Consider the following 46,880-nt stretch of genomic DNA (forward strand, 5'->3'; position numbering starts at 1 on the left):
CCTGTTGCGGCGCAACCTTACGGGAACGTCGTCACAACAGAAATGCACGGGAGGGCGGTCCCATGCGATTCACCCAAAAGAAACCAATCCGCCTTGGACGATCAGCCTCGCGCTTCCGGGTCGAAGGCGATCGCGGAGACGGGAACGATCTCGATGCCGCGTTGCGCAGCCTCCGCCGCCCACCCGGCGATCGTGCCGACCGTCGTCTCGAAGGCGCTGGCGACGCCGATGGCCGTGCCCCGCGCGCGCGCGACGCGCTCGAGCGCGTCGAGCTGGCGGCGGACCGCGTCGGGGCTCCGCTCGCCGTCGAGTACGAGGTCCGAGGCCGCGAAGGGGGCACCGCTGGCCGTGGCGACGTCGCGCGCCTGCGATCGCGACGAGGTGCCGTCGTCGAGATAGAGAAGGCCGCGCCGCGTCAGTTCGGCAAGGAAGGGCTCCAGCGCCGCGGGATCGGCGTTGAAGCGTGCGCCCATGTAGTTCATGACGCCCACATAGTTGGTCAGACGACCCATCGACCAATCGAGTGCGTCGAACTGGCGAGCCGCGGCGTCGGCGACGGTCAGCGTGTGCTCGCCCGGCGAGACCTGGGGATAGCCGAACGGCTCCATGGCGGCCTGCAACAGAACCTCGTGGCCGTTGCGACGTGCCGTCTGCATCCAGCGGTCGAGGCTGTTGCCGCTGGCCGCGAAGGCCAGCGTGACGCCCGCGGGCAGGCGTTCGACGGCTTGCTGCGTGCCGGTCTGGCTGATGCCGAGACCGCCGACGACGATGGCGATGCGGGTGCCGAGCGCCCCGGATGAGGCGCCGGCATAGACGTCGAGCGGGCGTCGACCGTCGCCCGAGCGCACGGGAAGCGGCCCGTAGTCGCTGGGCTCGATGAGGGCTTGGTCGGGCATATGCGCGAAGGCCTGCGGTTGGCGCAGGGAGCCGGGCTCGAGCACGCGGATCGAGCCGGTATAGGGGTTGGTGTCGCCGTTCATCTGCGGCACGCCGTTGCCGTCGGTGATCTCGACGCCACCGGTTTCGCTCATCCGAACGACGTTAGGAAGGGTGGCGGCAGCAGCCGGGGCGCCCGAGGCCACCACTGTCGGGAGTCCGCCTGTCTCGGCCTGCGGTGGGGCGATGGGCGCGAAAGCGGGCTGGCGCAGCGCGGTGAAGGCCGATCCGCCGGCAAGCGCGACGCCGGCGAGGAGCACCAGCGCCGCGCCACGCCATCGCCTGCGCGGCCCGCCGGATGGGGGCGTCAGGTTCTGTCCGAGGGGGCGGTAAAGCTCGTCGCGCATGAGTCCTGTGTAGGACAGCGAACTGACGCGGAGCTTTGCGTGCGATCCAAAGGAAAAGGGCCCCGGCGCGATGCCGGAGCCCTTCGGTCAATGCCGTATCGATGCGCTCAGTTGGCGATCGACGCGGAATCCTGCTTCGGCGGGAAGGCGGCGTTCGTCTTGACGCCGCGCAGGAGATCGAGCGCGTACTGCATCTGCAGGTCGTCCTTGGCCTCCGGCGGCACGTAGTCGAGCGACCCCGAACCCTCGTCGCTCTCTTCGACACCCTGGATGTGTCCGCGCAGCGAGGATTCTCCGAGCTTGACGTCCTCGTCCGCCTTCAGACCCATCTGCGCCTTGATCTCCTCGGGGAGCGGCTGATCGACCTCGATGTCGGGCTTGATGCCGCGACCCTGGATCGAGGTGCCTGCCGGTGTGTAGTAGAGCGCCGTCGTCAGACGCAGCGCGCCGTTGGCACCAAGCGGGATGATCGTCTGCACCGATCCCTTGCCGAACGAGCGCGAGCCGACAACGGTGGCGCGGCGCTGATCCTGCAGGGCGCCGGCGACGATCTCGGATGCCGAGGCCGAACCGCCGTTGACGAGCACGACCAGCGGCTTGCCGTCGATATCGTCGCCCGTGCGGGCGTTGTAGCGGCGGGTTTCCTCGGCGTTGCGGCCGCGGGTCGAGACGATCTCGCCGTTCTGCAGGAAGGCGTCGGAGACGCTGACCGCTTCGTCGAGCAGGCCGCCCGGGTTGCGGCGCAGATCGAGCACAAAACCCTTGAGCTGGTCGGCGGGGATCTTCGCCTTGATGTCGGCGATCGCCTCTTCCATGCCGCTCGTGGTCTGCTCGTTGAAGCGCAGGAGCTTGATATAGCCGACGTCGTTCTCGACGGTGTGGCGCACCGAGGGAACCTTGATCTCGGCGCGCTCGATCGAGAGGCGCACCGGCTGGGTGGCGCCGTCGCGGATGATGGTGAGGTCGACGGAGGAGCCGATCTCGCCCTTCATCTTCTCGACGGCCTCGGCCAGCGTCAGGCCGCGTACCTGCTCGCCGTTGATCTCGGCGATGAGGTCGCCCGCGAGGACGCCCGCCTTGTCGGCCGGGGTGCCGTCGAAGGGCGAGATGACCTTGACCAGCTCGTTCTCCATCGTGACCTCGATGCCGAGGCCGCCGAACTCGCCGCGCGTCTCGGTGCGCATGTCCGCCGTTTCCTTGGCGTTCATGTAGCTCGAATGCGGGTCGAGGGAGGTGAGCATGCCGTTGATCGCAGTCTCGATCAGCTTCTGGTCGTCGGGCACGTCGACATATTGCGCGCGCACGCGCTCGAACACGTCTCCGAAGATCGCAAGCTGGCGATAGGTATCCGACCCCGCGGCATTCGCTACGCCTGCATGCGAGCCGACGAACGTCGTCATCGCGGTCGCTCCGAGGAGCGCTCCGGCGAAGAGAATGGAGAGCTTACGTATCATTCCTCGTCCTTCCAGATGATCCATCCGTCCACCAGGGCTGCGGATCGACCGGTTTCCCGTCCTTGCGAAACTCAACGTAGAGCGAGGGGGCGGCATCCACCATGTCCGCATCCGACGCACTGGCGATCCGCGTCGCTCCCATTGCGGCCAGCGGTTCACCTGAAAGCACGAACTGGCCGACCGACACGTCGATCCGGCTCATGCCGGCCAGGACGATATGATAGCCGTCGCCCGCATTCAGGATCAAGAGCTGTCCATAGGAGCGGAAGGGACCGGAATAGAGGATCTGGCCTTCCGCCGGGGCCGTCACCGTGTCGCCGGCTCTCGCGGCGATCGTCACGCCCGATGCGGCCCGCCCGATCCCGTCGGAATGGCCGAAGCGAACGGTCTGCCGTCCCGCGACGGGAGGCACGAGGCTCCCTTTCAATGTCGAAAATGCGGCGGCGGGTGCCATCCGCGCCATCTCACGGCGAAGTTGAGCGACGTCGTAGGTCGGTGGCTCGGCGGTCGCGGGAACCTGAGGCTCGGGCGATGCGCTCCTGGGCTCGGCGGCCGCATCCGGCGGCGAGGTCTTCGCCGCCAATTCGGCCTCGGCGGCGGCGCGCTGGCGCGCCTCCTCGGCCGCTCGGATGGTGGCGAGGCGCTCGCGCTCTTCGGCGGCGCGGGTGCGGGCCGTCTCGGCTTCGAGCGAGGCGATGAGCTCCTGCAGGGTGGTGGCCTGCGATGCCAGTTCGGCGGCGCGCCGGTTCTCATCGCCGATCCGGCCGCGGCCCTCGGCCTCCAGCTTCTCCTTCTGCGCGAACAGGAGGCGCAGCCGCTCCTCTTCCTCGCGCCCGCGCGTCAATGCCTCGGCGAAGCGCTGCTTCTCGCCGGCCAGCTGGTCCTTCACGGCGACGAGGCGCGTGAGGTCGGCGAGAAGCGCCTCGGTCTGTGTGCGGATTTCCGGCACCACGGCGCCGAGGAGGATGGCGCTGCGCACCGAACCCAGCGCATCGCCGGGCTTCACGAGAAGCGCCGGCGGCGGCTTGCGGCCCATGCGCTCGAGCGCGCCGAGCACTTCGGCAAGGACGCCGCGCCGCTCGCGCAGCGACGACTTGATCCGCGTCTCCTGGTCGGCGAGCGAGCCGATGCGCGCCTCGCTGCCGGCGATCGCGACCGAGGCCTTGCGCTGTTCGGTCGCGGCGGAAATCATCGCGGTTCGCAGCTCGTCGCGGTCCGCCGCGTAGCGGGCGATTTCGGCATCGAGCCGGGTGGCCGTCTCCTTCGACAGGGTGATGGCGTCGCCGATCCGCTTCAGCTCGGCTTCGGTGCGGGCGCGCTGGGCAATGAGGGCGATGCTGGTGGTGACGCTCGGTGCCGGCGGCTGGGGCTCCATGCCGGGCGCGACGGACGCCTCGCGCACCGGCTCCGCGTCCGCGTCCTTTGCCCAGATGGCGCCCGGATGCACGCTGCCTGCGAGAAGGGCGGCCGCGATCAGCAGCCGCAGTCTCCGGCGGGGCGCTTGCATGGTCGTCGCGGGGAGGCGGGCCTGCGGCAAGCGATCGTCGTCCTTCGGGTTCGCCGGGATCTGTGCGTCGAAGCTTAAGGGGCCGGACCTTAAGAAACGATCAACCATGCGACCGCGACCGAGGCCGGAGGCGCTGCGCGCACGAACCCCATGAGAGGGGAGGGGCAGGGCGCGAGGAAGGCGCGGTCGGCAAAACGCGAACGAAATCTAAGCCCTGTTGCCGTTCGGCATCGCCTGTCGGCCGCGGCGTCAGGCGCGGTGATAGGGGTGGCCGGCGAGGATCGTGGTGGCGCGATAAAGCTGTTCGGCGAGGAGAATGCGCACGATCTGGTGCGGGAAGGTCAGCCGCCCGAAGGCGATCGTGCCCGCCGCAGCCGTGCGCAGCTCCGGCGCGAGGCCGTCGGGGCCGCCGATGACGAGAGCGAGATCGCGCAGGCCTTCGTCTCGCAGCCGGGCGAGGTCGACCGCGAACTCCTCCGAGGACGGGGTGCGTCCGGTCTCGTCAAGCGCCAGCAGGCGGCAGCCTTCGGGCAGGGCCGCGGTGAGGCGCGTGGCCTCGTCGCGCCGGCGCTCGCTCACGCCGGGCAGCTTGGACTCGGGCAGCTCCACCACGCCCGCGAAGTCGAGCCCGAGCGGCGCACCGCTCTTCTTCAGGCGGTCGAGATAGCGGGCGGCGAGCTCCTGCTCCGGCCCGGCCTTCATCCGGCCGATGGCGGCGATGCGAAGTCTCATGGGTGTGTCGATGGCCTCGAACGGCAAAAGCCGCGGACGAGGGCCCGCGGCTTTCGAGACTGGAAGGACGGGACGTCGGTCAGTGGACCGTCGTCTCCTTGGCGTCCGACACGCTCCACATCTTCTCGATGTTGTAGAAGGTGCGCACTTCCGGGCGGAAGATGTGGATGATGATGTCGCCGGTGTCGATCAGCACCCAGTCGCCGTTCTGGAGACCCTCGACCTTGGCATTGCCATGGCCGGCTTCCTTGAGGTCGCGCAGAAGATGGTCGGCGACGGCCGAGACGTGCCGATGCGAACGGCCGGAGGCGATCACCATATGGTCGGCGAGCGCGGAACGGCCCTGCAGGTTGATGTCGACGACCTCTTCGGCCTTCGAGTCGTCGAGGCTGGCGATGACGACCTCGATCGCGGTGCGACCTTCGGTCGGGGAAGAGACGCGCGAGACGGAGCGGTCGTCAGCGGCGGTCTCGACGGCGGCGATATCGTCCTGCAGTTCGGCAACGGGTGTCAGGTACGTGGTCCTTTCGGGCTTCGGCGAGGCGGTCGGATCGACCGTTGCCGGCAGGGGTAAGGTGGCAAGGATTGGTGACGGATTCAAGACGGGGCTTCCTGACGCTCGCGCAGGAGCGTGGAGGAGAGGGGGGACCGCGGACCATGGAGAAAGACCCAGGCGGGCGGCGGTGAGAGGGCGAGCTGCGCGGCATCGACCTCGGGAATGCGGAAGCGCGCAAGCGTGCGCGCGGCGGGAGACGAGAGAAGCGACAGCGTCGATCCCGGTCGGTCGACGATTGCGAGCGGCACTTGTCGCGCGATCTGGCGCCAGGACTGCCAGCGGTGGAACCCCGCCAGGCTGTCGGCGCCCATCAGCCAGACGAAGCGAACGTCCGGCTTGCGGCGTTTCAAGAGCGACACCGTATCGGCGGTGAAGCGGATGTGCTGCGACGCCTCGAAGGCGGTGACGAGAATGCGCGGATCCTTCACGAGCGCCCGCGACAGGGCGATGCGCTCGTTCAGCGGCTTGAGGTTGCCGTGATCCTTCAGCGGATTGCCCGGCGTCACCATCCACCAGACCCGGTCGAGGCGAAGCCGCTGCAGCGCCGTCTCGGCGACGAGGAGATGGCCCTCGTGCGGCGGGTTGAAGGAGCCGCCGAGAAGGCCGATGCGAAGCCCGCGCTCGGTGTGCGGCAGGCGAAGATCGGCCGGCCGCAGGGGCGGGAAGGGATGGGTCTCGCGATTCACGGCCTCGTCTGGCCCGATCCGGACACCCGATAGTTGAAGGTGGTGAGCTGTTCGACGCCGACCGGGCCACGCGCATGCATCTTCCCGGTGGCGATGCCGATTTCGCCGCCGAAGCCGAACTCGCCGCCATCGGCGAACTGGGTGGAGGCGTTGTGGAGGAGGATGGCCGAGTCGACCGAACGGAAGAAGCGGTCGGCGACCGCCTCGTCCTGCGTCACCACCGCTTCCGTGTGATGGGAGGAGTAGCGCTCGATATGGGCGATCGCGCCCTCGATGCCGGGCACAAGCGCGACGGAGAGGATGGCGTCGAGATACTCGGTGCGGAAATCCTCGTCCGTGGCGGGGCGCGCCGCCGGATAGAGCGCCCGCACGGCTTCGCTGCCGCGGATCTCGCAACCGGCTGCTGCGAGATCGTCGAGGATGGGCGCCAGATGCGTTGATGCCACCGCCTCGTCGATGAGCAGCGTCTCGGCCGCGCCGCAGATGCCGGTGCGACGCATCTTGGCGTTGACCGCGATCGCCCGCGCCATGGCGAGATCGGCCGCACCGTCGACATAGAGATGGCAGAGGCCTTCGAGATGGGCGAAGACGGGCACGCGGGCGTCGCGCTGCACCCGCTCCACCAGCGAGCGGCCGCCGCGCGGCACGATGACGTCGATGGCGCCGCCCAGCCCCGTCAGCATGGCGCCGACAGCGGCGCGGTCGGCGGTCGGCACGAGCTGGATCGCATCGCGCGGCAGGCCGGCGGCGTCGAGCCCGGCCTGCAGGGCGCGGTGGATCGCCGCCGAGGAGCGGCGCGAGTCCGAGCCGCCGCGCAGGATCACGGCATTGCCGGCCTTCAGGCAGAGCGCGCCGGCATCGGCGGTGACGTTGGGCCGGCTCTCGTAGATCACGCCAATCACGCCGATCGGCGTGCGCACGCGCCGGATCTGCAGGCCGTTCGGCCGGGTCCACTCGTCCGCGACGGCACCGACGGGATCGGGCAGGGCGGCGATCGCCCGAAGGCTGCTCGCGATACCCGCCACCCGCCCGGCGTCGAGGCGCAGACGATCGATCATCGCCGCGCTCATGCCCGCGGCCTGCGCATCCGCGACGTCGCCGTCATTGCCGGAAAGGATCTCGGCGACGCTCGCCTCTACGGCATAGGCCATCGCTTCGAGCGCACGCGTCTTCGTTTCCGAAGACGCCATCGCCAGCGCGCGGGCGGCGCGGCTTGCGCGGCGTCCCATCGCCTGCATCAGTGCGTCCACGGACATCGTCCCGTTGGGCATCGCCTCATCCGACATCGCGCATCTCCCCCACTCCGTCGTCCCATCCGTGGCGCGCCATCACGAGATCGTCGCGGTGGATCACCGCGGCGCGCGCGCCCGCGCCGAGCCGCTCCTCGATCGCGGCCGAGCGAAGGCCCGCCACGATCCGCGCGTCCGACGCGTCGTAGGCGACCAGGCCGCGCGCCACTTCAAGGCCGCCGGCATCCACCACGAGGATCGTATCGCCGCGCCGGAAGTCTCCGGCCACCGCCGTCACGCCGGCCGCGAGCAGGCTCTTGCCGCTCTGCAGCGCCGCAATCGCGCCGGCATCCACCGTGAGACGGCCGTTCGCGTCGAGATGACCGGCGATCCAGCGCTTGCGCGAGCGCACGGGGTCGGCGGAGGCGAGGAACAGCGTCGCGCGCTCGCCCGACGCGATGGCGGCAAGCGGGTTCATCCGGTTGCCGGCGGTGATCACCATCGAGGTGCCGGCGGCCGTCGCGATCTTGCCGGCATCCACCTTGGTCTTCATGCCGCCGCGCGAGAAGAGCGAGGCCGCGCCCCCGGCCATCGCCTCGATCGCCGGCGTGATCGCCTCGACGAGCGGGATGTGCCGGGCATCCGGGTTGCCGGCAGGCGGTGCGGTGTAGAGCCCGTCAATGTCTGAGAGAAGCACGAGGAGGTCGGCCGACATCATCGTGGCGACGCGCGCCGCGAGGCGGTCGTTGTCGCCGTAGCGGATCTCGGCGGTGGCCACCGTGTCGTTCTCGTTGATCACCGGCACGGCGCCGAACTGCAGGAGCGTACCAATGGTGGCGCGCGCGTTGAGATAGCGCCGGCGCTCCTCGGTGTCGCCGAGCGTCAGGAGGATCTGCCCGGCCTCGATCGCATGGGCGGCGAGCGCTTCGCTGTAGGCGCGCGACAGCGCGATCTGCCCGACGGCCGCGGCGGCCTGGCTCTCTTCCAGCTTCAGCGCGCCGTGCGGCAGCTTCAGGATGGCGCGCCCGAGCGCGATCGCCCCCGACGACACGAGCAGCACCTCGCGCCCCTCGCGCCTTAGCGCGGCGACGTCGGCGCCAAGCGAGCGCAGCCAGTCGGCCTTCAGGCCCGTCTCGGCATCGACGAGAAGGGCCGAGCCGATCTTGACGACGATCCGCCGGGCGCGACCGAGCGCCTCTGCCCCATCCCGAACGCTGGTCATCCCCGCCAGTCCTCTTCCTTCAGCGACGCGCCGAAGCGGCGGCGATCGTCGGCCGCCAGTTCCTGCGCGGCCGTGTCTTCCATTCCGGCGATCTCGCGGCGCAGGCGACGCAGCGCCTCGGGCATCCCGTGCTTGGTGACGGCTGACAGCGCCAGCGGCTTGACGCCCGCCGCCGCCTCCAGCTGCTCCAGCTTGTCACGCCGCGTCTCGTCGTCCACCGTGTCGATCTGGCTGAGCGCCACGATCTCGGGCTTGGCGGTCAACTCGGCATCGTAGAGTTCGAGCTCGCGGCGCACCGTCTTGTAGGCCAGCGCCACGTCCTCCTCGACCGCCGAGACGAGATGCAGCAATACGCGTGTGCGCTCGACATGGCCGAGGAAGCGATCACCGATGCCGACGCCCTCGTGGGCGCCCTCGATCAAGCCGGGAATGTCGGCGATGACGAACTCGTGGCTGTCGACCGTGGCGACGCCGAGATTGGGATAGAGCGTCGTGAACGGGTAGTCGGCGATCTTCGGGCGCGCCGCCGTCACCGAGGCGAGGAAGGTCGACTTGCCGGCATTCGGCTTGCCGACCAGCCCGGCGTCGGCGATGAGCTTCAGCTGCAGCCAGATCGTCAGTTCCTCGCCCTCGAGGCCCGGATTGGCCCGGCGCGGCGCCTGGTTGACCGAGGACTTGAACTGCCAGTTGCCGAAGCCGCCGTTGCCACCCGCGGCGATGCGGAAGACCTGCCCGACTTCCGTCAGGTCGCAGATCATCGTGCCCTCGTCCTCGGAGAAGACCTGCGTGCCCGCCGGCACCTTGAGCGTCATGTCGTCGCCCTTGCCGCCGGTGCGGTTGCGACCCATGCCGTGCATGCCGGTCTTGGCCTTGAAATGCTGCTGGTAGCGATAGTCGATCAGCGTGTTGAGGCCCGACACCGCCTCGATGAACACGTCGCCGCCGCGCCCGCCGTCGCCGCCGTCGGGGCCGCCGAACTCGATGAACTTCTCGCGGCGGAACGAGACCGCGCCGGCGCCCCCGTCGCCGGAGCGGACATAGACCTTGACCTTGTCGAGAAACTTCATGGCGCTGCTTTCGGGTCCGAGACGCCCCACGGACGCTTCCAGGTAATCAGGTTTCGCCCCGTCCCTCGCGCCGACGACGCTGGAGACGAAACGCATGCGATGCCTAGCGCGGCGGCAAGTGCGCCGCGAGGGCCGCTGCCGACTTGGCGAAGACGACATCCGAGACGGCAAGTCGAAGGCCGAACTTGCCGATGCCGACATGGTTCGACACCGTACCATCGGCATTCGCCGTCATCTCGTGGCGAAAGGCCAGAAGGCGCTCGCCGCCGCCCGGCGCATGGCCCTCGTAAGTCAGCACCGCACCCGTCGCCGACCGCCGTCCGGTGACCGGAACCGGCGGTGCGAGCTTGCCGTCGCGGAGCTCGGTCTCCACCGTTCCCGCGATCTCCTGCCCGGCCACGGTCAGATCCCAGCGCTGGAGCCGGGGGCCGTCCGAGAAGACGAAGCGCTCGTCGAGCTGGAGCCGGTTGCCCTCGCGCCGTCCCGAGAAGGTCGCCGTGAACGTGTCGCGGACGACGAACAGCGTGCGCACCTCGCCGGCGCTGACGCTCGTTCCCTCGAAGAAACCGGCGAGATCGAACGTCGGCGTTCCGCTGTCCTTCGACCTAGCTGCCGCCGGCACGAGGAGGGCGAGCACTGCCGCCGCCACCAGAGCTTTCAACCAGCGTGCCCTCATCCCGTGCGGCTCCAGTCCTTCAGCGACTGCCAGCATCGCCGATCCATCCGGTAGGTCTCGCTGGCGACACGCCCCGCTGCGAGCGACAGCGAGAGCCCCGTGCCGCAATAGCCGAAGCCGCATTTCTGGATGACGCGGCGCGAGGCGCCGTTGATCACCCGGCAGCGAACCTCGACGAGTTCCATCGCGAGACGGGAGAATGCGTGGTCGATCACCGCCTGCGCGGCTTCCGTCGCATAGCCCTGGCTCCAGAAGGGCCGGCCGATCCAGTAGCCGAGTTCCACCGCATCGTCGGCCTCGAGCGCCTGCAGCGAGGCGAGGCCGACAAACACGTTGTCGCTCCGCCGCGTCACGGCGAGGATCAACTCGTCCTCGACGCCGGTGAGAAAGGCTTCCGCATGTCCCAGCGTATAGGGATGGGGAATGCGGGAGGTCATCTCCGCGATCTGTCGATCGTTGGCGTGGCGCGCGATCGCCGGGGCGTCGCCCAAGGTGGCGGGCCGAAGCCTCAGCCGCCTCGTCGAAAGGTAACACTCGTCTTCGTCGAGGGCGGCGTCTTCGCATGTCATCGGACCGGACCTTCGGGCTCGCGGGGAAACGAAAAACGGGGAGATGGCGGCCCATCTCCCCGGTTCGTTCCTCGAAACCGACATCCTGTCGGGGTCAGAGGCCGGGTCGTTGGGACGCCGGCGCTCTGAAGCGACCGGTCACTCGGCGGCTTCGGCTTTCGGCATGACGGAGATGTAGGTTCGCCCTTGCGCCTTCTTCTGGAAGGTCACGACGCCTTCGGCGGTCGCGAACAGGGTGTGGTCGCGGCCAAGGCCCACGTTCACGCCGGGATGCCAGCGCGTGCCGCGCTGACGCACGAGAATGTTGCCCGAGATCACGTTCTCGCCGCCGAACTTCTTCACGCCGAGGCGCTTGGACTCGGAATCGCGACCGTTGCGGGACGAACCGCCTGCCTTTTTATGTGCCATCTGTCAGTCTCCTGATGTCTGCCGGGGCTGGCGCGGGGTCCTTCTCGAAGGACCGACCGGGGCGCCGCCCCCTTGAAAATCGTCTCGTCGTCTCGTCAATCCCGTGGGACCGGCGCCGGTTCCGGCGCACCGTCCTCGTCGGGATCGCAGGGCTCAGGCGGTCTCGCCGTCGGCCTTCTTCTTCGAAGCGCGGGGCTTCTTGGCGGCAGTCTCGCCGGCAACGTCCGGGGTCTCGCTCGAAGCCGTCGTGGCGGTGTGGGCCGCAGGGGCTTCCGACACCGGGGCGTCGTTCGAGGCGGCGGCGGCGCGCGGGCTCGCCGTCTTGCCGTCGGTCAGGATCTCGCTGATGCGGATCAGCGTCAGGTCCTGGCGATGACCGCGGGTGCGCTTGGAGTTCTGGCGGCGACGCTTCTTGAAGGAGATCACCTTCTTGCCACGGGTCTGCTCGACGATTTCGCCGACCACGCTGGCGCCGGCCACGAAGGGCGCGCCGATCGTGGTGCCGACCATCAGCACTTCGGCGAACGAGACCTGGTCGCCGGCTTCGCCGGGCAGGCGCTCGATCTCGAACTCGTCGTTGGCGGCGACGCGGTACTGCTTGCCGCCGGTCTTGATCACTGCGAACATGGATATCACCTTTCGGTCCGGCTCTCGCCCCGGTCTCTCCGGGGTCGGGCCGTCTTCTTGTGGTTATTTCGGCTCGTGTCCGGGCCTCGGCACCCTCCGGGCGCCATATCCGGACGCGCTCGCCTTAGCGGGGAGAGGCCGAAAGGTCAAGATCGGACCGGCGATCGCAACGGGGGAATGACGGCGGCGCGTGAACGAATTCGCAGCCGGAAGTGACTCCGGCCTGGACGGCTTGGATATAGGCGCCTTCCGGCGCCGAAGGCGCGGCGCGCTTGGTCCGCGACACCCGATCGTCATGAAGCCGTCGATTGCCTCTTGTAAAGCGATGCGAGTGTTTGTTAGAGAGCCCTCGCGCCGAAAGACGCCGACCACGCCTAGGAAGAACGTTCTGAGATCGGACCGGTTTGCCGGATCCTGCGGACGGAGAGGTGGCAGAGTGGTCGAATGCACCGCACTCGAAATGCGGCATACGGGCAACCGTATCGGGGGTTCGAATCCCTCCCTCTCCGCCATTTAGGGTTCACACTCCGCCAATTCCAAACCTTGGTTCTTCCGGCATTCTGCTCATCGGGGCGCCCAGCCGGTGGCGACCGGAACGTGCGTGGATCGGGTGGTGTACAGCGTGGTGTATTGATCCTGACCCGTGGAACGGGTCCGGACGGCGTGAGAATTTTCGGGCACGATTTCTCGACGAGAGGAGAGAGCCGATGCCCAAGAAACGGTTCACGAACGAGCAGATCGCCTTTGCACCGCGGCAGGCGGAGAACGGCACGCTGGTTGGCGAGATTTGCCGGAAGATGGGCGTCGCCGAGGCGACGTTTGATCGTTGGAAGAAGGTCTACGCCGGGATGGGCGTGTCTGAGATCCGGCGCCTGAAGCAGCTTGAGGAGGAGAACGCCAAGCTGAAGCGGCTGGTCGCCGACCTCAGCCTGGACAAGACGATGCTGCAGGATGCCCTGCAAAAAAAATGGTGAAGCCCGTCGGGCGCTGCGAGGCAAGTCCGGCACTTCCAGGCGGCATTCGCCGTGTCGGAGCGTCAGGCCTGCCAGGCCAGCGGCTTTGGACGGGCCTCCCATCGCTACAAGTCGCGCCGCGATCCGGCGCCTGTGCTGCGCTTGCGATTGAAGGACTTGGCTGCGAGCCGAGTCCGCTACGGGTATCCGCGACCGACAGGCAATTGCTGAGCAATTGTCGAAAGGGGGGCGACTGCACGTCCTGCTCCAGCGCGAGGGCTGGGTCATCAGTCACAAGCGCGTGTACCGGCTCTACCGCGAGGAAGGGCTGTCGATCCGTACGCGCAGCCCGAAGCGCCGCCGGTCATCGCGGTACCGGGTAGGTCGGGCCACGGCGGAGCATGCCAACGAGGTCTGGTCGATGGACGCGCGTGTCGGACCGGCTGTTCGACGATCGGCCGTTCCGGATCCTGACGGTTCTCGATTGCCATACGAGAGAAGCTCTCGCGACCTGTGCGAGGACGAACTTCCGAGCCTATCAGGTCGCCGAGGAACTCGACCGGCTGGTCGCCCTTCGCGGCAGGACGGCAAGCATTTTGCCATCCCTTGCATCATCAGCGCACCCAGTTGGCTCGACAGTAACTGGCCCCACCGCATTCCATACCTCAAAGCTAATCGTTCATCATTTCCCGTCTATATCTGCTCATCGCAATCGATATGGGGAATAATAAGTGAAGAAGGAGAGCCAAAAAGATCTAAGCCGACATGAAATTGAACTCAACATTCTTGATGTGTTTCAACGTTCGATTGCGCTGATCGGCGTCTATGATCACAATGAAGTCCTTCGATACACCAACGATGCATTTCGAAGCGCCTACTTCGTGGACCCCGAGGAACAGATCGACTGGCAGACCCTGATGCGCCGCAACTTCGCGGCGAGCCGGGGTACCGTCATCAAGACGGACGACATCGAAAGCTGGATATCGTCCGTCAGGTCTCGCAGGGGCAAATCCCGCCAGCGCACCTACGAAAGCGATCTCCACGGTGAACGCTTCATCTGGGTGACCGAGACCATGCGTGACGATGGCTGGATCATCTATGTTGGCACGGACGTCACGTCACTGAACGTATCCGAGCGAAAACTGCGGCTTGCGAACGAGGATTTGTTTCGCCAGTCGTTCACCGACGAGCTAACTGGCGTCTCCAATCGCCGCCACATCCTCGGCAAGCTTCAGGAAACACTGGATGCCGGACAGGACGGCTGGGCCTGCCTCTTGGACATCGACCATTTCAAAAAAATCAACGACACCTACGGGCATCAGGTCGGCGACGATGTTTTGACCAGCATCGCCCAAACGACCCGCAAGGCGATAAGGCTGAAGGACAGCTTCGGACGTGTCGGAGGGGAGGAGTTCCTGATCCTTTTTGCCAGCCAGTCCCTCGACGATGTGGCATCGGCCCTGCGGCATCTTCATGAAGCGATATGCGGCCTCGAACCCGTCAAAGCCCATCCGGGACTGAAGGTCACGGTCTCGGGCGGGTTGACGTGCATCTCGCCGGGAAACACGCAGTCCCAGATCCTCCGGCGCGCCGATGTGGGCCTTTACTTCGCCAAGGCCAATGGCCGCGCCCAGATACGTTTCGTGAAAGCAGAGGACGATGCGGACCATTCCGAGATCATCGGAAGCCGGGCCGCCTAGGCGCGATCGATAGTTTGGGCTCCGTTGCAAACTCCGATTGCAGTAAGAGCTCGGGCTAGGAAAGGCGAGTTAATGCTAGACTTACGCCGACTTCGCTACTTTCGAGCGATCGCGCGCTGCGGGTCCATGGCCGCGGCGTCACGGGAACTGAACATGGCTCAGCCAGCATTGAGCCATCACATGGCCGCGTTGGAGCAGCACCTGGGCTTTCTTGTCTTCGAACGCCTCCCGCGCGGTGTGAGAATTACGGGGCGTGGGCGTATCCTCCTTGCGCATGCCAATGCGATCCTCGATGCAGTGGCTCTTGCGGAGAACGAGATGAAGACGCTGGCCAAACCCGATGCGGTTCGGATCGTGCGCCTCGGTCTCCTGCCATCCTGGAGCGCAAGCCTGACACCCGCCATTATCGCGGTAACCAGCGCGCACGTGCCGGGCACCTCTCTCCATATCCTCGAGCTTCAGCATGACGAGGCCCTGCGCCGGCTGGAGCAGCGCACCGTAGACCTAGCCCTCGTTCTCACGCGACCTGTCCACGGACCCGACGAGCCCGTGGTGGAGGAGGAACTCATGCTGGTAGCACCTTCCGATCAAGGTGCCGAGATTGCCTTCGAACGTGCCGTCAGGAGCGACCTGATCCTCCCGTCGAAGGCCATTCGCCTGCGCGGAACCATCGAGTCGGCAGCCGCAGCGGCGGGCGTTCAGATTAACATTCGCATGGAAATCGACGGGCAGGAGTCAATTAAGCAAGCCGTGGTCGCCGGCGTTGCCTCATCGATCATGCCTTGGAATTCCATTCGCAATGAGGTTCAGACCGGCAAGCTCTTCGCGTCCCGGATCGTCGCGCCTCCGCTCCAGCGCTCCGTCTACCTCGAGATGGCCCGGGGCTTCGACCAGACCTTGGCCAGGAACTTTCTGCTGTTGCTCCGTCAGGCGTCGGAAGCGCGAACCGGAGACGACTGATCTCCGTTCGACGCGGGTCGCCGGCGTGGTGGGCGCAGAGGCCTCCATGCGGCGGCATTCTGAACCCGCCTCAATTGACGGCGCGTGCTTCCAGCTGATCGACGAAGGATCGGTCCCAGCGGTTTTCGCGGATCGCCTGCATCGTCGCCTCTTCCTTGGCGTGCTGCGCGAGGGCGCCGGCGATCGCGGCCTCGGCGTCTTCGGGAGCGAAGGCCAGCAGCCCGTCCTGGTCGCCGACCACGATATCGCCGGGGCGCACCACGAGGCCGCCGACGCTGACGGGCACGTTGATCGCGCCGGGACCGTCCTTGTAGGGGCCGCGATGCGTGTGGCCGCGCGCATAGACCGGGAAGGTCCGCTCGCCCAGTTCGGCGATGTCGCGCACCGCGCCGTCCAGCACCATGCCGGCCATGCCGATCGAGGCGGCGAAGAAGGTCATGATGCCGCCCACCAGCGCGTTGGCGGTCTCGCCATCGGCATCCACCACGAGGACGTCGCCCTCGCGGCACTGGTCGAAGGCGCGCAGGATCGCCAGGTTGTCGCCGCCGCGGGTGCGCACCGTCACCGCCGTTCCCGCCATCGCCGACGGCTTGTGGTAGGGCCGCAGCTGCGAGGTGCCGCGGTCGCGGTGAAGCTGGTCGCTGAGGAGCGCCACCGGGATCTCGCGCAGGCGCCGCAGGAGATCGGCATCGACGGCCGACGCGTTCGGGTTCTTTTCGATCGAGGGCATGGCGAGTTACCTGTTTCGTCGGATCTGAGGGGTTTCAGTTGCGCCGGATGAGGCGTCCGAGCCCGAACATGCAGGCGATGACGCCGATGTTGACGAGGCATAGGATCATCGAGAAGGCGGCGAGAACTCCGAAGGTCCCGGCCTCCCAGATGGACAGGATCGCGAAGCCCACGACCGGGTTGTTGATGCCGGCCAGCAACGCGGCTGCGGACAGGTCGCCCATCATGTGAACGAAGACGATCGCCCAACCGGCGACAAAGCCGGGCATGGCAAGCGGAATAATGATTTCGCGAACGGTCCGGCCCTCGCCTGCTCCGTTGATGTAGGCCGCCTCACGCAGATCGCGTCCGATCTGCGTGATGGCCGACGTCGCGGCGATCGAGCCGGGAGCGATGTACATGACGACGAACGCCAGGAGCAGGATGGTCGCCGTACCCGCGAGATAGAACGGGGCGCCGCTGAAGGCGACGAGGAATGCCACCGCCAGGATCAGGGGCGGCGTCGCCGCCGAGGACTTGATGGTCGCGTCGACCGCGTCGCCGAGTGCCGAGCTTCGCGACGCGGTGTAAATGGCGACGATCACCGCGATCGCCATCGCGATCAGGGCGCCCGTGCCCGACAGGAACAAGCTGTTCTTGAGCGAGGAGATCGCGATGTTGTTGACGTAGAGCGCCTGAGAGTAGTTGCCAAAATTCAGGGCCGATACGTTGATGCGGGGCGTCCAGAAGGACTGGAGCGACACGACGGCCAGCGCCAGGATCGGCAGGACGGAGGTCGCGGCGAGATAGGCTAGCGTGATGCCGCGAGCCGGCCACTTCCACTTGCCGAGTTCGAGCCTGCCATTGCTCGACGCGCGACCGCCGAGGGTCGCGAACTGGCCGCTGCGGGCGGCCCGCTTCTCGATGTACCAGAGAATGCCGACGAGCAGCAGCATGACGAGCCCGATCATCTGGGCTTCGGCGACGCGCGGAGGAAAGTCGCGGTTCAGGAGGTAGACGATGCGGGTCGTCATGACGTCGATCCGGGCAGTGGTCCCGATGACGGCCGGGATCGAATAGGTGCCGATCGAAGAGATGGTGACGAGGAGCGCCGCCGATAGAAGAGCCGGCTTCACGGCAGGAATCGACACCTGCCGCAGGGTGCGGAACAGGCTCGCACCGTTGATCCTGGCCGCCTCCTCCAAGGCGGGATCGAGGTTGCGCAGCGCCGCCGCGACGATCAGGTAGACATAGGGAACGCCGTTGATCGCGTAGACGATGATCAGCCCGGTCCAGGTGTAGATGTTGAGCTGGAACGACAGGAAATCCGGGAGTCCGGCGAGCCAGCCGTTGAGGAAACCGACCCGCGGGGCGGCGATGAAGACCCAACCGATGGACATGGCGACGTTGGGAATAAGCAGTGGAATGATCGGCATCAACGTGCCGACCTTGCCCATGCCTGCGTCCGTCCGTTCGTTGATCCAGGCCAGATAGGCGCCGATGAGAAGAGCCAGGACCGTGCTGACGCCGACCACGATGGCCGTATTCGAGAGAACGGTGAGGAACCAGGGCTGCGACAGGACCGAGATCGCATCCAAGAGGCCGCTCCGGCCCGTGCCGGCGAGGATCTGCCAGAACATCCGACCGAGCGGATAGATGAGCAGGAACATGATGAAGCCGGCACACAGCGCCGTCAGCACGGTGTAGGGCCGGAAAGCGAACCTGCGCCGGGCCGAGTAGGAGACCGGGCTCATGGCTTCGCCCGACCTTCGGGCGGGACCACCCGCGCGTCTTTCGAAGGAACCTCCAGCCACGCCGGCCCGCCGACGGTCAGCGCCGCGATATCGTTGCTTTCGTGCATCCAGACATTGATCCGCTGGTCGTTGCGCCTCACCACGATCTCCGTATGAGGGCCGGAGAAAAGGATCGCTTCCACGACGACCTCGATGCGACCCGGCGCATCGTCCGGCCGGGCGGAATGCAGCCGCAGCTTCTCGGGACGGACCACCACCGAAACCGGCGTTCCCGGCGCCAGGGCGTCGACGACGATGGCCGCCCGATCGATCGTCAAAAGCCCGAGCTCGGTGGACACGTCCACACTGTTCCCACGTGCGCCGGCGATCTGCCCTCGCCAGATGTTCGCCACTCCCACGAAACGGGCGGTGTATTCGTTGGGGGGATGATTGTAGACCTCCGCCGGCGTGCCGAGAGCGGCAATCCGGCCCGAGTCGAGGACCGCCACGCGGTGGCCGAGTTCCATCGCCTCGGTCTGGTCATGCGTCACGTAGAGGCCGGAAAAACCGAGCCGGCGTTGCATGGCCTGCAGCTCGAAACGAAGCTGCGCCCGGACCTGGGCATCGACGTTGGAGAGCGGTTCGTCGAAGAGAACGACGGACGAGTTCGCCACCAGCGCCCGCGCCAAGGCGACGCGCTGTTGCTGACCGCCGCTGATCCGGCTCGGGAACTGACCCTCGAGCCCGCCAACGCCGACCATCTTCAGCACATCGGCGACGCGCTGGGCGATCTGGAGTTTCGGCACATTGCGCGAGCGAAGCGGAAACGCGACGTTCTCGGCAACGGTCATGTGCGGCCAGAGCGCATAGGACTGGAACACCATGGCCAGTTCCCTGCGATCGGCAGGCTCGTATATGCCCTTCCTGGAAGAGAAGACGGTCCGCCCGTCGATGACGATCTCACCCTCGTCCGGTCGCTCCAAACCGGCCACGCAACGAAGCAGCGTGGTCTTTCCACAGCCGCTTGGCCCGAGAAGGACGACGAGTTCGTTCTCGCCGACCGACAGGCTGATGTTGTCGATCGGCGTGATGGATGAGCCCCCCTCGCGCTTGAAGGTCTTCAGAAGGCCGATGACCTCGATGCGCGGCCGGCGGGCCATACCCGCTTCGAAAGCAATGCTCGCACTCATGTCAGGATATCCGGAAAGGGAATGTCGAGGCGGGGCGAGTTCCGGCATCGCAGAAAGCCGGTGTCCTCGCCGCAGCCATCCCGATTGCTGGAAAGGCACCGGCCGCAGGTTCGACCCGCGGCGGTCTCGTCCTCAGGGCTGGAGGCCTATCATCTGATAGAGTTGCTTCGCCTCGTCGGTCGGGATGATGTCGCGCCCGATCCGGTGTTCCGCCGGCAACGCGTTCGGGCAGTCCGCCGCGCTCATCGGCATGCTGGAAATGCCGCCGAGCGAGCACTGCAGCTTCTGTCCTTCTTCGCCGAGCAGCCAGTTCACGAAGAGGAGTGCCGCGTTGGGATGCCGCGCATTCTTCGGAACGCCAGTCCCCTGGGCGGGTGCGTGCACGAGATCCGACGGAAGTGTCATGGCCAGCGGAGCCCCTTGTTTGCGCAAGGCGGCCGAGTGAACGGGAACGCTGGGAACGAGGATCTCGTAGCCACCGGCCGCAAGCTGCTGTGCGGCGGCGGAGGCGGTGCCGACGATTTCCGGCTCGTTCGCCATCAACTCGCCGAACCAAGCGTCGCCATAGACGTCGCGCAGCCCCAGGAAGAAGGAGAGCTGGTTGGTCGAGGCACGGGGATCGACGATCGCGATCTTGTTCTTCCAACGAGGGTCTGCAAGATTCTTCCAGCTCTTGAGATGCTCCGCGACATCCGCCTCGCTCACGAGATCGCTGTTGTACGTGACGAGTTGCACGTCGGTTTGATAGACCGCGTAATGCGTGTTCTCCGGCGCGATGAGCGGTGTCTTCTCCCCAAGGACGGGGACGTTGTTCAGCGAGATCTCGACGAACAGATCGGGCTTTTCCTGGAAGATAACAGTCGAGGCCGTCGTCAGAAGGTCGGCCTGCGCAACGCCGGCATCGCTTTCACCGATGAACCGGGCGAAGACCTGCGCGGAGGGAAGGCGGATGTATTGCGCGTCGATTTCGGGATACGCCGCCTCGAACGCGGCGACCTTGGCATCCATCTCCGCTTCCTGGTTGGACGAATAGATCAGCAGCGCCCCTTCGGCTTTCGCTGCGGCTTCGAGCGCTTCAAGCCTGCCTTGGGCAAATCCCGCCGTTGACGCCAGGAACGTCGTCGCGGCCAGGGTTACGCCTGCCATCCACGCATGCGGTCTTGTATAGGTCATTCGTTCCTCCCGAAATCGATAACGCAACGTAGGAGCGGAATTGGAAGCCACACAACTACCGATTATTGAAGTGGCCTATAAATTTCTTTTATACCTTTCCTCTTGTTTGCCCTAGGCTGCTCCAATGAAACACTCCCGGAATGGCTCGGACAGGCTCCGTTACAAACCATCAATCGGGTCGCAGTGATCCCGTTCTGTTCGATTTTCAGGCGACGAACACCTGCAACAGCCGCCCGATGAAGCGGGCCTCCGATCCGCCGGCGCGGCTGTCCACCATCGATCGGCATTGCCCCTTCTGGAACATCCGCGTCGTTTCGAAGCCAAGTATCGTGTTGCGGGCAGCTTTCTGAGACTGAAAGTCTCGCATCGGCGGATCCGCTGCCTGAGCTTGCCATGGTCAGACTCGAGCCGATTGCTCAGGCATCTGATCTGCCGGCTGACAGGTCTCGGCGAGCCGACCGTCTCGCCGCGGCGATGCGATCACCTCGTTGCAGGCCGGGCTCTCGTCCGTCAAGATCACCGATGGCCGATTGTGCGGCGACCGGTTCAAAGCCCTGATGAGGAAGCGTTTGGCCGCCTTCGATGTGCAATTCTGAGGCAGATGGAAGTCGAGCGTCTTGCCTTGATTGCCGATCGCACGGGAGAGATCTAGCCTTTCCCGAAGCCGACGAACTAGGATGCCGGCGGCGCCCGATCCGATTTCGGTGTGGCCGCCCGAACGGACAGCGGTGCGACCGGCGCGAAGCGCTCGATGATTGACCCCGGCCACGGCTTCGTGCGGCTCGCATCCAGGGAGCGACCGGGGCCATCACACGATGGCAAGGCGGTTCGAACGGGATGGCGGAAAGGGTCATACGGGAGAGCCATGCGATGCTCGTCCCGTCGATATCATTCCGTCATTGACCGCCGCAGGACAGATCGCCTTCCTCGCATCGAAGCTGGGCCTCGAGCCGGCGCGTCTGCATCACCGTCAGGTCGCTGAGGCAGGTTGCCAGCATCATCGGATGAAGGCTGCCCTCCGTCGACCCCGCCGTCTCGAAGGCGCATTGCCCGTCGCGATAGGCAATCCAGGCGCGCTGCGCCGTCTGCAGGGCGGACCGCCCCTGTGGAGAGACGCGATCGATCAAGGCCTTGTAGATGTCGTTGAGCGACTGGTCCGCCGCCTCGAGGGCACGTCCGGCGCAGTCGTTCAGCGCCGACTGGCTTGAATTTCCGATACAGGTCTCGTCAGCCGAAGCCGTTGCCATCGGCGGAAGGATGAGAGCCGCCGCGAGCACCGCGATGACGCGGAGCGACGGACGAGATCGGAACCGTGCAATCGGCCGCGTGACAGGCGGCTCCATCATGGCTGCAGGATCTCGTGCAGCCGGCGCCGCAGCGTCCTTGGCACATGCGAGGCGGGGCGGCGTAAGCAGGGGGCACATGTCACGTCTCTATTTCCCCTCATAACTCGTCGCCCACAGGCGCTTCGTCCGCTGGCGTCCCGTCACCGAGCCCCTGGTCGTCCGGTCCGGCCTCCTCGTCCGGGCCCTTCAGCATCGTGCCGTTGATGGTGACCGAGCCGTCGCCGGCGGAGACCACCACCCATTCGACGCGGCCATCGTCCTTGGGTCTTGAAAGGCCCTTGGCGAACTGCAGCAAGCCCACCGCCTGGTGAAGGCTGGGATCGCTCGCGGCGGCGCCCTGCAGCGTGGCGATGGCGGTGTCGAGCCCGCCGACCTCGACCGCCATCGTCGAGACGGGAACTCCGGACGCAAACGAGACCTCGCCGCCGAATGTGACATCGAGATCGCGGGCGCGGATGTGGCTCGGCTTGATCCGGACACGGATGCGATCCGTCGCGAACGCCTGCTGGACTTGTGCCTGCGCCTGCGGCGCCAACGGCGGGTCGCTCGTGAAGTCCGCCTCGCGCAGCGCGATCTCCAGCGGCGTGGCGAGATCGACGCCGGAGACCGCCAGGCCGACCTCCACGAGGTCCGGCGTGAGCGAGGCCCCCCAAGCCGGCATCACCGGTGTCGCGACGGCAACGCCGCGCAGCGCGATGTCCATGTCGAGGGATGAATCCGAGGCGATGCCGCTGACGCGGATCGACTGGCTGGCCTCGCGGATGCCGAGGTTGCCATAGAGCGAACTGACCTTGAGATCGCTGGCGGACGCCGACACGTCGAGGCTCGACCAGAGCGGCAGGACGGCGCGAAGCTTGTCCTTCAACGCGGCGCCGAAGGGACCGGCGAGCGTGCCCTCGGCGTCGCGTTCGAGATCGGCGGCCTGCGACAGCACGAGCGTGTAGAGATCGAGCAGCGGACGCGTCCGCGCCGCCTTGGCCGATCCCCGCGTCTCGACCGCCCTGGCGCCCATCTCGAACCCGAACGAAGGTGGCATGGTGCCGTCTGCCGCCGGAAACTGGATGGCGGTCGTCTGGGTCACGGCGTCGTAGACCTGCGTGAACGCGATGTCGGCTGCGCCACTGGCCGCCGGCGTCGATGCGACCGTCAGGCGTGTCGCGTCGATCGTCGCAACGCTGTTCGAAAGGGCGTCCTGCGACCGGTTGGTGGTGGTCCCGACCCGCCCCTCGGCCGTCAGGAAGGTGGCGAGGGCAGGCGAGTAGACACCCTTGAACACCTGCGACGCCTGCGAATAGTCGAAGTTTTGCTGCTGCCCTTCCACGGCGTAGGACGCCGAGACCGCGACGGGATCCCTCGTGAAGACGTTCCACGTGCCGTCGCCGCGCTCGCTGACGATCAGCGACAGGGGCGCGAAGGACACCGGCGACCCGACGAGGTCGGACAGGAGAGAGGCGGGATCGAGGGTGATCTTCTGGCCATGGGGATCGGGCTCGATCCGCAGCAGCTTCTTCTCGAACGGCGCGGCGGTCAGATAGGCGGCAAGCGACGTCCGCAGGCTGGCGGCGCCCGAGGTCGTACCGGCCGCTGCCGTCGCCGGCTCGCTCGGTGCGTCCTGCGCCAGCACGGGGCCGGCGAGGATCGTGGACAGCCCGAAAGCCAGCGCCGAAGTCAGACAACGTTGATGCATGCGGTACCTCCCTTTAAGCTTCTTCTTACGCAATGACATGGATGGAGGCGAGGTTTGCGTCCGGACTTCAGCCGTTGTTACCGGTCTTCAGCAAGGGGAGGGAGATGACCGACGATCCCGCTCGGGCGTCCGCAAGACCGACGGCCGTTCGCGACGGCAGACCCTTGTGAACGAACCTCCGGGTCTGCGCTTTCGGCGGCTCATCGGCGCCGTAGGACGCGGGTGTTCCCGTTGGCTCCACTTGGCGCGCTCCGTCCGTGTTCCTTCGACGGCGCCGACGATCCATCTCGATCGGACGTTGCGTCATTCGTCCTCTCCAAGCACTGATGCGTGTGGCAAACCTGCGAAGTGCGTTTGTAGATGAAAGATGAATTGGCCAGCGAGCCAGCCGGATTCCGGCGCCGGGCGATTGCGTTTCTGATCGATTGGGCGATCTGTGCGCTGATCCTCGCCTGCTGCGCCGCCGTGCTGTTCGCAACCACCAACGGGCGCTCGCAATTCATCCCGGACTCCCTGCCTTTCCGGTGTCGGGAGATTGCCCCCGTTCCGTCCGAACTGACGCTTCCTCCGGGTTTCGCCCCCAACCAAGCCAAGGTTTGCCTCTACTCCGTTCTCGGCTGGCCTGCCGCCAACGTCCTGACGCTGACCGAAAGCATCGTTGAAGGTTACGTCACGACCAACCGGACTGTGATGTTGACCATCGACGCCGATGGGATGGCCTGGGGTGGTCCCGTCAACAGCGGCCCGACCGAGGCGCTCGTGATCGTCTTCCGCCTTCTGCTCGATGCCTATGCGCGCAGTCCGGGGAGGCGCATCTGCGGGATCGCCGTCGTAGAGGGCAGGACCGGTCGCAAGGCGTCCTTCTCGCGCCTTTGGCGGAGATACCTTCTCTTCTCGTTTCCAGTTGGCATGAGCTCTCTCGTCTGGATACCCGGCTCTCCGCAAGTCTCGCCATTTGGTGGAACCGGATTTCCCCTCGGACTTGGTCTGGTTCCGACGCTCATCAGTCTTGCGCTGTTGGTCTGGGCTGTCGTGTCGATCAACGCTCGCCGCCCCGCCTTCTACGACCGTCCAGTCGGTACCCCGTGGAACGGATCTGACGGTTCATCGTCCTGCCGATCCTCGGAGTTGCCGAAACGGGTCGATCACTCATCACCGCGATCGCCTCTTGCAACCCGACCGTGGAGGGGAACCCCCACGGGTCTCCCTCACGGCTCCCGTGAACGTCTCGGCAATGCAGTTCCGTTCCAGAGCACGAAGCATTCCGCCTGCAGCCCGCCACCATATCCAAACTGCGGCGATGGCGCGAAAGGCGAGGCGGCCCCATTGTCGGAACGCCGGCCCGCCGCAACACCCCAGTCCACCCGGTCACGACATCTGGCTCATCGCGCAGAGGAGTTCGAACATCATCGTCGCCCCCGTCAGCGCCGTGGGGCCGGTGGGGTCGAGCGGCGGCGAGACCTCGACGAGGTCCGCGCCGACGATGTTCAGTCCCGTCAGCCGGCGGACGAGGCCCTGCGCCTCGCGGGTCGTGAAGCCGCCGATCTCCGGCGTTCCGGTCCCGGGCGCGAAGGCGGGATCGATGCCGTCGATGTCGAAGGACACGTAGGTCGGCCGATGGCCGACGAGGGCGCGGGCCTCGTCCATCACGGACGCGACGCCGCGTTCGGCGAACTCCTCGATGAAGACGATCCGGATGCCGGCCGCGCGGGCGTAGTCGAAATTCTCCGCCGAGGAGATCGCGCCGCGGATGCCGATCTGGATCGAGCGCTTCGGATCGATCAACCCTTCCTCGATCGCCCGCCGGAAGGGCGTCGCATGATTGTAGCGCTGGCCGAAGAAGTCGTCGAACGTGTCGGAATGCGCGTCGAAATGGATGAGGCCGACCGGCTCGCCCCGGTGGAGACCGCGCAGGATCGGAAGCGTGATCGAATGATCGCCTCCGGCGGTCAGCGGCCGCGCGCCGGCCTCCACGATGCCGCGGACGAAGGCCTCGATCGATGCGAAACTGTCCATCAGATCGAGCGGGTTGACCGGCGCATCGCCGCAATCGGCGACGCGGAGCGCATCGAAGGGCGAGCGCCCGGTGACGTGATGCACGGGCCGCACGAGGCTGGACTGGTTGCGGATCTCGCGCGGTCCGTGGCGGGCGCCCGTCCGGTTCGTCGCACCGCCGTCGAACGGCACGCCGACAAGCGCGATGTCGACCTCGTCGGGTCGCGCCTGCGGCAGGCGCATGAAGGTCGCGGGGCCGGCAAAACGAGGAACGACGCCGGAATCGAGCGGCTGGAAGCGTGTTGGTTCGGTGGGCGTCATCGCAGGACCTGTCCTTCTCGTCGCCGCTCCCCCTGTTCCTGTTGGGCAAGGGCATTTCACACCTTAGTCGACCGAAGGCGGCGAGGCACACGCCGAAGGCCATTCGCATCCTTCGGGCGCTGATCAGGACGAACCATCGCTTGTGAGCGTCGCCCATCGACGCTCACAAGCAGGCAATCGCATTTCGAGGGTGCCGCCGCCGCCCTGTCGCATCGGTCGCATGGACAGGGCGGCATGACCCGCCATCTAGCGGCGGAATGAACGCCCAGACCCCCATCACGCGCCAAGCCGGTCTCGATCAACTCGACGCATTCCTTCGCGAAGGCGCGGCGGATTACGCGTCGATGCGCAACACCGATCTGGGCCCGGCCGCCCATCCGACCACATCGGCTCTCTCGCCCTACCTGCGACGGCGCCTTCTGACCGAACACGAGGTCGTCGCGGCGGTGCGCTCGGCCTTGGGCGAACGCGCGGCCGAAAAATTCACGTCGGAGGTGTTCTGGCGGACCTATTTCAAGGGTCATCTCGAAACGCATCCCGCTGGCTGGAGCGACACGCTGGCCCTCATCGCGGCGGGTCGCGAGCGTCTCGACGCGGAGCCGGGCCTGCGCCGCGCGCATGCGGCTGCCGTCGAAGGGCGGACAGGCATCGACTGCTTCGATGCCTGGGCCCGTGAACTCGTCGAGACGAACTGGCTGCACAACCATGCGCGCATGTGGTTCGCCTCGATCTGGATCTTCACCCTCCGCCTCCCCTGGGCGCTCGGTGCGGCGTTCTTCCTGCGTCACCTCGTCGATGGCGATCCCGCCAGCAACACCCTGTCATGGCGCTGGGTGGCGGGGCTGCACACGCGTGGGAAACACTATGTGGCGCGCGCCGAGAACATCCGGCGCTACACGGCAGGCCGTTTCGATCCCGCAGGGCTCGACGAGAACCCGCACTCGCTCGACGAGGAGCGGCCGCCGCGCGAGACGGCACTCCTTGCAGCCGACGCGGTGCCTTCCGGCGATGTCGCCTTGCTGCTGCATCTCGACGACCTGAGCCCGGAGACGCTCCCGATCGGCGGCCGCGTGCGCTGCGTGGCCGGTCTCCTCGCCCATGCCGACGATGCGGCGGAACCGGTGCGGGCCGCGGACCGAGCGGCGATGCGCGACGGATTGGAACGCGCCGCCAGCCGGTTCGACTGTCCCATCGTTCCGTTCGCGGACGGCTGGGCGGACGGTCTGCCGGTGGTGACGCCCTGGGCGCCGATCGGCCCCACGGCATCGGCGCTGCAACCCGGCGTGCTGCGGATCCGGCGGTTGTGGGACGAGGTCGCCTGGCCCCAATCGAGCCGCGGTTTCTTCCGGCTCCGCTCGGCCATTCCCGCGGTGCTCGACGCTTGCGCCGTGCCCGAACACGCCTGATTGGCGGAAGCGTCGGGACAGGCCCGCGTGTCGCCGGCCCAAGACCGCCCTCGATGCGCTGAGGGCGATCCTGGCGCCCGCTGGATCGGTAATTCCGCGACCGAAGCTTGGCCTGTGCCCACGCAACCCGACGCCGTTCACCTCCGACGGAGGCTGGCGCCATGTGTCTGGCGCCGACACGCTCGCGTCTTCGCTGCCGGCACGACTGCCCGTCGGCACTAGATGCATCTGCCCGTCGCTGCGGCGACGGTTGCCTCCGATCATTCCGGCGGCTTGCTCGCCATCGCCATCGCCATCGCCATCGCCATCGCCATCGCCATCGCCATCGCCATTGCTGCCGTCCGCGGCGCAACGCTCACGCATTCCCTTTTCAGCGTCCCTTACCATTTTCAGTTTGGAACTCTTCGAACCTTGTAAGCGGAGGATGCCTCCGTATATGTTTCGACGGAGTGCGCCGGTATCCGTGCGGTCGTGTCTTGTGCCTGTGGAAGGCCGGGGCGATCCCGGTCGGCGCAGAACGACGGGGGACAGCATGGCCCATTCCATTCAACTGACCATCAACGGAGAGGAGCGCCGGATCGATCTCGACGATCCGCGCGTGACGCTTCTCGACCTCCTGCGCGAGAGGCTGGACCTCACCGGGACGAAGAAGGGCTGCGATCGCGGTCAGTGCGGGGCCTGCACGATCCTCGTCGACGGCCGGCGCATCAATTCGTGTCTGGCGCTGGCGCTCAGCCACGACGGCGCCGCCGTCACCACCATCGAGGGCTTGGCGGAGAACGGCGTGCTGCATCCCGTCCAGGCCGCCTTCATCGAGCATGACGGCTTCCAGTGCGGCTTCTGCACGCCCGGCCAGATCATGAGCGCCGCCGGCCTCATCGCCGAGAACCAGGCCGGGAGCGATCCCGAACGTGTGCGCGAGGGGATGAGCGGCAATCTCTGCCGCTGCGCCGCCTATGCCGGCATCACCGAGGCGGTGCTCGATGCCGGGAACCGGATGAACGTCTCCGCAGGGGAGAAGGCGGCATGAAGAGCTTCGACTATGTACGGCCGGCGACGATCGCCGAGGCCGTGATCGCCGCGGCCGAACCGGATACGGCGTTTCTCGCCGGCGGCACCAATCTTCTCGATCTGATGAAGGGCGGCATCGCCCGTCCCGGCCGGCTGGTCGATATCACCCGTCTGCCGGGTCTGGGCAGCGTCGACTGGGAGGCCGATGGCTCGGTGCGCATCGGCGCCCTCGTGCGCAACGCCGACCTCGCGCACGACCAACGCTTTGCCGCACGCTTTCCGGCGGTCGCCGAGGCGCTCCTGTCGGGGGCGTCGGGGCAGTTGCGCAACGCCGCGACGGCGGGCGGCAACCTGATGCAGGAAACCCGCTGTCGCTACTTCTACGACACGGCCAGCGCCTGCAACCGGCGCGAGCCCGGCAGCGGGTGCGACGCCCTGGAGGGGATCAACGACGGGCACGCGGTGCTCGGATGGAGCCGAGCCTGCATCGCCACGCATCCGTCGGACTTCTGCGTTCCGCTCGCCGCGCTTGGTGCGATCGTCGAACTCGAGGGCGTGTCCGGGCGCCGGCAGGTGCCCCTCGCGCAGTTCCATCGCCTGCCCGGCGAGACGCCTGACGTCCGCACGGTGTGCGAGCCCGGCGAGATGATCGTCGCGGTGCTGCTGCCGCAGGATGCCGGAGCCTTTGCCGGCCATTCGCGCTACCTCAAGGTTCGCGAGCGCACGTCCTATGCCTTCGCGGTCGTATCCGCGGCGGTGGGCCTCGATCTCGAGAGCGGGCGCATCCGCGAGGCGCGCGTCGCGCTCGGCGGCGTCGCGGCCCGGCCCTGGCGCTGCGAGGCGGCCGAAGCCGTTCTCGCCGGCGCAGAGCCCGGTCGCAACGTCTTCGAGCGCGCCGCGAGGGCCGCTCTCGACGGCGCCGCACCCTCCGGCGACAACGCCTACAAGATCGCCCTTGCCGAGCGCATCGTCGCGCGGGCGCTCAGCCTCGCGGCGGCGGGAACGCCGGACCGCCTTCCGGCGCTTCCGGCCTCGCCCTTCGCCCCCCAGCCCAAAGGTGCCCTCCATGTCTGAGATGACGTTGAACGAGACGGGGCCGCGCCGGCGGCACGGGTCCAATATCGGCCAGCCCCTGACGCGGCGCGAAGGCATGCTGAAGGTGACCGGCGCGGCGACCTTTGCGGCCGACAATCATCCGGCGGGCCTGCTCTATGCGGTCGTCGCGACGAGTTCGATCGCGCGGGGACGCGTGACCTTCCTCGACGAGGCCGCGGCGCGGGCGCATCCGGGCGTCGTGGAGGTGATGACGCCTTCGAACCGGCCGCCGCTCGCCTCCGACCCGGACGAGAAGTCGAACCCCTTCATGTTCCGGATGGATCTCCTGCAGAACGCCAGCGTCCGCTATCCCGGACAGCCGATCGCGCTCGTGGTGGCCGAGACGCTGGAGGCGGCGACGGAAGGGGCGGCGCTCCTGGCGCCGCGCTACGAGGCCGAAACCGCGCGCATCGGCCTCGATGGCGCCGAGAGCTTCTCGCCCGCCGTGGTCGGGGCGGGGAACCCCGCCTTCGCCGAGACCGGCGATCTCGATGCGGAGCTCGCCGCGTCGGACCACCGCGTCGAGGCGGTCTACGAGACGCCGGCGCAGTACCATAACGCCATGGAGCCGCACGGCGTCGTCGCCAGTTGGGATGGCGACAAGCTTTTTCTGGACATGCCGACGCAGGCCCTCGCGATGGCCCAGCAACGCATCGCCGGCCTGTTCGGCATCGCGCCCTCGGACATCCACATCAGGAGCCCGTTCCTCGGCGGCGGTTTCGGCTCGAAGGGCTTCCCGGCCGGGCCGCAAATCCTCGGTATTCTTGCGGCGCGTGCCACCGGCCGCCCGGTCAAGCTGGTGCTGCGGCGCGAGCAGATGTTCGGGCCCGTCGGCCACCGCGCCCCGACGCGCCAGACCTTCAACCTCGGCGTCTCGCAGGACGGGGCATTGCGGGCGATCGGCAACCACACGCGCACGGCCTCCAGCACCTTCGACGACTTTCTCGAGCCGGCCGCCGATGTCGCCCATACGCTCTATGCGAGCCCCGCCATCCGCACGAGCTACGATGCCGTGCGCCTCGACACCGGCACCCCGCTCTTCATGCGCGCACCCGGCGAGGCCAGCGGCTCGATCACGCTGGAAAGCGCCATCGACGAGGCGGCCTGGGCGGTGCGCATGGATCCGCTTGAGTTCCGGCTGAAGAACTATGCCGAAGCCGAGCCGATCTCCGGCAAGCCCTTCTCGTCGAAGTCGCTGCGGGACTGCTATCGGCTGGGCGCCGAACGCTTCGGCTGGCAGGGACGCCCGCTCGAGCCGCGCGCGCGGCGCGACGAGGCCGGTCTCCTCGTCGGCACGGGCGTCGGTACAGCGACCTTCCCGGCGCTGATGTTCCAGGCGAACGCCCGCGCCACCATCCACCGCGACGGAACCGGTATGGTCGAGATCGGTGCCCACGACATGGGGCAGGGTGCGTGGACGGCGCTGGCGCAGATCGCGGCAGACGCGCTCGGGCTCGGCATCGACGAGGTCGAGTTCCGCTCCGGCACCTCCGACCTCCCCGATGCCGGGATCGCCGGCGGCTCCGGCCACACCGCGACGGCGGGCATGGCGCTGCATGCGGCCGGCGGCAACGCCATCGCAAGGCTCGCCGAGATCGCCACCGCCGACGAGCGCTCGCCGCTCTTCGGCGCGGGCAACGTCGGCATGCTCGCGGTGGGCGGACGACTGGTGCGGCGCGACGACGAGAGCCGCGGCGAGAGCTTCGCGGCGATCCTCCAGCGCGCCGGACTCGACAAGATCATGGCGGAGGGCAAGAGCGCCGGCGATCCGGCGGCGCAGGAGGCCTACGCCATGCACGCGCACGGCGCGGTCTTCGCCGAGGTGAAGGTCGATCCCGATCTCGGACAGATCCGGGTCAGCCGCCTCGTCGGCGCGTTTGCGGCCGGGCGCATCATCAACCCGCGGATGGTGGAGAGCCAGCTTCTCGGCGGAATGGTCTGGGGCGTGTCCTTCGCCCTGCACGAACGGGCGCTCACCGATCCCCGCACAGGCCGGATCATGAATGCCGACCTCGCCGAGTACCATATCCCGGTGAATGCCGACGTGCCGTCGATGGAGGCGATCCTCGTGCACGAGGACGATCCGCACGTGAACGCCCTCGGCATCAAGGGCGTCGGCGAAATCGGCATTACCGGCACGGGTGGCGCGATCGCCAACGCGATCTGGCACGCGACCGGCAAGCGCATCCGCCGCTTCCCGATCGGCCTCGCCGACCTTCTCGACTGAGGCGGGCATGGGACTGCGCGGGGCCGGCTGTTCGACGAGCGTGCCGGCCCCTCGATTATCCTGGCGTGTCACGCGATGTTGCGGCTTCGTGATGCGCCGCACCGGCGGGCTCGTCTCCAACGGACGCCGCACCGGGGATGCCTGCTGGACGACCTCGGGATCAAGCGAGGCGTCCAGCCTGGGCTCCCGCTTCTCAGCCCTGATCGGGGCGCTCAACCTCCAGTCCGTACGTCGCGATGGCGTTGCCGGCGAACAATTCATACTGGGACAGTGGAGCGAAGTCGGCGACGATCGTCTTGAAGCCGCGGTAGAGCGTGTCGAAGTCGACGCAGAGGCTGTCGACGGGAAAGTTGCTGGCGAACATCGCGCGCTCGGTCCCGAAGATGGCGATCGCTTCGCGGACGATCCGGCGGTTGTCCTCCACCGTCCAGGGGATGCCGGGGCGGCCGAAGCCGGAAATCTTCACCCGCATGGTCTCCGCTCTGGCCATGCGTTCGAGCCCCCGGCGCCAGGCCAGGAGGCCCTCCTCGCTGCGGTCGGCGGGGAGGCAGAGATGATTGAGGACGATCGTCGTGTCCGGGAAATCCAGCGCCAGCTGCAGCGCCTCCTCGCCATTCCACCACGGGGTCTGCAGGTCGAAATGCAGCCCGAGCGGCGCGAGACGGGCGAAGCCTTGCCGCCATCGCTCGGACGACATCAGGGTGCGCTCTCGGCCCACCGCGTCCGGAGAGGCGGGGCCGCCCGGCTTGTGGCGCACCGATCGCACGAGCGGCGAGGCCGCGTAAGCGGACAGGAGTTCGGCCACGTCCTCCCGGTCCAGCCAGGCCTGTGCCACCACCGCGTTCGGCAACCCGTGCTCTTGCGCCAGTCCCTCGGCGTAGCGCACTTCGCCGAGCGGGTCCGCGGGATCCCACTCCGTCTCCACATAGACGGAGGCGACGACATGGTGCTCGCGCGCCAGGCGACGATATTCGGGCGGCAGGAACGGTCGCCGGATCGCCGCGTAGTCGCCATAACGGAACGGGATGACGCCTGCGTCCGTCAGCCAGGGGTGATGGTTGCGCACGGGATCCCAGAAATGCTGGTGGGCATCCACCACCGGACCGTCGTAGAGGGCCGGCGCCGTGCTCATCGCGTCGCCTCCGCCACCGTCGGACGGCGTCCACCGAGATCGATCAGCAGCGTGGCGACCACGTAGAGGCCGGCTGCGGCGGCGAAGAAGGCGAGAACGCTGCCGTAGGACTGGTTGGAGACGTCGAGGATCCAGCCGATCAGAACCGGGATGATGATCCCCGAGATGGATCCCGCGCAATTCATCGCACCGCCCACGAAGCCGACCTTGTCGGCCGGCGCCAGCACCGGCGGGAAGCTCCAGTAGAGGCTGCCCCACAGCAGGAAGAAGGCCGTCACCGAGAGAAGCAGCACGGCATGGACGGGATCGACGACGCGCGGCAAGGCCAGGAGCGAAAGTGCGGCAACGAGGCCGGACAGGGCGAGCATCGTCTTGGCCACGCGCCCGCGCCGGTATCCCCTGTTGACCAGAGCGTCTGCCAGAAACCCACCGGTCAGCGAACCGGCGGCGCCGCACAGGAAGATCACGAAGGTCGCGTAGCCCATCGCCTTCAGATCCATGCCGCGCGCCGCCGACAGGTAGCTCGGACCCCAGGTGATCAGGCCGAAGAACACGGTGGCCCAACCGAAGCGACCGATGCAGAGCGCCGCGAGGGAGCGCCGCGACAGGTGCCTCGGCGCTTCTGCGGTCCCGGCCTTCGCGGGGCCCGAGGCGCGGATCTGCGCCAGTTCCGCGGCGTTCACGCCGGCATGATCCTCCGGGCGATCGCGCAGATACCACCAGGACAGGATGCCCATGCCGATCGTCACGAGGCCCGCGAGCAGGAACGCCAGACGCCAGGAGCCCAACGTCAGGATCAGCCACGAGATCACGATGCCGCCGATGGCCGCTCCCAGAGGACCGCCGCAGTCCATGATCACCGCGCCGCGTCCCCGCTCGCCCGGCGAGAGCCAGGACGCGTTCAGCTTTCCGCCGGCCGGAAACAGGGGCGCCTCCGCGCCGCCCAGCCCGACGCGCGTCAGGAGCAGCGACAGGCCCCCACTCGCCACCACGGCCAGGGACTGGAAGATCCCCCACAGAAGGGTGGCCGCGGTGACCATGACCCGGGGACCGAACCGGTCGATCAGCCATCCCGAGGGCAGTTGGAGGGCGGCGTAGCTCCAGAAGAACGACGACAGGATGAGCCCTTGCATCGTCGCTGAGAGCCCGAACTCCAAGGCGATCGTCGGCATGGCGATCGACAGGGCGACCCGGTCCACGAGATTGATCACGACGAGCGCGAAGATCACGAGAAAGATGCGCCAGCGGACCGTGCTGGCCTGCACGCCCGCGGGCGCGAGGGTGGTGGATGTCATCAGCTGTTTCCTCCCGGGAAACGGGACCCCGTACGCTTCCGCGTGGTCCCGAGCGGCGGAGCGATGCTCCTTCCGCATCGAACCTTCACCGGAAGCCGAGGCGAACGCTGGCTTCGGCCGCAACGCTAGCGGCGCACAACCCCGCTTCCCAATTCCGCTTTGCTATGGTGCGATGCCTTCTGGGCATCACGCATCGAAAGCGAAGTCGATGGAAAGCGGCGACATCCTCCTGCGGCGCGTGAAATCGAGCCATCTCGTGCTGCTTCTGGCTCTCGCCGAGCATGGAAGCCTGCGGCGCGCGTCGGAGGCGGCCGGCACCACGCAACCGGCGGCGACGCGGCTTCTGCGGGACCTCGAGGCCGCGATCGGCCAGACGCTCTTCCAGCGTCATCCCAAGGGCCTGCGGCCCACGCCCTACGGCGAGGTAATGATCCGCCATGCCCGTTCGATCCGCACCGAACTGGACCGCACCGCCAGCGAGATCGAGGCCTTGTCGTCGGGCTATGCCGGGGCGCTCCGCGTCGGCTCGATCCCCAGCGCCGTGCCGTTCCTCGTCGCGCGCGTGATCGCGAGACTGAAGCGCGAGCATCCGCGCCTCCGGATCTTCGTGGAGGTGGCGACCAGCAACATCCTGACGGCATCGCTGACACGGGGCAACCTGGATCTCGTGCTCGGGCGGGTCCTCGATGCCGGCAGCGGTTCCGCGTTCGTGATCCACGGCACGGTTGACGAGGATCTCCTCGTCTGCTGCCGGCGGGATCATCCGCTGCGCGAGGCGGGCGGGCGCGCGAGCTGGGCCGAGCTGTCGCGCTGGCCCTGGGTCGTCCTGCCGGCGGGTTCGCCCATGCGGCAGATCCTGTCGAGCGCCTTTCGCGGGGGTGGCGCGTCCGAGCCGGACGACGTGACGGAAACGGCATCGTTCCTCATGATCATCTCGATCCTGGCGCAGAGCGACGCGGTCGCCCTGCTGCCGAGAGACGTGCTGCTCAGCGCCTTCGGCCGTCCGACGATCGACGCGCTTGCGGTCGATCACCACCCGCGCATGGGCCCCTACACGGTGTTGACGCGCCGCGACCGCGAGCGTGAGATCTCCGTGGACCTCTTCATCGAGGCTCTGAACGAGACCATCCTCGAGCGGGCCGGGATGGACGACGAAGGGCGATCTCTCGACCCGTGAAACCGACCGCGACCTTCGGCCCGTGTCACCTCACGCTGGATCGAGGGCGGGGATCATGGCGAAGACGAAGGCTGTCTCATCGTCTGCAACATGCCGACCGACGATGATGCGATGATCGTAGGTCATGATGCCGACGCCATCGATGACCTCGGGCAGAAGGCCCACGCGCGCCATGAGCGCCCCCGTTCAGGCGGCCTGCACGAGATGGCCCGGCGAGACTTCCGTGTAGCTGCGCGCCGGTGGTTCGTAGCCGAGGGGGCGGATCGGGCTCGTCAGTTCCTCGGCGGCGATCAGGCGCTTCATGCGCCGTCGCTCCGGGTCCGGCACCGGGACGGCCGCCATCAGCTTCTTCGTATAGGCATGCTGTGGGTTCTCGAAGATCGCGCGGCGCGGGCCGATCTCGACGATCTCGCCGAGATACATCACGGCGACGCGGTGGCTCATGCGCTCCACCACCGCCATGTCGTGGCTGATGAAGAGATAGGCGAGGCCCAACTCCTCCTGCAGCTCCAGAAGCAGGTTGCAGACCTGCACCTTGATCGACACGTCGAGCGCCGACACCGCCTCGTCGGCGACGATGACCTTGGGTTTCAGCGATAGGGCGCGCGCGATGGCGATGCGCTGGCGCTGGCCGCCGGAGAACTCGTGCGGGTAGCGGTCCATCGCCTCGGGGCCGAGGCCGACGCGCTGGAGGAGATCGGCGACGGTCTCGCGCGCCTGGGCTCTCGTGCCCAGGCGATGGGCGAGGAAGGGTTCGGCGATCGTCTCGCCGACGCTCATGCGCGGGTTGAGCGAGGCGAACGGGTCCTGGAAGATCATCTGCGCGCTCTGGCGCATGCGGCGCAGTTCGGCCGGTGACAGGGCGCGCACGTCGTAGCCGTCGAGTTCGATGCGGCCCGAGACCGGCTCGACCAGCCGGATCACCGAACGACCCGTGGTGGATTTGCCGCAGCCCGATTCGCCCACGATCGACAGGGTTTCCCCGGTGCGAAGGTCAAAGGAGACGTTCTGCACCGCATGCACCGATCCGCTCTGGCGGCCGAAAAAGCCCGAGCGGACGGGAAAGCGCGTCACCAGATTGCGCACGCTGAGGACCGGCGAGCCCTCAGACCCGCGGTCCGAGACGAGAGGCGCGGGTTCCACGGCGAGCCCGGTCTGCGCGTCGACCACCGGAAAGCGGCGGGGCAGGGGTTCGCCGTTCATCGAGCCGAGGCGCGGCACGCTGGCCAGAAGCGCGCGGGTGTAGGGCTCGGCGCCGCGCCGGAAGATCGCCTCGGTGGTGCCGGCCTCGACGACCTCGCCTTGGAGCATGACGAGCGTGCGATCGGCGATCTCCGCGACGACGCCCATGTCGTGCGTGATGAAAAGGACCGACATGCCCTCCTCGTCCTGCAGCGTCTTGATGAGGTCGAGGATCTGGCCCTGGATCGTCACGTCGAGCGCGGTGGTCGGCTCGTCCGCGATCAGAAGCTTGGGCCGCGACGCCAGCGCCATCGCGATCATGACGCGCTGGCGCATGCCGCCGGAGAACTGGTGGGGATAGGCGTCGAAACGGGTCGCGGCGTTGGGGATGCGGACCTTGTCCAGCGTGCGGATCGTCTCCGCCTTCGCGTCGGCCGCGCCGAGGCCGCGATGGCGGACCAGAACCTCGGAGATCTGCCGTCCGATCGTGAAGACCGGGTTGAGGCTCGTCATCGGCTCCTGGAAGATCATCGCGATCTCGTTGCCGCGCACGTCGCGCATCCGGCGCTCGGGCAGGGCGAGAAGGTCGCGCCCGCCCATGACCGCCGAGCCCTCGGTGCGGCTGGCCTTGGCCTGGAGGAGGCGCATGATCGCCAGCGAGGTGACGCTCTTGCCGGAGCCGGACTCGCCGACGATCGCCACCGTCTCGCGCGGCAGGACATCGAAGGACACGCCCTTCACCACCGGCTTCCAGCCGCCGGACGCGGGGAAGGAGACCCGGAGGTCGCGCACCGACAGGATCGGCTCGGGGGTCATCGGCAGATCCTTCCTCATCGTCCCACGGCATAGGCCTGCATCAGGCGCGGCGTCGCCGCGGCCCTCAGCAGTCCGGAAGGGTCGCGCTGCGCGGCCGTCAGCCGGCCGATGCTCCAGGGGTCGGAGACCGTGAGGCGGTGGCCGCGCCGCTCCAGTTCCGCCAGCGTCGCCTCGCCGAAGGAGCGCTCGATCGTCAGGTTGCCGGGCTCGCGGGTGCGCGGATGAAACGAGCCGGGAAAATGCGTGGTGTGGAACAGCGGCTGGTCGATCGTCGCCTGCAGGTCGCCGCCATGGTGGACGTAGCGCAGGAAGAACGAGAGCTGCCACTGGTCCTGCTGGTCGCCGCCGGGCGTGCCGAAGGCGAGGCGTCGCCCGTCCTCGTGGACGGCGAGCGAGGGGGTCAGCGTGGTGCGCGGGCGCTTGCCGGGCGCCAGCGAGGTCGGCAGGTCCGGCGTCATCCAGAACATCTGGGCGCGCGAGTTCAGGCAGAAGCCAAGGCCGGGAATGATCGGCGAGGACTGGAGCCAGCCGCCCGACGGCGTTGCCGACACCATGTTGCCCCAGCGGTCGATCACGTCGATATGCACGGTGTCGCCGCGCTTTTCCGACAGGTGCGACATGGTGGGTTCGTAGACCGCGCCGGCCGTCATGCCCTCCGCGTTCAGCATCGCCATGGTGCGATCGTGCAGCGCCTCGAAGCCCGGCAGCCGGCCGGCGTCGAGATCGGTGGACGCCCGGTCCATGCGGATCAGCCTGCGCCGCTCGGCGTTGTAGGCGTCCGACAGGAGCCGTTCCATCGGCACGTCGGAAACCAGAGGATCGCCGTAATAGACGTCGCGGTCGGCAAAGCTCAGCTTCATCGCCTCGGCCACGACATGGACGAAATCGGGCCCCTGCGTGTCCATGGCCGCGATGTCGAAGCCCTTGAGCAGCGCCAGGCACTGGAGCAGCACCGGCCCCTGGCCCCAGCTCTGCGTCTTGGCGACGCTCCAGCCCTCGTAGTCGTAGAGCTGCGGCGCTTCGACATGGGCGGCATAGCCGGCGAGATCGTCGGCGCTCAGCACGCCGCGATGGCGCTTACCGCTGCCGTCCATCACCTCCGCCGTCGCCAGATAGTCGGCGATCGCCTCGGCGACGAAGCCGCGATAGAAGGCATCGCGCGCCGCCTCGATGCCGGCCTCGCGCTCGCCGGCCGCATCGGCCGCTTGCGCGATGCGCCGCCACGTCTGCGCGAGCGCGGGGTTGCGGAAGAGGGAGAGCGGCTCGGGCGCCGTGCCGCCGGGAAGCCAGGTCTCGTGCGAGGTCGGCCATTCCGTCTCGAAGAAGCCGGCCAGTCCCTTGATCGTCGCCGAGACGCGCGCCAGGGTCGGATGGCCCTCGGCGGCGTAGAAGATCGCGGGCTCCAGCACCTCGCGCACGCTCATCGTGCCGTAGTCGCGCAGCATCAGCATCCAGGCGTCGAATGAGCCGGGAATGACGGTCGCCAGCAGCCCGTTGCCGGGAATGATCGCGAGCCCCTCGTCGCGGTAGTGCTCCAGCGTCGCGCCAGCGGGTGCGGCGCCCTGGCCGCAGATGACCTCGGTGCGGCCGGTGGCGGCGCTGTAGACGATCGCGGGAAGATCGCCGCCCGGCCCGTTCAGGTGCGGCTCGACGACCTGCAGCACGAAGCCCGTGGCGACGGCCGCGTCGAAGGCGTTGCCGCCGCGCTCCAGGATGCTCATGCCGACCGCCGAGGCGATCCAGTGCGTGGACGCGACGGTGCCGAAGGTCCCGAGGATTTCGGGGCGGGTGGTGAAGGGCGTGGCGGTGCGGGGGATCATGGGAAACTCGAAGCTTTCGGATCAGGATTCGCGCGGATCGAGCGCATCGGCGAGACCGTCGCCGAGCAGGTTGAAGGCGATCACGACGGTGAAGATCGCGGCCCCCGGCGACAGCGCCATCCACGGCGCCTGACCGAGGAAGTTCTTGGCGGTGTTGAGCATCGAGCCCCAGGACGCGGCGGGGGGCTGCTGGCCGAGGCCGAGAAAGGAGAGCGAGGCCTCGGCGATGATCGCGGTGGCGATGGTCAGCGTCGCCTGCACCACGATGGGCGGCAGCACGTTGGGGAAGATGTAGCGCCAGAGGATGCGCGGATGGCGAAGCCCCACCGAGCGCGCGCCCTCCACGTAGTCCTCGGTCTTGACGGCCAGCACCTGACCGCGCGTCAGCCGCACGAAGACCGGCATGGCGGAAAGGCCGATCGCGATCATCGCATTGCCGAGCGAGGGGCCGAGAAAGGCCGCGAGCGCGATGGCGAGGATGAGGAAGGGCAGGGCGAGGAAGGCTTCCGTCAGCCGCGATACGATCTGGTCGAGCCAGCCGCCGAAATAGCCGGACAGGAGGCCGATGGGCACGCCGATCCCCACCGCGATCAGCACGGACACGATGCCCGCCGAGAGCGAGGCGCGGGTGCCCCAGACGAGCCGCGACAGGATGTCCCGGCCGATCTCGTCGGTGCCGAGCCAGTGCGCGGCCGAGGGCGCTTTGCGGATCGCGGTCCAGCTCGTGGCGTTCGGATCGGGCAGCGGAAGCAGCGGCGCCAGAAGAGCGGCGATCGCGAAGAAGGCGACGATGACGAGGCCGACGAGGGCGCCGCGATTGGCGGCGAGCTTGCGCCAGGAGCGGCGCAGCGGCGTGTCGCGCAGGGCCTTGGCGCGGGCAAGATCGGTGGTGGCGAGGCTCACAGGGCGGTCCTCATGCGCGGGTTGAGGAGGACGTAGAGAATGTCGGCCAGAAGGTTCATGGCGATGAAGCCGACCGCCGTGCAAAGGACGACGCCCTGCACCACCGCGTAGTCGCGGTTGAACACGGCATCGACGATCAGCTTGCCGAAGCCGGGAATGGTGAAGATCTGCTCGGTGAGGACGGCGCCGGCCAGAAGGTCGCCGAACAGCAGCGCCGAGAGGGTGACCACCGGCAGGAGCGCGTTGCGGAAGCCGTGGCCGAGCACGACCTCGCGCGGACTGAGCCCCTTGGCGCGGGCGGTGCGCACGTAGTCGGCCTTCAAAGCGCCGAGCATGGCGGAGCGCGTGTGACGCATCAGCGTGGCGGCGAGCGGCGTCGAGAGCACGAAGGCCGGCATGATCATGGTCTCGAGCGCGCGCAGTGGGTCGGTAAAGAGCGGCGCGTAGCCCGAGGCGGGCAGCCAGCCGAGATTCACCGACACGAGGAGGATGAGCATGATGCCGAGCCAGAAGTTCGGCACCGACAGGCCCGACAGGGCGACGAGGTTGGCTGCCACGTCGAGGGCGGAGTTCTTGTGCACGGCGGCGAGGATGCCGGCGGGAATGCCGATGCCCATGGCGAGAATCATCGCCAGCACCGCGAGCTGGATCGTCACCGGCAACTTTTCGAGGATGAGGTCGGTCACCGGCTGGTTGGTGCGCAGCGAAATTCCGAGATCGCCGCGCAGGAGATCGCCGAGCCAGTAGAGATACTGCCAGACGATGGGATCGTTCAGGCGATACTTCTCGCGCAGGAACTCCAGCGTCGCGGGATCGCGCTCCTCGCCGGCCAGCGCCAGGATCGGATCGCCCGGCAGCAGCTTCTGCAGAAGGAACACGAAGACCGACACGATCAGAAGGGTCGGGATCGCGAGGAGAAGGCGCTTGGCGACGATCGACAACATGGCGGGGCCCGATCTCGTGGAGGATTCCGGCGGCGGCATCGATCGCCGCCGCCGGGCCTGCGGCAGGGGTCAGTCGGCGTTGTTCATGCCGCGCAGGCGGATGAGCCCGTCGGGATAGGGCGTGAAGCCGGTCACCCCGGCGTCGAAGGCGTAGATGTAGGACTGGTTGCCGAGATAGATGATCGGCAGATCGTCCTGCATGATGGCGTTGGCGGCGTCGTACTTGGCCTTGCGCGCGACCGGGTCGGTGATCGTGCGGGCGTCGTTCAGCAAGGCATCGAGCGCCGGGTTGCAGTATTTGACGTCGTTCTGCCCGCCCGCGCAGGTGATGAACTGGTGGATGTTGCCGTCGGGGTCGAGGCGGCCCGACCAGTCGGAGCGCGAGATCTGGAAGTCGCCCGAGCTCTGGGCGGCCAGCAGCGTGGTGAACTCGGTCGCCTGCAGCGAGACGTTGAAGCCGGCCTCGGCGACCATGGACTGGATCACCTGCATTGCCTGCAGCGTCACCGGCACGTTGGCGGCCTGCAACTGCACGTCGACCGAGGTGACGCCGGCCTCGGCCATCAAGGCCTTGGCCTTCTCGATGTCGCGCGCGGGCACGGGATGAGCCTTATCGAACCACGGGCTCTCGGGCGGGAAAGGCTGGTTGCCGGCGGCCTGCGTGCCTTCGTAGACGACCTGGTTGATCGCATCGCGATCGATCGCCAGCGAGAAGGCCTGACGCACGCGCTTGTCCTTGCCGAGCGGATTGTCGGCCCGCGCGCCGTTGGCGACGTTGACGTAGAGCGCCTGATAGCCGAGCCCGATCACCGTCTCGCTCTTCAGGCCGGCATCCGCCTTGACGGCCGCTGCGTCGCTGGCGGCGACGCGCTCGACCATGTCGAGATCGCCCGAGCGCAGGTTGGCGAGGCGCACCGTCGTGTCGGGGATGGGCAGGTAGGTGACGCGCTCCAGCGGATAGGCGGCGGCGTCCCAGTGCTCGGCGAACTTTTCGAGGACGATGCGGTCCTGCTGGATGCGCTCGACGAAGCGATACGGCCCGGAGCACACCGGACTGGCGCCGAAGTTGGCGCCCGTGGCCGCCGCGGCCTTCGGCGACACCATCATGCCCGCCCGGTCCGACAGCTGCGCGAGGAGCGAGACGTCGGGCGTGCCGAGCGTGAAGGTCACCTGATAGGGGCCCGTCGCCGCGACGCTGGCGACGGAGGCCAGCTCGCTCTTGCGGCGCGACTCCGGCAGCGTCTTCATGCGCTCGATATTGTAGACGACGGCCTTGGCGTCGAAGGGCTCGCCGTCATGGAATTTGGCGTCCTGGCGCAGGTTCATGACGAGGCTGCGGGCGTCGTCCGACCAGGTCCAGTCGGTGGCGAGCTGCGGCACGATCTGGAGGTCGGTCGAGATGTCCACGAGCTTGTCGCACAGGGCCGCATAGACGATGCGCCCGACGAAGGTGCGCGACTGCGCGGGATCGAGAACGTCGGCGTCGTCGCCGAGGCCGATCGTCAGGCTGGCGGCGGCGGCGGGACCGGCGAGGGCGGCCGAGAGAAAGAGGCAAGCAGCAAGGCGTCGAAGGCTCATGGCGTCTGGCTCCGGTTGGGAGAGGGGGCGTTTCAGGCAGGTTCGGTCCGGCTCGCCGGACGATCGATGGGGACGGGGTGGGCGAGCGCCGCCGCGACGCTTTCGAGCGCCGGTTCGAGCGAGGTCTGGCGGATCAGGATCTCCTGGATGAGCAGCAGGTGCTCGCGCATCGCCTCGCCCGCCCGCGCCGGATCTCGCGCTTCGATCGCGTCGATGATGGTTTCGTGCTGGCCGCGCGTGGTCTCGCGGGAATTGGCGAGTGTGCGGGCGCGCTCGCGCACGCTGCGCCAGCTATCGTCCTGGCGAATGCGGTTGACGATGTCGAAGAGGCCGAGAAACAGGCGATTGCGGGCGCTCGAGGCGATCTGGCGATGCAGGGCGCCGTCCCAAAGCTCGCGCGCATCGGCGTCCGCGGTCTGGTTGATCCGCGCCAGATGCTCGCGCATCCGCGCGATCTCCTCGGGCTGGGCCCGAAGGGCCGCAAGCTGTGTCAGCGGCGGCTCGATGCGGAGCCGCACCTCCATGATCTCCATGAAATCCGCCGCGGTGATCAACGGATCGCCGGCATCCGTGGCGGTCGGCACCGGCCGACGGCCGGTATAGGTGCCCGATCCCTGACGGCGCCAGACGACCCCTTCGGCCTCCAGGACTTCGAGCGCCCGCCGCACGGCGCTGCGACTGACCTCGAGCCGCTCCGACAGCGCCCGCTCCGTCGGCAGGCGCGTCTCCTCGGTGCTGGCGAGGCCCGACAGGAGATCGCGAATGCGCTCCAGAGCCATCGTGGAATTTTCGGGCGGTGCCAGAACCATGGAATGGGCCAAACCAATTCGGATTGGTTCAGTTGGGTTCATTTCGTTGGAGATGTCAACGACGTGACGCTCAAAAATTAGAGCGGCCTATAATAGCAGCACATTGGCGGATCTCAGAGCGATGTGGCGGGAGGATCGGTGTTCGACAGGGTCGCTGCAGGTGCGAGCGACAGCGGGGCTCTCGCATCCATCGCGATCTGCATAGGCGTCACCGTTGGCCGTAGGCTCCGATCCTTGGTGGTTCAAACCTGCAAGCGTCGCCGAGCGTCGGGTTGGGGCGGAGGTTCTGGGAGGGGAGCAGGTGCCGAACGTGCGCCGCTGTTCGACCCGATCGAGACGCGCATTGTGGCCTGCATCCGGGCCGGGGCGATGGTTCGTTCCAACATCCGATGCGGTATCGTCCGCCCATCACGACGTCGGCGACGCCGACAGAAGTCGTGCGTCGCCGCTTGATCGATTGCTCGTCGTCCGCGCCGATCCCCTTGCGTGATCGCGGAGGGAGAGAGACGCCCCGCGCTCCGTTCAGACGCGGGCGAGCCCGTCCTCGAACGCATCCACGATCTCGTCGACCTCGCCGGTTCCCAGCGTCAGCGGCGGCGAGATGATGAACGTGTCCGCGAGGTTGCGGATGAGGACGCCGCGCTCGCGGCAATGGTCGGCGATGCGGGCGCCGACATTCTCGCCGAGATCGAAGGGCTGTTTGGTCTCGGGGTCCGAGACCAGCTCGACGCCGATCATCAGGCCGAGGCCGCGCACGTCGCCGAGGATGGGATGGCGGGTCTGCACGTCCTTCAGCCGTTCGAGGAAGTAGGCGCCGACGCGGCCGGCATTCTCGGGGAGGTTTTCCTCCACTACGATCTTGATGTTGGCGATGGCGGCGGCGCAGGCCAGCGGATGGCCTGCATAGGTGTTGCCGTGGAAGAAGGCGGCCGGGCTGAACTGCGCGTCGTCGTCGGTGATGAAGGCATCGGCGACCTTGGCGTTCATCATCGTCGCGCCGAGCGGCACGTAGCCGCTGTTGATGCCCTTGGCGAAGTTCATGATGTCGGGCTTCACGCCCCAATGCCGCGAGCCCATCATCGAGCCCAGACGCCCGAAGCCGGTGACGACCTCGTCTGCGATGAAGAGGATGTCGTGGCGGTCGCAGACCTCGCGCACCAGCGGCCAGAAGTTGGCCGGCGGCACGATGACGCCGCCCGCGCCCTGCACCGGCTCGGCGATGAAGGCGCCCACCGTGTGAGGGCCCTGATAGGCGATCTCGCGCTCCAGAAGCTCGGCGCAGAGGCGCCCCAGCGCCTCGTGGTCGTCGGTGAAGGGGTTGCGGTAGAGATGCGGCGTCTCGACCTGGAAGAAGCCGGGCACCAGCGGCTCGTAGGCCTCGCGATAGGCCGTTGTGCCGTTGGCCGAGAGGGCGCCGAGCGTGACGCCGTGATAGGCGCGCTTCAACGAGACGATCTTGGTGCGCGTCGGCTGGCCGCGCTGGCGCCAGTACTGGCGCACCAGCTTGAACGACGCCTCCGCCGCCTCCGAGCCGCCCGACGAGAAGAAGGCGCGCACCATGCCTTCCGGCTCGGTCATCTCGCACAGGAGGTCGGCGAGCTCGACCGCCGGCGTCACCGTGGTTCCACCGAAGACGGAATAGTAGCTGATCTTGTCGAGCTGGTCGCGGATGGCCGCCTTGATCTCGTCCCGCCCATGGCCGACGTTGACGTTCCAGAGCCCGGCCTGCCCGTCGATGTAGCGCTTGCCCGTCCGATCGAAGACATGAACGCCCTCGCCGCCGACGATCTCCAGCGGCGGGTTCTTCGCTAGGTGTGTCACGTTGGCGAAGGGGTAGAGCATGGAGCGGGTGAGCGTATCGTTGTGGTTCTTGGCTCTATCCAGCATGACGGCGATCGACCTTGTTGGGAGACGAGGAGGTTGCGGGTTCTGCGTGCGCGCCGTTCCATGGGACACCCTGCGGAAGGTCAGGGGCACGACGGGACGGCTACGGGATCGATGTTCGGGGAAAGGCTAAGCTGAACGTGAAATTCAGTCAAACGACCAAAAACGAGGGAAGCGGGGATCCAGCGCCGGCGCCTCTCGTGCGCAGCACGCCAAAAAGCGCGGAGACCCGCGCGCGCATCATCGAGGGCGCGATCCGCTCGCTGGAGACGCACGGGATCGCCGAGGTGACGACGCGCCGGATCGCGGCGGCTGCAAACGTCCAGCTCGCGACGCTTCACTACCATTTCGACAGCAAGGAAGCCCTGCTCCTGGCGGTTCTCGACCGGTTGAACGCCGCGATGATCGAGGCGCTTCGCCAGATCGGGCGTGACCTCGCCATCGAGGCGCGGCTGGACGCGCTGATCCGCGCCTCCTGGCGCCACGTGACCTCGACGCGCGACAAGCAGATCGCCCAGATCGAACTGACGCTCTTCGCCCTGCGCTCGGTGGGAACGCAATGGCTCGCGGCGCGCCAGTACGAGGCCTATGTCGCCGTCTATGCCGATCTCCTCATCGACGGGATCGAGCTTCCGCGCGCCGAGGCCGAGCGGGCGGCGCTGGCGCTCGGACGTTTCATCCTCTGCGGGCTGGACGGGCTGATCCTCCAGTCCTTCTCGCTGCGCGACGAGGCGGCGGCGCAGGCCGGTATCGACGCGCTGGCCGTGGCGGCCCGCGACCATTTTCGCCGCCTGACCGCCACGCCTCACGCTTGAAGGCTGCCGCCTACTTCTGAAGGTCCGTCCAGATCGCCGTATAGATCTTCTGCGCTTCGGGCGGGCAGGTGACCTGGAACGAGCCGGCGGCCTTGTAGGCTTCGGGAATGTCGATCTCCGCGGCGTCCTTCATGTCGGCCGGCATGAAGGCCTCCGAGCCCTTGATGCCGTTGCCGTAGCGCGCGAAGGCCGAGATCATCGCGGCATTCTCGGGATCCATGATGAAGTTCTGGAAGAGCTTGGCGTTCTCGGTGTTCTTGGCGTCGGCGAGGACGACGACGCTGTCCATGAAGATCGGATAGCCCTCCTTGGCGTAGCCGTAGACGATGTCGGGGTTCTGCAGTCGCGAGCGGAACGAAGCGCCGTTCCAGTTGGTGCCGGCCGCGATGTCGCCCTTGGCGAACTTCTCGACCGTGCCGTAGTCCATCGACAGCCAGAAGGGCTTGGCCGCCACTAGCTTGTCGCGGACCTTCTTTAGGACCTCCTTGTCCGAGGTGCATGGCTCGCCGCCCACATAGCGGATGGCCAGATGCATCACGTCGATCATCTCGGGCAGGACGTTGATCTTGCCCTTCAACGCCTCGGGCGGATCGAGGAAGATCGCCGACGTGTTGGGATCGCCCGAATAGACGCTCTTGTTGACCGTGATCGACGTTGTGCCCCACTGCCAGGGCACGGAATAGTGGTGGCCGGGATCGAAGGGCACGTCGACCCACCGGTCGTCCATGTTCTTGTAGTTCGGCATCTGGTCCGGCCGGGTCTCGGTCAGAAGACCTTCCGAGATCCAGACGGGCACGTAGGAGGCCGAGGGCACCACGATGTCGAAGCCGTGACCGCCGGCCTTCACCTTGGCGAGCGCCACGTCGTTGGAATCGTAGTCGGTGACGGTGACCTTCACTCCGAACTCGGTCTCGAACTTCTTGATGAGTTCGGGGCTCGTGTAGTTGCCCCAGTTGTAGATGTTGAGTTCGCCCGCCGCCATGGCGGGGCTGGCAAGGCCGGCG

42 protein-coding genes, 1 tRNA gene and 2 pseudogenes are annotated in these 46,880 nt (G+C 67.5%); 12 read left to right on the forward strand and 33 right to left on the reverse strand.

Going from position 1 to position 46,880, the window contains the following annotated elements:
- Nucleotides 1-101: 101 nt before the first annotated feature.
- The 13 genes from AUL33_RS08260 to rplU form a co-directional block, all read right to left on the reverse strand.
- Complete coding sequence (locus AUL33_RS08260; protein ID WP_062206447.1) at nt 102-1,283, reverse strand: divergent polysaccharide deacetylase family protein; 1,182 nt, start codon at nt 1,281-1,283, stop codon at nt 102-104.
- A 107-nt stretch (nt 1,284-1,390) separates the two neighbouring features.
- Nucleotides 1,391-2,737, reverse strand: a complete 1,347-nt coding sequence (locus AUL33_RS08265) for a S41 family peptidase (protein WP_062206451.1) — start codon at nt 2,735-2,737, stop codon at nt 1,391-1,393.
- On the reverse strand, nt 2,727-4,274 hold the full coding sequence (locus AUL33_RS08270) for a murein hydrolase activator EnvC (protein ID WP_192843156.1): 1,548 nt from the start codon (nt 4,272-4,274) through the stop codon (nt 2,727-2,729). Before AUL33_RS08270 ends, AUL33_RS08265 begins: the two co-directional genes overlap by 11 nt.
- A 219-nt stretch (nt 4,275-4,493) precedes the next feature.
- Nucleotides 4,494-4,976, reverse strand: coding sequence for a 23S rRNA (pseudouridine(1915)-N(3))-methyltransferase RlmH (rlmH, locus tag AUL33_RS08275; RefSeq protein WP_062206552.1), 483 nt, complete (start codon nt 4,974-4,976; stop codon nt 4,494-4,496).
- Nucleotides 4,977-5,055: 79 nt separating this feature from the next.
- Complete coding sequence (gene rsfS / locus AUL33_RS08280) at nt 5,056-5,385, reverse strand: ribosome silencing factor (RefSeq protein ID WP_062206554.1); 330 nt, start codon at nt 5,383-5,385, stop codon at nt 5,056-5,058.
- A gap of 188 nt (nt 5,386-5,573) precedes the next feature.
- Nucleotides 5,574-6,218: a nicotinate-nucleotide adenylyltransferase gene (locus AUL33_RS08285; RefSeq protein WP_062206457.1), complete on the reverse strand. Its 645-nt coding sequence runs from the start codon at nt 6,216-6,218 to the stop codon at nt 5,574-5,576.
- Entirely contained in the window at nt 6,215-7,489 is a 1,275-nt protein-coding gene (locus AUL33_RS08290) for a glutamate-5-semialdehyde dehydrogenase (RefSeq protein WP_374754414.1), read from the reverse strand. Before AUL33_RS08290 ends, AUL33_RS08285 begins: the two co-directional genes overlap by 4 nt.
- Before the next feature lie 4 nt (nt 7,490-7,493).
- Nucleotides 7,494-8,669 (reverse strand): glutamate 5-kinase, encoded by a 1,176-nt coding sequence (gene proB, locus AUL33_RS08295; protein WP_062206463.1) that lies wholly within the window; start codon nt 8,667-8,669, stop codon nt 7,494-7,496.
- Complete coding sequence (obgE, locus tag AUL33_RS08300; RefSeq protein ID WP_062206466.1) at nt 8,666-9,736, reverse strand: GTPase ObgE; 1,071 nt, start codon at nt 9,734-9,736, stop codon at nt 8,666-8,668. Before obgE ends, proB begins: the two co-directional genes overlap by 4 nt.
- A 103-nt stretch (nt 9,737-9,839) precedes the next feature.
- Nucleotides 9,840-10,412, reverse strand: a complete 573-nt coding sequence (locus tag AUL33_RS08305) for a DUF3833 family protein (protein WP_192843157.1) — start codon at nt 10,410-10,412, stop codon at nt 9,840-9,842.
- The gene (locus AUL33_RS08310) at nt 10,409-11,065 is read right to left on the reverse strand and encodes a GNAT family N-acetyltransferase (protein WP_306302791.1); all 657 of its coding nucleotides are present in this window, start codon (nt 11,063-11,065) and stop codon (nt 10,409-10,411) included. Before AUL33_RS08310 ends, AUL33_RS08305 begins: the two co-directional genes overlap by 4 nt.
- A gap of 54 nt (nt 11,066-11,119) precedes the next feature.
- A complete protein-coding gene (gene rpmA, locus AUL33_RS08315) occupies nt 11,120-11,389 on the reverse strand; it encodes a 50S ribosomal protein L27 (protein WP_062206476.1) in 270 nt (89 codons plus the stop codon).
- A gap of 153 nt (nt 11,390-11,542) precedes the next feature.
- Nucleotides 11,543-12,016, reverse strand: coding sequence for a 50S ribosomal protein L21 (gene rplU, locus AUL33_RS08320; RefSeq protein WP_062206478.1), 474 nt, complete (start codon nt 12,014-12,016; stop codon nt 11,543-11,545).
- 422 nt (nt 12,017-12,438) lie between these two features.
- Here rplU and AUL33_RS08325 point away from each other — a divergent pair.
- From AUL33_RS08325 to AUL33_RS08340, 4 genes and pseudogenes are all read left to right on the forward strand, one after another.
- Nucleotides 12,439-12,528, forward strand: a tRNA-Ser gene (locus tag AUL33_RS08325).
- 195 nt (nt 12,529-12,723) lie between these two features.
- Nucleotides 12,724-13,565: pseudogene (locus AUL33_RS22765) on the forward strand (transposase); the annotation flags it as partial.
- A gap of 135 nt (nt 13,566-13,700) precedes the next feature.
- Entirely contained in the window at nt 13,701-14,669 is a 969-nt protein-coding gene (locus AUL33_RS08335) for a GGDEF domain-containing protein (RefSeq protein WP_156419328.1), read from the forward strand.
- 72 nt (nt 14,670-14,741) lie between these two features.
- Complete coding sequence (locus tag AUL33_RS08340) at nt 14,742-15,629, forward strand: LysR family transcriptional regulator (protein ID WP_062206483.1); 888 nt, start codon at nt 14,742-14,744, stop codon at nt 15,627-15,629.
- A gap of 70 nt (nt 15,630-15,699) precedes the next feature.
- Here AUL33_RS08340 and AUL33_RS08345 read toward each other — a convergent pair whose 3' ends face one another.
- The 8 genes from AUL33_RS08345 to AUL33_RS08370 all read right to left on the reverse strand — a co-directional run bounded on the left by AUL33_RS08345 (nt 15,700) and on the right by AUL33_RS08370 (nt 23,466).
- Nucleotides 15,700-16,359, reverse strand: a complete 660-nt coding sequence (locus AUL33_RS08345) for an RraA family protein (RefSeq protein ID WP_062205375.1) — start codon at nt 16,357-16,359, stop codon at nt 15,700-15,702.
- Nucleotides 16,360-16,393: 34 nt separating this feature from the next.
- The gene (locus AUL33_RS08350; RefSeq protein ID WP_062206485.1) at nt 16,394-18,091 is read right to left on the reverse strand and encodes an iron ABC transporter permease; all 1,698 of its coding nucleotides are present in this window, start codon (nt 18,089-18,091) and stop codon (nt 16,394-16,396) included.
- Nucleotides 18,088-19,308 carry an ABC transporter ATP-binding protein gene (locus tag AUL33_RS08355; protein WP_210171790.1) on the reverse strand — a complete coding sequence of 407 codons (1,221 nt, stop codon included), beginning with the start codon at nt 19,306-19,308 and terminating at the stop codon, nt 18,088-18,090. The genes AUL33_RS08350 and AUL33_RS08355 overlap by 4 nt, the downstream gene beginning before the upstream one ends.
- Nucleotides 19,309-19,392: 84 nt before the next feature.
- On the reverse strand, nt 19,393-20,433 hold the full coding sequence (locus AUL33_RS08360) for an ABC transporter substrate-binding protein (RefSeq protein WP_202815295.1): 1,041 nt from the start codon (nt 20,431-20,433) through the stop codon (nt 19,393-19,395).
- Nucleotides 20,434-20,638: 205 nt separating this feature from the next.
- Nucleotides 20,639-20,800: a hypothetical protein gene (locus AUL33_RS22085; protein WP_156419329.1), complete on the reverse strand. Its 162-nt coding sequence runs from the start codon at nt 20,798-20,800 to the stop codon at nt 20,639-20,641.
- Nucleotides 20,801-20,830: 30 nt separating this feature from the next.
- Nucleotides 20,831-21,202 carry a DDE-type integrase/transposase/recombinase gene (locus tag AUL33_RS23035; RefSeq protein ID WP_082652428.1) on the reverse strand — a complete coding sequence of 124 codons (372 nt, stop codon included), beginning with the start codon at nt 21,200-21,202 and terminating at the stop codon, nt 20,831-20,833.
- 127 nt (nt 21,203-21,329) lie between these two features.
- The gene (locus AUL33_RS08365) at nt 21,330-21,779 is read right to left on the reverse strand and encodes a lysozyme inhibitor LprI family protein (RefSeq protein ID WP_062206489.1); all 450 of its coding nucleotides are present in this window, start codon (nt 21,777-21,779) and stop codon (nt 21,330-21,332) included.
- Nucleotides 21,780-21,876: 97 nt separating this feature from the next.
- A complete protein-coding gene (locus tag AUL33_RS08370; RefSeq protein ID WP_062206491.1) occupies nt 21,877-23,466 on the reverse strand; it encodes a hypothetical protein in 1,590 nt (529 codons plus the stop codon).
- 714 nt (nt 23,467-24,180) lie between these two features.
- Here AUL33_RS08370 and AUL33_RS23040 point away from each other — a divergent pair.
- A pseudogene (locus AUL33_RS23040) lies at nt 24,181-24,525 on the forward strand (RDD family protein); the annotation flags it as partial.
- 309 nt (nt 24,526-24,834) lie between these two features.
- Here AUL33_RS23040 and speB read toward each other — a convergent pair.
- The gene (gene speB, locus AUL33_RS08375; RefSeq protein WP_062206493.1) at nt 24,835-25,782 is read right to left on the reverse strand and encodes an agmatinase; all 948 of its coding nucleotides are present in this window, start codon (nt 25,780-25,782) and stop codon (nt 24,835-24,837) included.
- Between the two features lie 257 nt (nt 25,783-26,039).
- Here speB and AUL33_RS08380 point away from each other — a divergent pair, with 257 nt between their 5' ends.
- The 5 genes from AUL33_RS08380 to AUL33_RS08400 all read left to right on the forward strand — a co-directional run bounded on the left by AUL33_RS08380 (nt 26,040) and on the right by AUL33_RS08400 (nt 31,521).
- On the forward strand, nt 26,040-27,188 hold the full coding sequence (locus AUL33_RS08380; protein ID WP_062206495.1) for an FAD-binding domain-containing protein: 1,149 nt from the start codon (nt 26,040-26,042) through the stop codon (nt 27,186-27,188).
- A 222-nt stretch (nt 27,189-27,410) separates the two neighbouring features.
- Nucleotides 27,411-27,605: a hypothetical protein gene (locus tag AUL33_RS08385; protein ID WP_062206497.1), complete on the forward strand. Its 195-nt coding sequence runs from the start codon at nt 27,411-27,413 to the stop codon at nt 27,603-27,605.
- Nucleotides 27,606-27,720: 115 nt separating this feature from the next.
- Nucleotides 27,721-28,218, forward strand: coding sequence for a (2Fe-2S)-binding protein (locus AUL33_RS08390; RefSeq protein ID WP_062206505.1), 498 nt, complete (start codon nt 27,721-27,723; stop codon nt 28,216-28,218).
- Nucleotides 28,215-29,273, forward strand: coding sequence for a xanthine dehydrogenase family protein subunit M (locus AUL33_RS08395; protein ID WP_062206508.1), 1,059 nt, complete (start codon nt 28,215-28,217; stop codon nt 29,271-29,273). The genes AUL33_RS08390 and AUL33_RS08395 overlap by 4 nt, the downstream gene beginning before the upstream one ends.
- Entirely contained in the window at nt 29,266-31,521 is a 2,256-nt protein-coding gene (locus tag AUL33_RS08400) for a xanthine dehydrogenase family protein molybdopterin-binding subunit (protein WP_062206510.1), read from the forward strand. Before AUL33_RS08395 ends, AUL33_RS08400 begins: the two co-directional genes overlap by 8 nt.
- Before the next feature lie 193 nt (nt 31,522-31,714).
- Here the strand turns inward: AUL33_RS08400 and AUL33_RS08405 are convergent, their stop codons facing one another.
- Both AUL33_RS08405 and AUL33_RS08410 read right to left on the reverse strand, forming a co-directional pair.
- A complete protein-coding gene (locus AUL33_RS08405) occupies nt 31,715-32,653 on the reverse strand; it encodes an amidohydrolase (protein ID WP_082652430.1) in 939 nt (312 codons plus the stop codon).
- Complete coding sequence (locus tag AUL33_RS08410) at nt 32,650-33,948, reverse strand: MFS transporter (protein ID WP_062206512.1); 1,299 nt, start codon at nt 33,946-33,948, stop codon at nt 32,650-32,652. Before AUL33_RS08410 ends, AUL33_RS08405 begins: the two co-directional genes overlap by 4 nt.
- 208 nt (nt 33,949-34,156) lie before the next feature.
- Here AUL33_RS08410 and AUL33_RS08415 point away from each other — a divergent pair, with 208 nt between their 5' ends.
- Nucleotides 34,157-35,125: a LysR family transcriptional regulator gene (locus AUL33_RS08415; RefSeq protein ID WP_062206514.1), complete on the forward strand. Its 969-nt coding sequence runs from the start codon at nt 34,157-34,159 to the stop codon at nt 35,123-35,125.
- A 30-nt stretch (nt 35,126-35,155) separates the two neighbouring features.
- Here the strand turns inward: AUL33_RS08415 and AUL33_RS22090 are convergent, their stop codons facing one another.
- From AUL33_RS22090 to AUL33_RS08450, 8 genes are all read right to left on the reverse strand, one after another.
- On the reverse strand, nt 35,156-35,299 hold the full coding sequence (locus AUL33_RS22090; protein WP_156419331.1) for a hypothetical protein: 144 nt from the start codon (nt 35,297-35,299) through the stop codon (nt 35,156-35,158).
- Nucleotides 35,300-35,311: 12 nt separating this feature from the next.
- Nucleotides 35,312-37,123, reverse strand: coding sequence for an ABC transporter ATP-binding protein (locus AUL33_RS08420; protein ID WP_062206516.1), 1,812 nt, complete (start codon nt 37,121-37,123; stop codon nt 35,312-35,314).
- Nucleotides 37,124-37,137: 14 nt separating this feature from the next.
- Nucleotides 37,138-38,943 (reverse strand): gamma-glutamyltransferase family protein, encoded by a 1,806-nt coding sequence (locus AUL33_RS08425; RefSeq protein WP_062206518.1) that lies wholly within the window; start codon nt 38,941-38,943, stop codon nt 37,138-37,140.
- Nucleotides 38,944-38,964: 21 nt separating this feature from the next.
- Nucleotides 38,965-39,846 (reverse strand): ABC transporter permease, encoded by an 882-nt coding sequence (locus AUL33_RS08430; RefSeq protein WP_062206519.1) that lies wholly within the window; start codon nt 39,844-39,846, stop codon nt 38,965-38,967.
- On the reverse strand, nt 39,843-40,790 hold the full coding sequence (locus tag AUL33_RS08435) for an ABC transporter permease (RefSeq protein WP_062206521.1): 948 nt from the start codon (nt 40,788-40,790) through the stop codon (nt 39,843-39,845). The genes AUL33_RS08430 and AUL33_RS08435 overlap by 4 nt, the downstream gene beginning before the upstream one ends.
- A 69-nt stretch (nt 40,791-40,859) precedes the next feature.
- Nucleotides 40,860-42,368: an ABC transporter substrate-binding protein gene (locus AUL33_RS08440; RefSeq protein WP_062206523.1), complete on the reverse strand. Its 1,509-nt coding sequence runs from the start codon at nt 42,366-42,368 to the stop codon at nt 40,860-40,862.
- Nucleotides 42,369-42,400: 32 nt separating this feature from the next.
- Nucleotides 42,401-43,147, reverse strand: coding sequence for a FadR/GntR family transcriptional regulator (locus tag AUL33_RS08445; protein ID WP_374754413.1), 747 nt, complete (start codon nt 43,145-43,147; stop codon nt 42,401-42,403).
- 552 nt (nt 43,148-43,699) lie between these two features.
- A complete protein-coding gene (locus tag AUL33_RS08450; RefSeq protein ID WP_082652432.1) occupies nt 43,700-45,064 on the reverse strand; it encodes an aminotransferase class III-fold pyridoxal phosphate-dependent enzyme in 1,365 nt (454 codons plus the stop codon).
- Nucleotides 45,065-45,261: 197 nt separating this feature from the next.
- On the opposite strand from AUL33_RS08450, the gene AUL33_RS08455 reads away from it, so the two are divergent.
- Entirely contained in the window at nt 45,262-45,876 is a 615-nt protein-coding gene (locus AUL33_RS08455; RefSeq protein ID WP_192843159.1) for a TetR/AcrR family transcriptional regulator, read from the forward strand.
- A 10-nt stretch (nt 45,877-45,886) separates the two neighbouring features.
- Here the strand turns inward: AUL33_RS08455 and AUL33_RS08460 are convergent, their stop codons facing one another.
- Nucleotides 45,887-46,858 carry an extracellular solute-binding protein gene (locus tag AUL33_RS08460; protein WP_082652433.1) on the reverse strand — a complete coding sequence of 324 codons (972 nt, stop codon included), beginning with the start codon at nt 46,856-46,858 and terminating at the stop codon, nt 45,887-45,889.
- Nucleotides 46,859-46,880 lie beyond the last annotated feature (22 nt).

Origin of the sequence: Aureimonas sp. AU12 (assembly GCF_001463705.1) — a bacterium.
Classification (GTDB): domain Bacteria; phylum Pseudomonadota; class Alphaproteobacteria; order Rhizobiales; family Rhizobiaceae; genus Aureimonas.

Excerpts from the sequence above, each read along its gene's own strand:
- speB (WP_062206493.1), bottom strand. The coding sequence starts at position 25,782 with ATGACGCCCACCGAACCAACACGCTTCCAGCCGCTCGATTCCGGCGTC.
- AUL33_RS08290 (WP_374754414.1), bottom strand. The coding sequence starts at position 7,489 with ATGCCCAACGGGACGATGTCCGTGGACGCACTGATGCAGGCGATGGGA.
- AUL33_RS08360 (WP_202815295.1), bottom strand. The coding sequence starts at position 20,433 with ATGACCTATACAAGACCGCATGCGTGGATGGCAGGCGTAACCCTGGCC.
- AUL33_RS08370 (WP_062206491.1), bottom strand. The coding sequence starts at position 23,466 with ATGCATCAACGTTGTCTGACTTCGGCGCTGGCTTTCGGGCTGTCCACG.
- AUL33_RS08305 (WP_192843157.1), bottom strand. The coding sequence starts at position 10,412 with ATGAGGGCACGCTGGTTGAAAGCTCTGGTGGCGGCGGCAGTGCTCGCC.
- AUL33_RS08415 (WP_062206514.1), top strand. The coding sequence starts at position 34,157 with ATGGAAAGCGGCGACATCCTCCTGCGGCGCGTGAAATCGAGCCATCTC.
- AUL33_RS08420 (WP_062206516.1), bottom strand. The coding sequence starts at position 37,123 with ATGACCCCCGAGCCGATCCTGTCGGTGCGCGACCTCCGGGTCTCCTTC.
- AUL33_RS08460 (WP_082652433.1), bottom strand. The coding sequence starts at position 46,858 with ATGGCGGCGGGCGAACTCAACATCTACAACTGGGGCAACTACACGAGC.
- AUL33_RS22085 (WP_156419329.1), bottom strand. The coding sequence starts at position 20,800 with ATGCGAGACTTTCAGTCTCAGAAAGCTGCCCGCAACACGATACTTGGC.
- AUL33_RS08425 (WP_062206518.1), bottom strand. The coding sequence starts at position 38,943 with ATGATCCCCCGCACCGCCACGCCCTTCACCACCCGCCCCGAAATCCTC.
- AUL33_RS08445 (WP_374754413.1), bottom strand. The coding sequence starts at position 43,147 with ATGGCTCTGGAGCGCATTCGCGATCTCCTGTCGGGCCTCGCCAGCACC.
- AUL33_RS08400 (WP_062206510.1), top strand. The coding sequence starts at position 29,266 with ATGTCTGAGATGACGTTGAACGAGACGGGGCCGCGCCGGCGGCACGGG.
- AUL33_RS08265 (WP_062206451.1), bottom strand. The coding sequence starts at position 2,737 with ATGATACGTAAGCTCTCCATTCTCTTCGCCGGAGCGCTCCTCGGAGCG.
- AUL33_RS08340 (WP_062206483.1), top strand. The coding sequence starts at position 14,742 with ATGCTAGACTTACGCCGACTTCGCTACTTTCGAGCGATCGCGCGCTGC.
- rpmA (WP_062206476.1), bottom strand. The coding sequence starts at position 11,389 with ATGGCACATAAAAAGGCAGGCGGTTCGTCCCGCAACGGTCGCGATTCC.
- AUL33_RS08410 (WP_062206512.1), bottom strand. The coding sequence starts at position 33,948 with ATGACATCCACCACCCTCGCGCCCGCGGGCGTGCAGGCCAGCACGGTC.
- AUL33_RS08260 (WP_062206447.1), bottom strand. The coding sequence starts at position 1,283 with ATGCGCGACGAGCTTTACCGCCCCCTCGGACAGAACCTGACGCCCCCA.
- AUL33_RS08405 (WP_082652430.1), bottom strand. The coding sequence starts at position 32,653 with ATGAGCACGGCGCCGGCCCTCTACGACGGTCCGGTGGTGGATGCCCAC.
- AUL33_RS22090 (WP_156419331.1), bottom strand. The coding sequence starts at position 35,299 with ATGGCGCGCGTGGGCCTTCTGCCCGAGGTCATCGATGGCGTCGGCATC.
- AUL33_RS08345 (WP_062205375.1), bottom strand. The coding sequence starts at position 16,359 with ATGCCCTCGATCGAAAAGAACCCGAACGCGTCGGCCGTCGATGCCGAT.
- AUL33_RS08395 (WP_062206508.1), top strand. The coding sequence starts at position 28,215 with ATGAAGAGCTTCGACTATGTACGGCCGGCGACGATCGCCGAGGCCGTG.
- AUL33_RS08440 (WP_062206523.1), bottom strand. The coding sequence starts at position 42,368 with ATGAGCCTTCGACGCCTTGCTGCTTGCCTCTTTCTCTCGGCCGCCCTC.
- AUL33_RS08390 (WP_062206505.1), top strand. The coding sequence starts at position 27,721 with ATGGCCCATTCCATTCAACTGACCATCAACGGAGAGGAGCGCCGGATC.
- obgE (WP_062206466.1), bottom strand. The coding sequence starts at position 9,736 with ATGAAGTTTCTCGACAAGGTCAAGGTCTATGTCCGCTCCGGCGACGGG.
- rlmH (WP_062206552.1), bottom strand. The coding sequence starts at position 4,976 with ATGAGACTTCGCATCGCCGCCATCGGCCGGATGAAGGCCGGGCCGGAG.
- proB (WP_062206463.1), bottom strand. The coding sequence starts at position 8,669 with ATGACCAGCGTTCGGGATGGGGCAGAGGCGCTCGGTCGCGCCCGGCGG.
- AUL33_RS08435 (WP_062206521.1), bottom strand. The coding sequence starts at position 40,790 with ATGTTGTCGATCGTCGCCAAGCGCCTTCTCCTCGCGATCCCGACCCTT.
- AUL33_RS08350 (WP_062206485.1), bottom strand. The coding sequence starts at position 18,091 with ATGAGCCCGGTCTCCTACTCGGCCCGGCGCAGGTTCGCTTTCCGGCCC.
- AUL33_RS08355 (WP_210171790.1), bottom strand. The coding sequence starts at position 19,308 with ATGCCGGAACTCGCCCCGCCTCGACATTCCCTTTCCGGATATCCTGAC.
- AUL33_RS08380 (WP_062206495.1), top strand. The coding sequence starts at position 26,040 with ATGAACGCCCAGACCCCCATCACGCGCCAAGCCGGTCTCGATCAACTC.
- rplU (WP_062206478.1), bottom strand. The coding sequence starts at position 12,016 with ATGTTCGCAGTGATCAAGACCGGCGGCAAGCAGTACCGCGTCGCCGCC.
- AUL33_RS08450 (WP_082652432.1), bottom strand. The coding sequence starts at position 45,064 with ATGCTGGATAGAGCCAAGAACCACAACGATACGCTCACCCGCTCCATG.
- AUL33_RS08365 (WP_062206489.1), bottom strand. The coding sequence starts at position 21,779 with ATGATGGAGCCGCCTGTCACGCGGCCGATTGCACGGTTCCGATCTCGT.
- AUL33_RS08385 (WP_062206497.1), top strand. The coding sequence starts at position 27,411 with ATGCATCTGCCCGTCGCTGCGGCGACGGTTGCCTCCGATCATTCCGGC.
- AUL33_RS08310 (WP_306302791.1), bottom strand. The coding sequence starts at position 11,065 with ATGTCGGTTTCGAGGAACGAACCGGGGAGATGGGCCGCCATCTCCCCG.